Origin of the sequence: Maritalea sp. (genome assembly GCF_051251695.1) — a bacterium.
Taxonomy (GTDB): Bacteria; Pseudomonadota; Alphaproteobacteria; order Rhizobiales; family Devosiaceae; genus Maritalea.
The window spans coordinates 113542-170814 of sequence record NZ_JBPOEU010000004.1 but is presented as its reverse complement, the minus strand read 5'-3'; the positions used below and the strand labels follow the sequence as shown (position 1 = coordinate 170814).

55 protein-coding genes and 2 riboswitches (2 of these 57 cut by a window edge) are annotated in these 57273 nt (G+C 50.2%); of the genes, 28 read left to right on the top strand and 27 right to left on the bottom strand.

All coding sequences use genetic code 11. The features are described from left to right. The 6 genes from ACSHWX_RS03520 to ACSHWX_RS03495 form a co-directional block, all read right to left on the bottom strand. On the bottom strand, nucleotide 1 holds a 1-nt sliver of the coding sequence (locus tag ACSHWX_RS03520; protein ID WP_435666803.1) for an ATP-binding cassette domain-containing protein. The gene continues 752 nt to the left of window position 1, outside the view; just 1 of its 753 coding nucleotides falls inside the window; only part of the start codon is in view: it crosses the left edge, with 1 base visible at nucleotide 1; the stop codon falls past the left edge of the window. 4 nt (nucleotides 2-5) lie between these two features. After that, nucleotides 6-1211: an alanine racemase gene (locus ACSHWX_RS03515; RefSeq protein WP_435666802.1), complete on the bottom strand. Its 1206-nt coding sequence runs from the start codon at nucleotides 1209-1211 to the stop codon at nucleotides 6-8. An 8-nt stretch (nucleotides 1212-1219) separates the two neighbouring features. Further along, nucleotides 1220-2173, bottom strand: coding sequence for an ABC transporter permease (locus ACSHWX_RS03510; RefSeq protein WP_435666801.1), 954 nt, complete (start codon nucleotides 2171-2173; stop codon nucleotides 1220-1222). Nucleotides 2174-2257: 84 nt separating this feature from the next. Then, entirely contained in the window at nucleotides 2258-3307 is a 1050-nt protein-coding gene (locus ACSHWX_RS03505) for a substrate-binding domain-containing protein (RefSeq protein ID WP_435666800.1), read from the bottom strand. A gap of 18 nt (nucleotides 3308-3325) precedes the next feature. Continuing rightward, nucleotides 3326-4576, bottom strand: a complete 1251-nt coding sequence (locus ACSHWX_RS03500) for a M20 family metallopeptidase (RefSeq protein WP_435666799.1) — start codon at nucleotides 4574-4576, stop codon at nucleotides 3326-3328. Continuing rightward, nucleotides 4569-5783: an ROK family transcriptional regulator gene (locus ACSHWX_RS03495; protein WP_435666798.1), complete on the bottom strand. Its 1215-nt coding sequence runs from the start codon at nucleotides 5781-5783 to the stop codon at nucleotides 4569-4571. The genes ACSHWX_RS03500 and ACSHWX_RS03495 overlap by 8 nt, the downstream gene beginning before the upstream one ends. A gap of 344 nt (nucleotides 5784-6127) precedes the next feature. Here ACSHWX_RS03495 and ACSHWX_RS03490 point away from each other — a divergent pair, with 344 nt between their 5' ends. Beyond that, nucleotides 6128-6700, top strand: a complete 573-nt coding sequence (locus ACSHWX_RS03490; protein ID WP_435666797.1) for a helix-turn-helix domain-containing protein — start codon at nucleotides 6128-6130, stop codon at nucleotides 6698-6700. 23 nt (nucleotides 6701-6723) lie between these two features. On the opposite strand, the gene ACSHWX_RS03485 is transcribed toward ACSHWX_RS03490, so the two are convergent. The 6 genes from ACSHWX_RS03485 to ACSHWX_RS03460 all read right to left on the bottom strand — a co-directional run bounded on the left by ACSHWX_RS03485 (nucleotide 6724) and on the right by ACSHWX_RS03460 (nucleotide 14218). Beyond that, a complete protein-coding gene (locus tag ACSHWX_RS03485) occupies nucleotides 6724-7809 on the bottom strand; it encodes a DUF1513 domain-containing protein (RefSeq protein WP_435666796.1) in 1086 nt (361 codons plus the stop codon). 1 nt (nucleotide 7810) lies between these two features. Beyond that, a complete protein-coding gene (locus ACSHWX_RS03480; protein WP_435666795.1) occupies nucleotides 7811-8863 on the bottom strand; it encodes an imelysin family protein in 1053 nt (350 codons plus the stop codon). Next, nucleotides 8860-10374: a di-heme oxidoredictase family protein gene (locus tag ACSHWX_RS03475; RefSeq protein WP_435666794.1), complete on the bottom strand. Its 1515-nt coding sequence runs from the start codon at nucleotides 10372-10374 to the stop codon at nucleotides 8860-8862. Before ACSHWX_RS03475 ends, ACSHWX_RS03480 begins: the two co-directional genes overlap by 4 nt. A 47-nt stretch (nucleotides 10375-10421) precedes the next feature. Beyond that, nucleotides 10422-11699, bottom strand: coding sequence for an imelysin family protein (locus tag ACSHWX_RS03470; RefSeq protein WP_435666793.1), 1278 nt, complete (start codon nucleotides 11697-11699; stop codon nucleotides 10422-10424). A gap of 232 nt (nucleotides 11700-11931) precedes the next feature. Then, nucleotides 11932-12879, bottom strand: coding sequence for a hypothetical protein (locus tag ACSHWX_RS03465; protein WP_435666792.1), 948 nt, complete (start codon nucleotides 12877-12879; stop codon nucleotides 11932-11934). 196 nt (nucleotides 12880-13075) lie between these two features. Continuing rightward, the gene (locus ACSHWX_RS03460; RefSeq protein WP_435666791.1) at nucleotides 13076-14218 is read right to left on the bottom strand and encodes an NAD(P)/FAD-dependent oxidoreductase; all 1143 of its coding nucleotides are present in this window, start codon (nucleotides 14216-14218) and stop codon (nucleotides 13076-13078) included. A gap of 52 nt (nucleotides 14219-14270) precedes the next feature. Next, a riboswitch (cobalamin riboswitch) is annotated at nucleotides 14271-14501 on the top strand. Between the two features lie 75 nt (nucleotides 14502-14576). Here ACSHWX_RS03460 and ACSHWX_RS03455 point away from each other — a divergent pair. From ACSHWX_RS03455 to ACSHWX_RS03420, 8 genes are all read left to right on the top strand, one after another. Continuing rightward, a complete protein-coding gene (locus tag ACSHWX_RS03455) occupies nucleotides 14577-15254 on the top strand; it encodes an energy-coupling factor ABC transporter permease (protein ID WP_435666790.1) in 678 nt (225 codons plus the stop codon). A 74-nt stretch (nucleotides 15255-15328) separates the two neighbouring features. Then, on the top strand, nucleotides 15329-16024 hold the full coding sequence (mnmD, locus tag ACSHWX_RS03450) for a tRNA (5-methylaminomethyl-2-thiouridine)(34)-methyltransferase MnmD (RefSeq protein WP_435666789.1): 696 nt from the start codon (nucleotides 15329-15331) through the stop codon (nucleotides 16022-16024). Between the two features lie 16 nt (nucleotides 16025-16040). Further along, a riboswitch (cobalamin riboswitch) is annotated at nucleotides 16041-16259 on the top strand. Between the two features lie 53 nt (nucleotides 16260-16312). After that, the gene (gene cobW / locus ACSHWX_RS03445) at nucleotides 16313-17380 is read left to right on the top strand and encodes a cobalamin biosynthesis protein CobW (protein WP_435666788.1); all 1068 of its coding nucleotides are present in this window, start codon (nucleotides 16313-16315) and stop codon (nucleotides 17378-17380) included. After that, the gene (gene cobN, locus ACSHWX_RS03440; protein ID WP_435666787.1) at nucleotides 17380-21117 is read left to right on the top strand and encodes a cobaltochelatase subunit CobN; all 3738 of its coding nucleotides are present in this window, start codon (nucleotides 17380-17382) and stop codon (nucleotides 21115-21117) included. The genes cobW and cobN overlap by 1 nt, the downstream gene beginning before the upstream one ends. Then, complete coding sequence (cobO, locus tag ACSHWX_RS03435; RefSeq protein ID WP_435666786.1) at nucleotides 21114-21743, top strand: cob(I)yrinic acid a,c-diamide adenosyltransferase; 630 nt, start codon at nucleotides 21114-21116, stop codon at nucleotides 21741-21743. Before cobN ends, cobO begins: the two co-directional genes overlap by 4 nt. An 11-nt stretch (nucleotides 21744-21754) precedes the next feature. Next, on the top strand, nucleotides 21755-22222 hold the full coding sequence (locus ACSHWX_RS03430; protein WP_435666785.1) for an NUDIX domain-containing protein: 468 nt from the start codon (nucleotides 21755-21757) through the stop codon (nucleotides 22220-22222). Next, complete coding sequence (locus ACSHWX_RS03425; RefSeq protein WP_435666784.1) at nucleotides 22219-22512, top strand: GNAT family N-acetyltransferase; 294 nt, start codon at nucleotides 22219-22221, stop codon at nucleotides 22510-22512. The genes ACSHWX_RS03430 and ACSHWX_RS03425 overlap by 4 nt, the downstream gene beginning before the upstream one ends. 12 nt (nucleotides 22513-22524) lie before the next feature. Further along, complete coding sequence (locus ACSHWX_RS03420; RefSeq protein ID WP_435666783.1) at nucleotides 22525-22923, top strand: rhodanese-like domain-containing protein; 399 nt, start codon at nucleotides 22525-22527, stop codon at nucleotides 22921-22923. Here ACSHWX_RS03420 and ACSHWX_RS03415 read toward each other — a convergent pair. Beyond that, complete coding sequence (locus tag ACSHWX_RS03415; protein WP_435666782.1) at nucleotides 22920-23399, bottom strand: Lrp/AsnC family transcriptional regulator; 480 nt, start codon at nucleotides 23397-23399, stop codon at nucleotides 22920-22922. The genes ACSHWX_RS03420 and ACSHWX_RS03415 overlap by 4 nt on opposite strands. Before the next feature lie 113 nt (nucleotides 23400-23512). Between ACSHWX_RS03415 and ACSHWX_RS03410 the strand changes: the two genes are divergently transcribed. Next, entirely contained in the window at nucleotides 23513-26899 is a 3387-nt protein-coding gene (locus ACSHWX_RS03410; protein ID WP_435666781.1) for an indolepyruvate ferredoxin oxidoreductase family protein, read from the top strand. 87 nt (nucleotides 26900-26986) lie between these two features. Here ACSHWX_RS03410 and ACSHWX_RS03405 read toward each other — a convergent pair whose 3' ends face one another. The 6 genes from ACSHWX_RS03405 to paaA are packed head-to-tail and all read right to left on the bottom strand — an operon-like array spanning nucleotide 26987 to nucleotide 31210. Further along, nucleotides 26987-27490, bottom strand: coding sequence for a nucleoside kinase (locus ACSHWX_RS03405; RefSeq protein ID WP_435666780.1), 504 nt, complete (start codon nucleotides 27488-27490; stop codon nucleotides 26987-26989). 56 nt (nucleotides 27491-27546) lie between these two features. After that, the gene (locus ACSHWX_RS03400) at nucleotides 27547-28626 is read right to left on the bottom strand and encodes a 2Fe-2S iron-sulfur cluster-binding protein (protein ID WP_435666779.1); all 1080 of its coding nucleotides are present in this window, start codon (nucleotides 28624-28626) and stop codon (nucleotides 27547-27549) included. Between the two features lie 9 nt (nucleotides 28627-28635). Next, entirely contained in the window at nucleotides 28636-29148 is a 513-nt protein-coding gene (paaD, locus tag ACSHWX_RS03395) for a 1,2-phenylacetyl-CoA epoxidase subunit PaaD (RefSeq protein WP_435666778.1), read from the bottom strand. A gap of 3 nt (nucleotides 29149-29151) precedes the next feature. Further along, nucleotides 29152-29901, bottom strand: coding sequence for a 1,2-phenylacetyl-CoA epoxidase subunit PaaC (paaC, locus tag ACSHWX_RS03390; RefSeq protein ID WP_435666777.1), 750 nt, complete (start codon nucleotides 29899-29901; stop codon nucleotides 29152-29154). Next, the gene (gene paaB / locus ACSHWX_RS03385) at nucleotides 29901-30185 is read right to left on the bottom strand and encodes a 1,2-phenylacetyl-CoA epoxidase subunit PaaB (RefSeq protein WP_435666776.1); all 285 of its coding nucleotides are present in this window, start codon (nucleotides 30183-30185) and stop codon (nucleotides 29901-29903) included. The genes paaC and paaB overlap by 1 nt, the downstream gene beginning before the upstream one ends. Before the next feature lie 23 nt (nucleotides 30186-30208). After that, nucleotides 30209-31210 (bottom strand): 1,2-phenylacetyl-CoA epoxidase subunit PaaA, encoded by a 1002-nt coding sequence (gene paaA, locus ACSHWX_RS03380; protein ID WP_435666775.1) that lies wholly within the window; start codon nucleotides 31208-31210, stop codon nucleotides 30209-30211. 85 nt (nucleotides 31211-31295) lie between these two features. Between paaA and ACSHWX_RS03375 the strand changes: the two genes are divergently transcribed. After that, nucleotides 31296-31730: a PaaI family thioesterase gene (locus tag ACSHWX_RS03375; RefSeq protein ID WP_435666774.1), complete on the top strand. Its 435-nt coding sequence runs from the start codon at nucleotides 31296-31298 to the stop codon at nucleotides 31728-31730. 109 nt (nucleotides 31731-31839) lie between these two features. Here ACSHWX_RS03375 and ACSHWX_RS03370 read toward each other — a convergent pair whose 3' ends face one another. The 4 genes from ACSHWX_RS03370 to ACSHWX_RS03355 are packed head-to-tail and all read right to left on the bottom strand — an operon-like array spanning nucleotide 31840 to nucleotide 38032. Further along, entirely contained in the window at nucleotides 31840-32739 is a 900-nt protein-coding gene (locus ACSHWX_RS03370) for a PaaX family transcriptional regulator (protein WP_435666773.1), read from the bottom strand. Nucleotides 32740-32744: 5 nt separating this feature from the next. Further along, a complete protein-coding gene (gene paaZ / locus ACSHWX_RS03365) occupies nucleotides 32745-34784 on the bottom strand; it encodes a phenylacetic acid degradation bifunctional protein PaaZ (protein ID WP_435666772.1) in 2040 nt (679 codons plus the stop codon). Nucleotides 34785-34793: 9 nt separating this feature from the next. Further along, entirely contained in the window at nucleotides 34794-36011 is a 1218-nt protein-coding gene (locus tag ACSHWX_RS03360) for a cytochrome P450 (protein WP_435666771.1), read from the bottom strand. After that, the gene (locus ACSHWX_RS03355; protein ID WP_435666807.1) at nucleotides 36008-38032 is read right to left on the bottom strand and encodes an FAD-dependent oxidoreductase; all 2025 of its coding nucleotides are present in this window, start codon (nucleotides 38030-38032) and stop codon (nucleotides 36008-36010) included. The genes ACSHWX_RS03360 and ACSHWX_RS03355 overlap by 4 nt, the downstream gene beginning before the upstream one ends. Before the next feature lie 133 nt (nucleotides 38033-38165). Between ACSHWX_RS03355 and paaG the strand changes: the two genes are divergently transcribed. The 8 genes from paaG (at nucleotide 38166) to ACSHWX_RS03315 (ending at nucleotide 45542) form a co-directional block, all read left to right on the top strand. Continuing rightward, nucleotides 38166-38984 carry a 2-(1,2-epoxy-1,2-dihydrophenyl)acetyl-CoA isomerase PaaG gene (paaG, locus tag ACSHWX_RS03350; RefSeq protein WP_435666806.1) on the top strand — a complete coding sequence of 273 codons (819 nt, stop codon included), beginning with the start codon at nucleotides 38166-38168 and terminating at the stop codon, nucleotides 38982-38984. Next, complete coding sequence (paaI, locus tag ACSHWX_RS03345; protein WP_435666770.1) at nucleotides 38984-39418, top strand: hydroxyphenylacetyl-CoA thioesterase PaaI; 435 nt, start codon at nucleotides 38984-38986, stop codon at nucleotides 39416-39418. The genes paaG and paaI overlap by 1 nt, the downstream gene beginning before the upstream one ends. Beyond that, on the top strand, nucleotides 39415-40620 hold the full coding sequence (gene pcaF / locus ACSHWX_RS03340) for a 3-oxoadipyl-CoA thiolase (protein ID WP_435666769.1): 1206 nt from the start codon (nucleotides 39415-39417) through the stop codon (nucleotides 40618-40620). The genes paaI and pcaF overlap by 4 nt, the downstream gene beginning before the upstream one ends. A 14-nt stretch (nucleotides 40621-40634) precedes the next feature. After that, nucleotides 40635-41951: a phenylacetate--CoA ligase PaaK gene (paaK, locus tag ACSHWX_RS03335; protein WP_435666768.1), complete on the top strand. Its 1317-nt coding sequence runs from the start codon at nucleotides 40635-40637 to the stop codon at nucleotides 41949-41951. Further along, nucleotides 41951-42553, top strand: coding sequence for a TetR/AcrR family transcriptional regulator (locus ACSHWX_RS03330; RefSeq protein WP_435666767.1), 603 nt, complete (start codon nucleotides 41951-41953; stop codon nucleotides 42551-42553). The genes paaK and ACSHWX_RS03330 overlap by 1 nt, the downstream gene beginning before the upstream one ends. Before the next feature lie 80 nt (nucleotides 42554-42633). Next, a complete protein-coding gene (locus ACSHWX_RS03325; RefSeq protein WP_435666766.1) occupies nucleotides 42634-43650 on the top strand; it encodes a TRAP transporter substrate-binding protein in 1017 nt (338 codons plus the stop codon). 79 nt (nucleotides 43651-43729) lie between these two features. Beyond that, nucleotides 43730-44236: a TRAP transporter small permease gene (locus tag ACSHWX_RS03320; protein ID WP_435666765.1), complete on the top strand. Its 507-nt coding sequence runs from the start codon at nucleotides 43730-43732 to the stop codon at nucleotides 44234-44236. Continuing rightward, nucleotides 44229-45542, top strand: a complete 1314-nt coding sequence (locus tag ACSHWX_RS03315) for a TRAP transporter large permease (RefSeq protein WP_435666764.1) — start codon at nucleotides 44229-44231, stop codon at nucleotides 45540-45542. The genes ACSHWX_RS03320 and ACSHWX_RS03315 overlap by 8 nt, the downstream gene beginning before the upstream one ends. A gap of 45 nt (nucleotides 45543-45587) precedes the next feature. On the opposite strand, the gene ACSHWX_RS03310 is transcribed toward ACSHWX_RS03315, so the two are convergent. Next, entirely contained in the window at nucleotides 45588-47234 is a 1647-nt protein-coding gene (locus ACSHWX_RS03310; RefSeq protein ID WP_435666763.1) for an FAD/NAD(P)-binding protein, read from the bottom strand. Between the two features lie 29 nt (nucleotides 47235-47263). Continuing rightward, entirely contained in the window at nucleotides 47264-47992 is a 729-nt protein-coding gene (locus ACSHWX_RS03305; RefSeq protein WP_435666762.1) for an HAD family hydrolase, read from the bottom strand. Nucleotides 47993-48046: 54 nt separating this feature from the next. On the opposite strand from ACSHWX_RS03305, the gene ACSHWX_RS03300 reads away from it, so the two are divergent. Continuing rightward, nucleotides 48047-48586: a DUF1697 domain-containing protein gene (locus ACSHWX_RS03300; RefSeq protein WP_435666761.1), complete on the top strand. Its 540-nt coding sequence runs from the start codon at nucleotides 48047-48049 to the stop codon at nucleotides 48584-48586. Here the strand turns inward: ACSHWX_RS03300 and ACSHWX_RS03295 are convergent. Next, on the bottom strand, nucleotides 48583-49221 hold the full coding sequence (locus ACSHWX_RS03295) for a cation transporter (RefSeq protein ID WP_435666760.1): 639 nt from the start codon (nucleotides 49219-49221) through the stop codon (nucleotides 48583-48585). The genes ACSHWX_RS03300 and ACSHWX_RS03295 overlap by 4 nt on opposite strands. Before the next feature lie 77 nt (nucleotides 49222-49298). Between ACSHWX_RS03295 and ACSHWX_RS03290 the strand changes: the two genes are divergently transcribed. After that, nucleotides 49299-49742, top strand: coding sequence for a MerR family transcriptional regulator (locus ACSHWX_RS03290; RefSeq protein ID WP_435666759.1), 444 nt, complete (start codon nucleotides 49299-49301; stop codon nucleotides 49740-49742). A gap of 86 nt (nucleotides 49743-49828) precedes the next feature. Beyond that, nucleotides 49829-51109, top strand: coding sequence for an HD domain-containing protein (locus ACSHWX_RS03285; protein WP_435666758.1), 1281 nt, complete (start codon nucleotides 49829-49831; stop codon nucleotides 51107-51109). On the opposite strand, the gene ACSHWX_RS03280 is transcribed toward ACSHWX_RS03285, so the two are convergent. Next, nucleotides 51106-51906, bottom strand: a complete 801-nt coding sequence (locus ACSHWX_RS03280) for a GGDEF domain-containing protein (protein ID WP_435666757.1) — start codon at nucleotides 51904-51906, stop codon at nucleotides 51106-51108. The genes ACSHWX_RS03285 and ACSHWX_RS03280 overlap by 4 nt on opposite strands. A 277-nt stretch (nucleotides 51907-52183) precedes the next feature. On the opposite strand from ACSHWX_RS03280, the gene ACSHWX_RS03275 reads away from it, so the two are divergent. The 6 genes in view from ACSHWX_RS03275 to ACSHWX_RS03250 are tightly spaced (at most 4 nt apart) and all read left to right on the top strand, a layout consistent with a single transcriptional unit that may run on beyond the window. Next, a complete protein-coding gene (locus tag ACSHWX_RS03275) occupies nucleotides 52184-52378 on the top strand; it encodes a hypothetical protein (protein ID WP_435666756.1) in 195 nt (64 codons plus the stop codon). Beyond that, complete coding sequence (locus tag ACSHWX_RS03270; RefSeq protein ID WP_435666755.1) at nucleotides 52375-53523, top strand: sirohydrochlorin chelatase; 1149 nt, start codon at nucleotides 52375-52377, stop codon at nucleotides 53521-53523. Before ACSHWX_RS03275 ends, ACSHWX_RS03270 begins: the two co-directional genes overlap by 4 nt. A 4-nt stretch (nucleotides 53524-53527) precedes the next feature. Further along, a complete protein-coding gene (locus ACSHWX_RS03265) occupies nucleotides 53528-54157 on the top strand; it encodes a precorrin-8X methylmutase (protein WP_435666754.1) in 630 nt (209 codons plus the stop codon). Next, on the top strand, nucleotides 54154-55374 hold the full coding sequence (cbiE, locus tag ACSHWX_RS03260; protein ID WP_435666753.1) for a precorrin-6y C5,15-methyltransferase (decarboxylating) subunit CbiE: 1221 nt from the start codon (nucleotides 54154-54156) through the stop codon (nucleotides 55372-55374). Before ACSHWX_RS03265 ends, cbiE begins: the two co-directional genes overlap by 4 nt. Beyond that, nucleotides 55374-56078 carry a precorrin-2 C(20)-methyltransferase gene (gene cobI, locus ACSHWX_RS03255; protein WP_435666752.1) on the top strand — a complete coding sequence of 235 codons (705 nt, stop codon included), beginning with the start codon at nucleotides 55374-55376 and terminating at the stop codon, nucleotides 56076-56078. Before cbiE ends, cobI begins: the two co-directional genes overlap by 1 nt. Beyond that, on the top strand, nucleotides 56066-57273 hold the 5' portion of the coding sequence (locus ACSHWX_RS03250; RefSeq protein WP_435666751.1) for a cobalamin biosynthesis protein. 583 nt of this gene lie beyond the right edge of the window; 1208 of the gene's 1791 nt are visible here — the first part of the coding sequence; the start codon lies at nucleotides 56066-56068; its stop codon lies beyond the right edge, outside the window. The genes cobI and ACSHWX_RS03250 overlap by 13 nt, the downstream gene beginning before the upstream one ends.

The following is a 57273-nucleotide window of genomic DNA, read 5'->3' as shown; positions in this document are numbered from 1 at the left end:
TTTGACTACCTCAAGTTGGGCCAAGCTTCTGCCTGGCCAAATATATTTTCAATTGTTTCGACTTTTGGCATGCCTTTGGAAATCCCAGATACGCCGACCGTATAGCTCCGCTTTACAAATGCCTGCCCACGAAAACCGAACACAACGCTATCGCCAGATTTTGGCGTCACGTTTTGCGTGGTATCAATCATTCCATAATAATCGATGGCCGTTGTGGGCGGGATTTCAACACTTGCCAATGCCGCTGCGTCGGCAGTTGGCGTCGACGATACGATGGCTTTAACATCATAGTCTGGAAATACCGGGTCGATATAAAGTCCGCCACCAAAACAATATGCTTTATCTTCATGCAGATGAGAGACTTCGCTCAAATAGACCGCTGCTGGCAATTCCGGTAGGTCTTTGATCGCATGCAATGGGGTGGTACCATGCAAAGCATTGCCAGGCTCGCACTGTGTTGCACCAGCTTTTGCCAGCGCCTCAAGCACAACAGAAGATGTGGTGCCGGGCGCATTGATTTCGATATCGTGATACCCAGCATCAACCAGCGCAGCCGCTGCGGCTTCCAGCGTTGATAAGTTATGGGTTGGCAAAACTTCGTTGCTTTCTTGATCAAAAAGCAAAGCTGGGAACGTTGTAATGCCAGCAAATCTAGCGCCATCCAAACCGTCAACTAAACGGGCAAACTCAACAATTTTTTCGGCCTTCACGCCACCTTCATGGCCCTTATAAAAAGTATCACCATCTGCTTTGATGCGCACGAGGAGATCTTGAACACGTCCAGCCCTTTTTGCAGCAACTGCCGCTTCTTTCGCCTTCTCAATACTAAACACTGTCCAGTAATCGGGCTTAATATATCCAGCGACCAGATCAGCCTCGAACTTCGGCACTTGAACAAGGTGGCCAACATGGCCGACTTGAAGACCCGCCCGCATACAAGCAACGGCACAGGCCACGTCCACGGCAACTGCACGATCAACACCACCACGAATGGATGCTTTGCAGAAGGCTGAATTGCGACCAACTTGTTTGGTCATGGCAAAAACCTTCATGCCCAAACGGTCGCCTTCGGCGCGCAAAATTGCAGCATTATGTTCTACCGCGTCCAAATCAAGCACATAGGCATTGGCTGGAATTTTACCTGCCTGATGCAAGGCGATTGCTGTTTCAACCAGCTTTGGATTTCTTCTTCGAATGAGATCGAGAAACATAACTGCTCCTATCGGTTCACGTCGCGCAATGAAATCGCAACGGCAATTAGAATTATTAGACCACGCACAATCATTTGGTCCGAAACAGAAAGCCCCATCAAAATAAGGCCGTTATTGAGCATGCCCATCATCAATGAGCCAACCAAAGCCCCGATTATGGTGCCCTTACCGCCATTTAACGCGGTGCCACCTATGATGACGGCTGCGATGACGGTCATCAGATCGCTTTCACCCAATGTGTAGCGTGCAGATTGCAGGCGACCTGCATAAAGCAGCCCGGCTAAACCAGCACATGCGCCACATGCCATCATGACCAACAAACGAACGCGCGGCACTTTAATGCCAGAAACTTGTGCGGCGCGTGGATTGTCGCCTGTCGCCAAGACATGGGCGCCGAATTTTGTTTCGCGAAACACGAAGTGACCCAAAGTAACCGCGCCAATGGTCCACAAAACCAGCGATGGCACCCCAAACAAAGAGCCCGAACCAAAGATATCGGTAAATGTTGAATTGAGAACGGGCACAGATCGTAAATTGGTCATGGAGCGTGCGATGCCAGCAAAAAGCCCCATGGTTGCTAACGTCACCAAAAAGGACGGCAGGCGCAAATAGGCAACCAACACGCCGTTAAAAAAGCCGATTGCTACACCGACGCCAAGGCCTGCCAATATGCCGAAAAACAGTGGCTGCTCGCCAAGAACCACGGCGCTGGCCAGCGCAGAAACAGCGACAATTGAGCCGAAGGAGAGGTCAATTTCCCCGGCAGCGAGAACAAACACCAGCCCGATCGCCATAATTGTTGTCGGCGCAGTCTGAAGAGCGATGTTGGTCAAATTACGTTGGGTCAAAAACCCGTCATCACCAAGGGTTATGGCGAAAAACAAAAAGATCAGGAGAAAACCAATATAGACGACATATTGCGTCAAATTTAGTTTTTGTGAAAGTTGGGCTAGCTTTTGCATGAGCAAAATCCTGTATCAAGCGAACTGGGTGTTAGACCCCAAAAATGGGGGCAGCATCGCCGCCCCCAACAGGTCAGAGGGAGTTTATTGAGTTAGGCTTTTAGGCGCATCGCGATGTAGCGAGAGCATCCAGCCTTCTTGTACATTTTCACTTGTCACTGTCACCGCAGGGGCAACCACAAATGCAGGGCTTGATTGACCAAGCAACCCACGGGCAGCGGATGCAGCCATGGCGCGGCCAAGTTCGTAAGCTTCGTCAGCAATCATCGCGCTAACATTTCCGCCACGCACCATGTCCAAGCCAATTGGTTCGGAAAGATCAAGTGTTACAATTTTGGTGGTCTTGTTGCCATTCGAGCGAAGGGCAGACAGTACGCCTTCAGCCGGACCGGCCCAAGTCACATAAACACCACCAAGATCTGGGTGCTGAAGCAACATTGCGTTTGCAATTTCTTCAGCCCGAGCAGGGTCACTAATGCCAGCTGATGCAACAATTTCCATATCAGGATAATCGTTTTCAATGGTTGTTTTAAACGCATTGTCACGCTGGTTGGTCACATAATATGTCGCATCGTGGAAAATCCAACCGACTGTGCCTTTGCCGCCCATATCAGCAGCCAATGCGTCTGCGGCTTGCTTGCCCATTTGGAAAAGATCATCGGTTACGATTGATGTATATTGCTCACCATGCACATAACCTGAGGGCACATTGGACAAAAACACCAACTGCACGCCAGTTTCTGCCGCTTCTTTAAAGGCGGCTGCGGATGCAACGGGATCAAGTGGCAAGGCCAACACGATATTGGGTGATTTTGCCATCACCGTTTCAATATCGCTGCGTTGTTTTGCTGTATCAAAACCAGCATTTGTTGTGGCCACAACTTCAATGCCTAAACGGTCAAACTCGTCCGTTGCGCCCAAAGATACAGCACTAACAAAATCAGATTGATCGTGCCAAACAAAAGCGGCCTTATAGTTGCCAGCCTTAAGCGCGGCGACGTCGCTGTCGGCTACAGTTACTTCAGATGAAGGGGTCGCGGCTTCGCCGCTGGGGCCGACGGTTTGCGCCCATGCAGAGCCGGTTAGAGCCAGAGCAGCGATCGCCGATAGCGCGGTTTTTGACAAATAGTTCATGTAAAATTCTCCTCTTTGTTATTGCTTTTCTGTGCCGCAAAAGCGGACGATGAATTCTGCAAAAGCTGTAATGCCAGCAAAATATTCATCGATTGAAATGCGCTCCTCCAGCGTATGACAATTAGCGATATTCCCAGGCGCGCAGTAAACGGTTGGGCATTTAAGGCGCTCAATAAGAAATGGTGCTTCGGACCAATATGGTGCGCCGTCAATTTTTCCCCGTCCGGGCATATGTTGTGTGATGATTTCGGCCAACTGCGTAATCGCTGGCAATTCTGGTGAAATATCCGTCGGGGAACCGCCAAACTTGTGGTCTCTACCGGCCGGGTAATTTATGGTGAAAGAACAACCGGTTTCCGCCAATCCGGCTTCCACTGCCTGTTCAAGCTCAGCCACCGCGTCATCAAGGCTTTGCCCTGGCAGCAATTTGCAAATCAAAGACAATTTGCATTCGCCGGGGACCGCGATATAGCCGCCACCCTTGACTTCAGTCACCAGAATGAACGGGCGACCAACCAAGTCGTGGTTCGCGCGATTGGCCATTTTATCAGATAGCGCCCAAATTTGCTCGAGCACTTTGTGGCTGGCTTTAAGGGCATCGACGCCTTGTTCTGGCACGCCGAAATAGGCCGACTTTCCAATGATCTCAATGTCCGCGATGAAAAAACCCATCTGAGCCGGAAAGACTTGCAATTGAGTGGGTTCAACATAGACCGCAAAGTTGGGGCTGTGCTGGTGAAGGAACGCATTTGATTGCGTTAGGTGGTCGATACCTGCGCTAACGCCCGAACCTTCTTCGCCACTCTCTTCATCGCCAATAAAGGCAAAAGAAACGTCGCCATTCAAGGTAATCCCTGCAGCATCTATTAAATCTAGGGCGGCAAGGCTTGTGCAAATCCCACCCTTTAGATCGCCAGTGCCACGGCCCCACATTTCGCCATCAATGATAGGGCCGCCAAACGGGTCCTCACGCTCATCACCGACCCATTTTTCGCGCCAGCCATTTACATGCACTGTATCCGTATGGCCGATAAAAAGGAGGTTTTGACCGCCGCCTACACCAGTCCGTTTTCCAAAGATGTTCGGACGGTTGGGCAAAAACTCTTCCAAAGTTGGCGCCAGGTTCCGCGCACTCATTTCAACCTGCAAGTAGGATACAAAATTTGCTTCGTTGCCGGTGATACTTTCTTTTGCAACGGCACCACGCAGCAAAGAAATTGCTTTGTCGCGATCCAATTGTTTGCCCAAGTTTTCTTGAAGATTAGCCATCGACCAACGCCCCCAACTTTGACAATTTTGCTGGCGGCAGGCTTATTTCTGCGCCCGGAATGCCACCGGTGAGCAATGTTGCATGCACTTGGCTCAAGCCAAGTGACGCAGCGCCGATTAATGCAGCACGACCACCCAGTCCACTAATGCCAAGCTCTGTCGTTGAAGACGTCAGCAAGGCGAGTTGGGTTTGAACCCGTTCAAACAATTCGATACGTCGGCCAATTGAGCCGCCGAATATTATTTGTTCCGGGTCTGTAATCGCGATTATGGCTGCACATGCCCGCGCAATTTCCCTTGCGACTCGGTCTAGTACAATGCGGGCATTTTTATCCGTTTCAAGGCGATCAAAAATGTCTCGAACGTCAAGTTTTTTGCCCGTTAATTCATGATAATGTAGTCGAATAGCATCTGTTGCAGTTGCACGTTCCAGCGCACCCTGACGCAAAGATTCCTCTTCAAATGGATCGGCACCAAACGGCAAATAGCCGAGCTCACCTGCCGAACCATTTTTCCCTCTAACAAGTTCGCCACCCACCATAATGCCCGCGCCGATACCGGTGCCAACAGCTATATATGCGATGTCGTCAAATCCGTGTCCGATGCCGCCCCAATGCTCACCAAGGACCGCCAGATTAACGTCATTTTCTACAATCACATCAACGCCCAGTTCGGCCCGTAAATCACCAGAAAAGTCAATCTTGTCTAGGTGAGCGATATTGGGTGCCATCCGCACGGCACCAGTTGATGCATCGGGAACCCCGGGCACTCCAACAACAACCAAGCGCAACTTGGAGGTTGGTAAATTGTGTTTTTCCATAACGGATTTGCAGATGGTTGCAACTTGCTCAACCACATCGCGCCCGCCCTTTGGGTTGGTTTTTTCAGAAGCTTCACCAAAAATTGTGCAAGACAAATCCGCAATGGCCACCCGAACATTCGTCCCCCCCAAATCCACAGCGGCGACATAGGCGGCGTCTGGCACAACTTCATAGTTCATAGCAGCGCGCCCAACAGATCCTTTGTTAAGTCCAACTTGGCGAACCCAGCCCTCATCTTCGAGCTGCTTAGCAACTTCCGACAGCGTTTGCTTTGACAAGCCTAAACGCTTGGCAATCGCGGCACGAGAGATCGGTCCCTCATGGGCAATCGTTTCAAACACATTGCATTTGTTCAATTTGCGTATGTTGTTCGCTGCTTCAGTCATAGCGCCATTCTATTAGTTCGGTAAGTTGACGAACTAATAGAATGGCATGTGATAATTGTCAAATGGAAATTCTTTCACGCAAGGTTTTCGGTTTGTGAATGCACATAAAAAGTTGCGTTGACTTGACGTTGAATACAGATTTTACCGCTACAGTGCGAAAGCTGTCACGAATTAAGTCGCGGATACAAGCGGGCGGCCAATTGGCCGCAAAATTAAACGAAACATCGCGGAACAAAATTTGTGCTCAAATATCTGGGCTTGCTTTGCAAAATACGACAATGCACATTGCCGCAGCCAATCCTCGTTGGGTTGGCAACCAGCAGATAAGACTGGCGGGGATAACAGTGACAGAAAAAAGAACTGAGCCAACCAATGATCAAATCGGTCGTGTGATACGCCGTAGGCGCAAAGCGCTTGGTAAAACGCTAGAACAGGTCGCGGGTGAGGCGGAATTAACGGTGGGGTTTATTTCGCAGGTGGAACGGGGTATTTGTGCGCCGTCGTTTTCTTCGTTTATGAGAATTGCGAGTTCTTTGAACACCAGCATGGAGCAATTGCTCAATGTCCGGGAAACATTTGAAATTCATACCAAAGCTAAAGATCGCGAAAGCTACTCGCTTGGTGAAGCAGGGCGTTGGTACGAGAAATTGGGGCCCGGTTTTTCAGGTGCACTGTTCTATCCATGCATTATCCATCGACCTCCCGGGCAAGTGTCTGAACGAATGAAACACAGAGGCGAAGTATTTTGCTATTTGGCTGAAGGCGAACTTGAGTATCACATTGGCGACAAAGTGTACAATCTTGTTGCCGGGGACTCCATTCATCACGACACGTCAGAAGAACACTTTTCAACAGTTGTGAGTGACACTGAAACGACGGAACTCTGGGTCAGCTCGCATCCAATCGCTGGCCATTAAGTTGCGGCGCATGGCAGAGAGTTCTAGCGGACAGCAATCATATGATTGTCGAATTGGATGTTATCAATTTCAAACACTTTACCCTCAGTTGCACCAAATGCACCAAACCCCGTGCCAAATTGGAAGGTGTTTTTTCCATTCGGTGCCAATGCGCAAACATCGTTATAATGCGTGGACTGAATAACATTGCCATGTCGGTCGAAGATGGTCAGGCGCTTGCCTTTGGGGGATGTCACACAAATATGTTTGCCATCAGCATTGAGCTTTATTGAGCCGACATAGCCAGCCAGATTTTGTTGATGTGAGGGGGGTAACTCAATGAAGTTTAGTCCCTCATCGAGTGAAACACGGGCAATCAGGGGCACATCGACGAGCACATTGCCTTGCTGTTGACCGCCAACCCAAACCTCGCGTCCGTCGTGGCTGGCCATGTGTCGAAGCGATAATTTATGCCAACTGGCGGGGGCTTCAAAACTTGCCATCACGGCGCCATCTTTTGCACTGATCCAGCTAATGTTGGGGCGCATGGTGGTAAGGTTCAACTTGGTTCTGGCAAAGTCTGGATGGGTTTCAATCCCACCATTTGCAACGATCAAAAATTGGTCGTCTGCGCTGAGTTGAATATCGTGCGGGCCGATCCCGTTTGATGCGAATTCGCCAATCCGTTCAATCTGTTGAGTGCTGATACGGTAGATGCCGATAATGCCATTTGCACCATCAAAATCATTCTCTGTCGCGTAGAATATTTTCCCGTCTTTTGAAAAAATACCATGCCCATAAAAGTGCCGCCCAGCGGGGGCGGTAACTTGTCCGATTGGTTTGCCTGCCTTATCGAACAGGGCAGCAAATAGGCCGGGGCGGCGGGCAAAAACAAGTAAATTTCCAGAATTGGGGCATTGCACAACATCATGGCCGCGGCCAGGGAGTTCTTGGCGGGAAATGATTTCCCCGGTCTCGCTGATGAAGGCTAAGCCGAATGCACCATTGTTGAATTTGCAGGTCGCGGCGAATAGCTGATCAGAGTGCGACAGGGCGGCCTGCACTGGTTGCGCCAGCGAAGCGATGTAGGCACCACCAGCGATGCGGATAAAGTCGCGGCGGGACCACATGTTAGTCCCCGTCCAGCGACGAAAAACCGGTAGACTGGCCAAGGGCTTGCGCTAGATCTTGTGCCGCGATTTCCTCCATCGAGTGGAGGACCACTTTTAGATATTCCAGCTTGCTACGCTCATCAGACTGCGCAGCTTTTAGAACTTCGTGTTTGATCTCAAGCGCACGCAACGCGTTCTGGGCTTCAAAAATATAGCTGTTAGCAACCCAGTGTTTTTGATCTTGCAATGCGCGATTAAAATCGACGGTTTGGGCAAATTCACCCAATGCTGAAATATTTGAAGATAGACTTTTAAAGGTCAACCCGCTGCGCCAAAATAGAGCGGATTTTGGTTTCGCTGATTTTGCCGCATCACCCAAATAATTCTTCAAACGTGTATCAAAAAAGATGCCGGGACCATGGGCAACTACGCCCAGAATGTCCCGCATAGTTTCGCTTTTGTCCCGATACAGTTCCGCAACATTTTCCGGACTAATCAGCAAAGTTCCAAAACCGTCCACGCCTTGCCATTCGTCGACAATTTCTGCGGCGACTTCGTGGATTGAGGAGGCAATAGTCAATCCAAAGTGACAACGAAAATTTGCCTGTTCCAAAAGTTCAATTTCAGAACCGTTGCCATGCAACACAAATTCAAGCGCGGCCAATCCTTGCAACGCGACGCTTTTCTTCTGCAACGTTGCAATGCTAATCGCGGTGTCGTCTTTTTGCGCGATGACGCGCTGAACTTGTTTCAGGCCGATCGATTTACGGTCCGGCCAAAACAAAATTCGTTCAAGACGGTTCTGGTCAAGCACGGGGCCAAACCGGATGATTTCGACATGGCTCCAGCGATCGGCGAGATCTGCGAACGACGCGCGGGCCGCGTCCAAACTACGCTGATCATTGTTGGTGCAAAGTGTGCCCATGGCCAAGCTTTGGTCGGCTGCACTTTGCTGAAAGGCTTGATAGCCAGGAACAATAAAATCATGAACTGCGCGCTCCTCAATACTGTCCGCAAAGGCCGGGCTGCTCAACAGGAAAGAAGCGGCGATTAGAGTTGAAATTTTCATCATAGGGAGTCCAAAAAGCGGATAAGCGAGGTCCGGTCAATTCTATTCATATCAGCAACTTTGTCACGTGCGGTTTGTGCTTCACTACCATGCCATAATATGGCTTCCAACAGATTGCGCGCTCGGCCGTCATGCAAGAATTGCGTGTGGCCGGAAACAATTTTGGTGAGGCCAATCCCCCACAAGGGCGGCGTTTTCCATTCGCGCCCATTTGCGTCGCCTACTGGTCGATTATCGGCAAGGCCTTCGCCCATATCATGCAGCAGTAAATCAGAGTAGGGCCAAATCAACTGGAACTGTTGGGCTTTATTTGGGGCATCTCGTCGGGTGACATATTTGGGCGTATGGCAACTTGAACAGCCAGTTTGATAAAATAGTTCTTTGCCGTGCAATACATCTGGATCATTGACGTCGCGTCGCAAGGGCACGGCTAAGTTTTCCGAATAAAAACTAACCAATGCCAATATCGGATCTGGCACTTCAGTATCGCCTTGTGATGTTTGCACGCCGTTTGGTGCTGCAAGGCAAGCGGCTTGATTGCTCGTGCATTCGCCCCAATGTTTAGGCACATCAGGCGTTGATAATCCAAGGTCGCCAGCAAATGCGCCAGCGCTCTGGGCACGTACTGTGGCGTGGGAAGCCTTGTGGCCGAACCGTCCGATTTGTTTGTCTTGACCCGGATAATAAACCCAACTCACTTTGCCCGAAATGCCATCACTATTCGTGTCGTTTGGGTCCGTGTTGGCTAGCAAGTCACTAGGGTGAATTTGTTCGAGCAAACCGAGCCCGATCATTTGCGGTGCGACGCGCGGCGACATCATCACCTTAGGGTCCATAGCGCCATATTGTAGGTCAGTGATCGAATAAGTTGGTTTGCGCAAATTGATGATTGTACCATCGCCCAGCGTAACGGGAACTTCTTCATAGGCAATTTGCATTTTGCCTTCAGCAGGCAAGCCAGGAACCGCCAAATCTTGCAGCTGACGGCCATAAGTTGGCTCTTCAATAACTTGCACTTCGCCGGAAGAAATTTTTGCTTTTTCTTCTTCAGTCCTTGGTGGAACTGAGAGGCGCAGGAACATCGATATTCGGCTGTCTTGTACGTTGGCCGGCGGATGGCCGCGCCCGTCTTTGAGATGGCATGACTGACACGCTCTTGCATTAAACAACGGCCCCAACCCGTCCGAGGCAAAAGTGGAAGCGGGTGAGGAGACCCACAATTTATCGAAAAAAGCATTGCCCAGTTTGAACTGCTCTTCTTCTTCAAACGTGAGGTTTGCAGAAAATTGAGAAAATGAATCTTTGGAAACCAGCTTGCGCGAAGTCGCATTCCCGCCCTGCATGTTTTCAAAGCGCTCAGCTTTAGAAAAGTCATCAGTTGGCGCGGTGACTTGTTCAACTCGGCTGCGATCTTTGGGTGAAAGATCGTCTCGAGCAAAGTTGTTCTCTTGTGCGACCGCAAGCCCAAGCAATAATGGAAACGTTGCGACCCATGCCAAAATGCTGCGGTTCATTTTAACTCCAATAGGATAGGGGCCGCTTTGCAGCAGCCCCGTTTCGCTTATTCAAAAACAGCGTTTGGATTGTCCAAGCTGTCTGAACCTTCAATAGCGACTTCGCCTAGTTCTAGTTTGGCCACGACACGCTCTATAGATCGTGTTTGGTCAACCAAAGCGTTGATGGCCGCTTGCACAACGGCGTTGCCGCCTTCGTTGCCTTCGCCGATCATCTGGTCGTAGCTTTCGGTTGCTGCGCGATCAACCATCACTTGCATTGAACCCATGGTGGCATCCAATTTGCCGCGAAGTTCTGCGTCTAGGTCCGCATCAATATGCGCGACGAAATCAGCCAATGATGGGCCGGAAACCACAGAACCATCTACCCTTGTGTAGCTGCCCAAATAGACATTTTGGATGCCTTTGGCGTCGTAGAAATGGGAGTTGTGGGTGTTGTCAGAAAAGCAGTCATGCTCTTCTTCTGGATCATGCACCAATAGGCCAAGTTTCATGCGCTCGCCAGCGAGTTCACCGTAAGAAAGCGAACCCATTCCTGTTAGAATTGTGGAAAGGCCAGAATTATCCTGTGCTGCAAGAACGGTTTCGCGTGCCGCGCCATTATCGGCCCAGTTCGCAACCATTTCTTCCAAGTCTGCAATGGTGAGTTCTGATGCGGCCTTAAGGTAATCGCGACGGCGATCACAATTGCCGCCAGTGCAATTTGCAACATCAAAGTCAGTTGCTGGGCGATTGACTGCGCCAGGTCCAGTGCCGTTTAAATCTTGGCCCCAAAGCAAAAACTCGATGGCGTGATAGCCAGAGGCGACGTTAGATTCAACTTCGCCTGCTTCGTGCAGCTCGTTTGCGATAACGTCAGCGGTGATTTTTTCAATGGTGACTTTTTCGCCATTGATCATGACTTCACTATTGGCAATCACGTTTGCGGTGAACAATGCGTTTTCGTCGCTTTCTGCGCCATAATAGCCAAGGTCAACATAATCGATCAGACCTTCATCAAGTGGCCACGCGTTTACTTTGCCTTCCCACGCGTCAACAATTGGATTGCCGAAGCGGTAGGCTTCAGTTTGTTGGTATGGCACCCGAGCGGCCAACCATGCGGCGCGTGCCGCGTTGAGGTTGGCTGAAGTTGGTTCAGCCAGCAATTTGTCAATCGCTGCATCAAGTGATCTCGCGGTGATCAAGCTGTCTTCATAACCTGCGTGGGCGATGTTCGCGTAGTTGGAAAGCACGCCTTTAACATCGTGGTGACCGTCGGCAAACGCGCTCGATGTCAAAAGGCAAGCCAAGGCACCTGCTGTGGTTAGAATATGATTTTTTTTCATCTGATCTCATCGGCGCCAAACTGCCAATGCTCCAATTTACTCTGTTAAATTTTTTACACTGTTGAAATCAGTGTTTCAGCAGCAATTTAAGTGGAGTTGCATAATCCAGATATAAAATCAACATAATATTCAATAGCTTAGAATGGTTCTAAGTTTGGCGGAAAATGTTCCTAACGGCAATAAAAAAGGCTGGCACGATGGCCAGCCTTCAAAAACTGTATCAATTCAAACATTAGGCTTGTTTGATTTCCCACTGCTCGTTGGCAGGGATATCAATGATCTTTGTTAGATCATTTTTGTCCATTGTGAAGGAACACATCATCTTGCGTTCTTTGCCTTTTAGAAGGCCCAATTTCTTGATGCCCAATGCGGCAGCGCATTTTGCGTAAGCGCCCAAACCATCTGTTTCAGTTGATTTTGGCTCCATGCCCATATAGCGGCGCATGTACCCGTTGGTGTAATAAACACCATATTTGCGCTGGGCTTCTGGGGTGAAAAACTCGGTCGTGATCGAAACGTTGAGACCTTCAACATTGTCCACACGGTGTGGTGCGTTCAGTTCCCAAGAAAGGGCCTGACCCGGTTCCAACAAAACGCTTTGGGCTTCTTTATCCCATTCAGCGTCATACGCCACTTCTTCTTCGGTTTCCCGTAAGATTACGCCCTCAAGCGTTTCGTCAGGCAAATGCGCTTTGTTATCCGCATCATAAAGCCAAACGCGCTTTTTGCCGCGCAAATGCCATAGGCAGATAAACGGAATGTCTGTGTGATAGAACACCCGTGCATTAGGTGATGAGATCAAAAGGCTCGATTCACGCTTAAAAGTTTTAAGCTTCGGGTTGCCTTCTTCAAGCTCTTCAAATGAATCGTCGATCAATTGATGATATTCTGGGGCTACAACGTCAAAGCGACGTAGGCACATCCAAACTTGACCATCGTGAATGGCTTTAACAATTTCAGCGCCCGTTAGGTCGCCCTTGTCGCCACTGCGCCAAACTTTCTCTTCACCAACTTTCGTCATGGTGTTGAGCATGTAATATTCGCGCGGATATTTTTCGATCAATTCAGCCAATGCTTCATCGGTGAAAAACCCACTATCATTTAGCTTATGTTGAATGCTGACTTGGCCCTTGCCAAAATTGTCAGCGCCGCCTTTATCAACTTGTGTCCAGCGTCCCATAATTTTCTCCTTTAAGTCCGGCATTACCCAGAAAACTTTGTAAAGGATGGGTTTGACCCACCTATATCTTTCCAGAACGATAAAGGCGCGTAAGCTGTAAATGAGCGGTTAAAGTGCGGCTGAGGAGAGGCCAAATCGGCGCTCTTGCTGCCAAAAGGGTTAATAAAGCGAGTAGAATTTTACGCCGCAGCGTTATCTAAGTCGGTGTAAATATATGATTAACTCTATTTGCGACTTGAAAACTAGGCGGCAGGTCAATTGGAGTGTTTCCTGCAATTGGGGCCAACACAGCCTGTGCCATCCGATGGGCAATCCCAAAGGTGATTTTGAACCCGCCAGTGCAAATGTGTATGCCATCGTGATCGGGCACAGGCCCAACCAATGGATCGCGCCCATAGGGCTGCATGCGCAAGCTTGCCCATCTTTCGACCACCGGCGCGTCGCCAACCAGTGGGCAAATCTGCCGCGCCTGCTCGATGACATTTTCAAGCAAATGATCGGTGGTAAACCCATCTTCAAACTCGCGCTCTGACGTACTGCCCACGGCTGTTCGCCCGTCATTATGCACGATGAGATAGACCCCATTTTGATGCACCACCGGCAGGTTTGGATCAAGTTTGGTGTCTAGCATCGCGGCTTGCCCTTTTATCGGGCGGCCCGAAAGGGAGGGAACAAATGGTTCGAGCAATTCGAATGAGTTGATGCCAGCGGTGACAATAATGTCATTTGCCGCAACGGCACTGCCGTCAGGCAAGATCAGTTTTTTGTCTTTGGACAGTTCAACGGATGTGTGTTCAAAAATGTCGACAAAACCAGCAATGGATTTGTGTAAAGCATCCGTCACCCCACGTGGATTGATGCGGGCTGAGAAATCATCAATCGTTGCGCCATTGGGCATCATGTCGGCATGGGGCCAATTTTCGTGCGTTGGATGCGAAATAACGCTCATCTCGTAATGTTTCGGCGCACTTGCCCATTGAATGGCGGCAGCATCACATTTCTGCTTGGCCTCAATCTCATGTTCAGGACGGCTCATGGGCAAAATCCGACCTACGCGGGCATATCCGCAATCAATTTGCGTTTCTGCTTCTAGCGCCGCCACCATCGTTTCAAGGTCAATCAGCGCTTCGAACTGGAATTGCTTTTTCTCATACCATTGGGTCGGCATATGCGGCATCAAAGCGCCCAACAATCCCCCGCTGGCACCGGACGCAATTTTGTTGGCTTCAAACAAAACGGTGCGCAATCCAGCTTGTTTGGCGAGGTAGGCACACCAAAGCCCGACAACACCGCCGCCGATAATCGCCAAATCATAATTTTTGGTGTCTGAATTACTCATTGTTTTGGGTTGATCACATCCAATCTTCATTGACAAGCGTTGGTGCAGTTTTTAGGTTCGGTTTACTTCAGGTGTCCATTTGGCGTTACAAGCTAATGCCAATGGATGAAACGGGAAGTTGGTGCGCTCGACCCAAATAGGGGAACAAGTCCAACACTGCCCCCGCAACGGTAGATGAGAAAAGCCGATCAAAAAGCCACTGCGTTTTCGTGGGAAGGCGATCGGTCCGGAGACAAGCGCTCCACTCATAAGTCCGGAGACCGGCCTTAAGTGATAAACCGGTGACCTGTTTTGGTCGCTCGATAATTAACTCGTACGCACGGGGAATGTGCGACGACGTTTTAGGAACAACTCGATTATGCATATCGAACCAAGCATCGTTGATGGTGCTAAAATCACTTTAAGCTACGCAACCGCCACTGGCGCTTTGGGCTATTCAGCTAAATTGGCCTGGGACATGGTGAAAACAGATGGTGCAATGTCGCTCGCCGTTCGCTCCGTGCTGACAACGGCGATGGTCTTCTTCTATTTCCAAGTGCTGCCACATCACCCGGTTGGCGTTTCTGAAGTTCACTTGATTATGGGCTCAACCCTGTTTTTGCTTTTTGGTGCTGCTCCAGCGGCGATTGGCCTGATGGCTGGTCTTCTGTTGCAAGGCATGCTGTTTGCGCCGATTGATCTACCTCAGTTCGGCATGAACGTAACAACGTTGCTTGTGCCATTGTTCGCCATGGCGGCAATCGCGCAAAAAATCATTCCAGCAAAAACAGCTTATAAAGACATTGGTTACGGCCAGGCGTTGCAGCTTTCAACGCTATATCAGGGCGGTATTGTGGCTTGGGTTATGTTCTGGGCATTTTACGGCCAAGGTTTTGGCGCAGCGAACATGGCGAACACACTGACGTTTGGCGCAGCATATATGAGCGTCATCATCATTGAGCCACTTGTGGACCTCGCCGTTCTGGCAGGTGTGAAAACACTGAGCGGTTTGAAAGATAACGGCCTGTTTGAAAAACGCCTTTATGCATCTGCGTAAAGATTGATAAATTCAAAGTTTTGGGGGCGCGCGCCAAATTGGTGCCGCCCCTTTTTTGTGACAGCTGGTAACATATGACCAAAGAAAACAATCTTGAATGGCATGAAAATGACCGGCCATTTTCGCCCCAGTTTAACGATCATTTCTTTTCCCACAATGATGGTCGCCTAGAGTGTGACCACGTATTTTTGAAAGGTAATAACGTTCAAAAGCGTTGGCTGGAAGCGACCCGATTTTCCATCGGCGAATTGGGATTTGGAACTGGGTTAAACTTACTTGAAACGTGGCGACAATGGTGTGAATTGCGCCAACCCGGCCAGCAATTGCATTTCACGTCCTTTGAGCTTTATCCAATGAGCGCCGACCAAATCCAACGCGCCATCGGTCCTTGGCCCATGTTGGAAGAGTATTGCAAAATTCTAGTTAAGCACTGGCCAAATGCATTGAAAGGCGAATTGATCAAACTAGATGACCAGACAAGTTTTCAATTGTCGGTGGGCGATGCGCGTGAACAACTTCCCTCTTGGCAACATAAAGCAGACGCATGGTTTTTGGATGGATTTTCCCCATCAAAAAACCCTGAAATGTGGGAAGAGGGTTTGATGAACGCCCTTGCCAAAAAAACCAACATCAATGGCACCTTGGCGACTTACACTGTTGCGGTTTGGGTGCGCCGCAATCTGAAAGCCGCTGGATTTGAGGTCGAAAAATCCCCCGGCCATGCAGGTAAAAATCAAATGATACGTGGTCGGCTACAATCTGGCGATTGACGCCGCTCGCTCTTTAATGTCACATCACCCACGTGGTTCTCGCCAGCGTAGTGCGCTGATGGGATGAAAAGGGAACATGGTGCGGCGTACCCAAAAGGGACCAAAACCATGGCTGCCCCCGCAACTGTAAGCGATGAGATGCTTATGCCAATTGCCACTGGCTGAAAAGTCGGGAAGGCGGAAAAGCATTGTTCGAATCGCGAGCCAGGAGACCTGCCACATGACGAATGCGCATTTTGCGCACACACATACCTATGAAACCCGTCGGGCGGACGGAGAAGGAACAAAATGAATTCGAAAATTCCGGCAACGGTTATTACTGGCTTTTTGGGCGCAGGCAAAACCACACTCGTGCGGCACGTTCTGAATAATGCCAAGGGCAAGCGCATTGCGCTGATCATCAATGAATTTGGCGATGTTGGCGTTGATCGCGACGTCCTAAAAGGTTGCGGCGACGAAGCATGCGACGAAACAGATATGGTGGAACTGGCCAATGGCTGTATCTGTTGCACCGTGGCTGAAGATTTTATCCCAACCATCACGCAGCTTTTAGCGCGTGACCCCCGGCCTGATCACATTGTCATTGAAACATCTGGATTGGCACTGCCCCAACCATTGGTGCGCGCGTTCAACTGGCCTGAAATCAAAGCCGACGTAACGGTCGATGGCGTGGTGACAGTGGCGGATGCTTCTGCATTAGCTGAGGGTCGCTTTGCATCCGACGAAAAAGCCGTTGATGCTCAACGCCAGTCCGATGAGATGCTCGACCACGACACCCCAATGGGTGAATTGTTTGAAGATCAATTGGTCTGCGCTGATCTGATCTTGCTCAACAAATCTGATTTGGTTGAGGAAGATAAACTCAATGAAGTCGAAGCGGAATTACGCAAACACCTTCGCGATGGCGTTAAATTGGTGCGCACCCAAAAGGGTGAAATCAACATGGCCGCGCTCTTGGGTATTGAGAGTGAATCTGAATTGGATATGGAAGGGCGCATGTCCCACCATGAACGCCACCATGCGGCTGAGGGCGATGGTCACCATCACCACAACCATGAACACGATGATTTTGATAGCTTCTCGATTTTTCTGCCGGAAGTGGCGAGCAAAAAACATCTCAATGATGCAGTTGAAAGCGTTATCCGCAAACATGATATCTTGCGCCTTAAGGGCTTTGCAGCCATCAAAGATGCGCCAGCACGATTGTCGCTTCAAGCCGTTGGTCCGCGTATTGATACCTATTTTGATCGGCCTTGGAATGAAGCAGACAAGCGCGGCACATCTTTAGTGGTTATTGGTCAAGCACCGCTAAATCGCGATCAAATTACAGCTGAATTGCAAGCGGCGCTGGGATAATGCACCTTCTCACCGCACAAGCCGGCGAGATACAGCAAGAAGGCGAAGCGATTGACCTTGGTCAGTCGCCTGCCGATATCCTGTTTTTGTCCGCCGCCGATACGGAATTGGCAGCTTTAGCCAATGCCGCCGACGCCCAAGAGTTCGATCAGTTGCGTTTGGCCAACACCATGCGCATCGGCCACAATTTTTCGGTGGACCTGTGGTTGGAGCAAACAGCCATTCACGCCAAGCTGATCGTCGTGCGCCTTTTGGGCGGACGTGCCTATTGGACCTATGGCGTCGACCAGCTCACGGCACTTTGCGCAGACAATGACATAAAGCTCGCGTTTCTGCCCGGTGATGCCAATCCAGACCCTGACTTGCAAGCACGCTCCACTTTGGACGCGGGTGCATATGATGCATTGCATGCGCTGTTTGTCGCTGGTGGTGCTGACAATATGGCTGGCGTACTGACAGCGATGCGCAATGTGGTTGCAAGGAAAGGGGAACTTCCTGCGCCAAAACAAACTGCGCGTGCTGGTGTCTATGACCGCGCCAAGGGCGTGTTGCCTCTTGATCAGGTTAAGTTAAAGGCTGATGTGCCAATTGCGCCGATTATCTTTTACCGGGCGCTGCTGGACGGTGGCAACATGGCACCAATCCACTGCCTTATGGATGCGCTGGAGGCGCGGGGCATTCAAGCACTGTCGATCGTCGCAGCGTCGCTTAAAGAACAATCTTGCGTTGAGTTCGTGCAAAGCACATTCAGAAAACATCCACCCGCAGTGATCTTAAACGCTACCGGTTTTGCGCTCGGGTTGACTGATCTTGAGGACGCGAAAAACCCGTTTGTGAATAGCGATGCGCCGATCATTCAACTTGTACAGGCCGGTCGTCCGTCTGAGGTTTGGGAAAAGGACGTTCAGGGATTAAGCGCCAAAGACTTGGCCATGCAAGTGGTGTTGCCCGAACTTGATGGCCGCATTGGCGATATTCTAATCGCCCATAAAGAACAAGACATTTGGCATGAACGCACCCAGTGCCCACTGTCCGCGAACCAACCCCATATGGATGGGGTCAAGGACGCCGCCCAATTCGCAGCGAACTGGGTAACGCTTCGGCAAACTGATGTTTCAGATCGCAAGGTCGGAATTATCTTGGCGAACTATCCAATCCGTGATGGTCGAATTGCCAACGGCGTGGGCTATGATGCGCCGCAATCCACCGTGCAGATATTGCGCTATATGCAAGGCGCTGGCTATGGGCTGAAAACGCTGCCGGAAAATGGCAACGCGCTGGTCGAACAGCTGCAAACTGGGCCGACCAATGCGCATCCGACCCGTGGAACCAGTCCTGCGCAAATGTCACTTGCGGAATATCAGGCACTGTTTTCAACCCTGCCGATAGTTGTGCAAACTGACGTCACCAAACGTTGGGGCGAACCTAACGCCGATCCATTCGTGCGGGATGGGAATTTTCATCTGCCCGTTTTGAATTTCGGCAATGCTGTGGTGATGTTGCAACCAGCTCGCGGCTATCATCTTGATGCTGAAGCCAGCTATCACGATCCAGATTTAGTGCCACCGCACGCCTATCTCGCGGCCTATTTGTGGTTGCGCCATCAGTTTGGCGCGCAAGCGATTATCCACAATGGCAAGCACGGGAATTTGGAATGGCTGCCGGGCAAAGCCAACGCGCTTAGCCAAAATTGCTATCCGCAAATGCTGTGGGGCAACCTACCGCACTTTTATCCCTTTATCGTCAATGATCCGGGCGAGGGAACACAAGCCAAACGGCGCACCGGCGCGGTGATCATCGATCACCTAACCCCGCCGCTTACCCGGGCCGAAACATATGGGCCGCTCAAGGATCTGGAAGCACTTGCTGACGAATATTATAACGCATCAGGTCTGGATCAACGTCGGTTGAAAGACCTCAAAACCCGGATACTCGACCTTTGCAAAGACACTGGGCTTGATAAAGATATGGGGTTAGAAAACCAGCCCGAAGATGACGCGCTAACCACCATCGACACGTTTTTGTGCGAACTCAAAGAGGCTCAAATTCGCGACGGTCTGCATATATTTGGCCAAGCCCCAATCGGCAGCCTTAAAACGGACCTGTCGGTTGCCCTTGCTCGTGTGCCGCGCGGCGAAGATCGGGCAGAAGATAAATCACTTATTCGCGCTTTGGCTGACGATCTGGCATTAGGGTTTGACCCCTTGTCTGCCCCCATGGGCGAAAATTGGGATGGCCCACAACCTGAAGTATTGGTTGCACTGTCAACCGACACTTGGCGACATGTTGGGCATACAATCGAGCGGCTTGAACTGCTAGCGGTGAAGTTAGTTGATGGCGAGGTTGAGCTAGATACAAGTTGGGTTTCAACAAAGGCGGTTCTAACGGAAATCACCAGTTCCATCGCCCCAAAGCTGGATCAATCAGGCGCACTCGAACGGGCAAACTTGCTCAAAGGTTTGGACGGGAAATTCGTCGAACCAGGATCATCCGGCGCACCGACGCGGGGCCGTTTGGATGTGTTGCCCACGGGGCGCAATTTTTACTCCGTCGATAACCGCGCTGTGCCGACCCCGACCGCATGGGAGTTGGGTAAAAAGTCTGCTGAAAATCTCATCACGCGACACTTTCAAGATCACGGCACTTATCTCTCCGCAATTGCTTTGTCGGTTTGGGGCACGTCCAACATGCGCACCGGCGGTGATGATATCGCCCAAGCAATGGCTTTGATCGGAGTGAAGCCAAAATGGGATATTGGGTCTCACCGGGTGTCTGGCTATGAGATTATCCCATTGGCCAAACTGGGCCGGCCACGCGTTGACGTAACGCTACGCATATCCGGGTTTTTCCGTGATGCGTTTCCCGCCCAAATCGAACTGTTTGATAAAGCCATTCGCGCCATTGGGTCGCTAGATGAACCATCAAGTGAAAACCCGATTGCGGAACGGATGCGCACAGACGCGCTCGCGTTGATGGATAATGGTACGACACAGGACGAAGCCGCCATGCAGGCTGGCTATCGTATCTTTGGGTCAAAACCGGGTGCGTATGGCGCGGGACTGCAGGGCATCATGGATAGCGGAAACTGGCAGGACATTGACGATATCGCCACCGCGTTCCTAAATTGGGGGCAATATGCTTATGGCAGCAAAGCCAATGGCACCAAAGCGCGCGCACAACTGATCTCGCGGTTGAAATCGGTTGATGCGATTGTACACAATCAGGACAACCGCGAACATGACCTGTTGGACAGCGACGACTATTATCAGTTTGAAGGTGGTCTAACCGCAACGGCGACATCTTTGTCTGGCCAACAACCCGTCAATTATCACAATGACCATTCACGACCAGAACGGCCAGTTACCAAAACGCTGGACGAAGAAATAGCCAAAGTGATGCGGTCGCGTGTGGTCAATCCCAAGTGGATTGCTGGCGTCATGCGCCATGGCTATAAGGGCGCATTCGAGATCATCGCGACAACCGACTATATGTTTGCCTTCGCCGCAACCACCGGCGCGGTGAAGTCACATCATTTCGATATCGCGTTTGACGCGTTCGTCGCCGATGATGATGTGCGCACCTTTATTCAACAAAACAATAAATTTGGCTATGATGAGCTTATTGCCAAATTCAGGGAGGCGATGGAACGTGGGTTCTGGACGCCAAAACGCAATTCAACTTATGCCTTTTTAGATGCAACCTTTCCCTTTTCAGATAGGAGTGACGATCAGCTATGAGCAAGATTACAGACAATATGAGTGAAGAAGAACTCAACGCACGTCACGCTGACAAAATGAAAAAGAAGAAGGTGGCACGCGATAAAATTATTGCCACCAAGACCATCGAAAAAGGCCTAACGATTGTTCATACCGGCAAGGGAAAAGGCAAATCAACCGCCGCCTTCGGCATGGTGTTTCGCGCCCTTGGCAACGACATGAAAGTCGCCGTTGTACAATTCGTCAAAGGCAAATGGGGTACGGGCGAACGCAACGTGTTGGATAAATTTCCTGACCAAGTGTCGCTCGCCACAATGGGCGAAGGGTTTACTTGGGAAACCCAAGACCGGCAGCGCGATATCGATGCGGCGCGCGCTGCTTGGGAGCAGGCCAAAGAATTCATTTTAGACGATAAGCACGACATGGTTTTATGCGATGAGCTGAATATTGTGCTGCGCTATGACTATCTGCCCGTCGAAGAAATCCTTGAAGTACTGGCGCAAAAGCCAGAAATGAAGCACGTTATTATTACGGGCCGAAATGCCAAAGATGAATTGATTGATTTTGCGGATCTTGTAACTGACATGACGCAGATTAAACATCCGTTCCGCTCAGGTGTTAAAGCGCAAGTTGGAATTGAGTTTTAGGGACGTTCAAAGTGGCTGAGTTTTTTGACCGGCTGGAAGACGCGCCACTGATCAACCAGCCTTTGGCTCAAGGTTCCGTTGTGCTGGTGTTCAATGGCGACAGTGTTTTGATGGAACAACGCAGCGATAATGGTCAATGGGGATTTCCGGGCGGTAAGGCGGATCAAGGAGAAGCACCAATTGATTGTGCAGCTCGTGAACTAGAAGAAGAAACTGGTGTCGCTGGACTAGAACTCGAGTTTGTAGCCCTGTTTGATGATCCGGGCAGCATTGGCGCTTATGATGATGGCAATGTCGTGCAAACGCATATGTCTGTTTTTAAAGCACGCGTGGACAAAATGCATGAACTGATATTGAGCGAGGAATCTTTGGCGCTCAGGTTTGTGCCCAAAGACGAATTGGGCCACATTGAACTTGTCCGTTCCCATAATCCCGTGATGAAATTGGCCATCAAGTTGCTTTCAAAGGATCAGATATGACGCCTGAATTGAACATTCAGTTTGAAGAGAACGACCAAAATGGCAGGTTTTTTGCTGATTTAGGTGATGGCTATGAAGCGGAAATGACGTTTGTCCGGTTGGGTGATGTGATGGTTGTGGATCATACGGGGGTGCCAAAACCTTTTGAAGGGCGAGGCATTGCCGCTAAGTTGGTGGTCGCTGGAGTGGAGTTTGCGCGCAAAAATGGCCGTAAGATTAAGCCTGTTTGCCCCTATGTGGTGGTGCAGTTTAAACGCCACAAAGAATGGGCAGATGTTTTAGCTGTCTAGCAGGAGACTGAAATGAAATCCGCCAAGCAACTTGTGCAAGAAGCAATGGCGCAGATTGAAACTTTGTCCGTTTCGAGCGTGCAGCATGCTCTGGAAAAAAACGAGGTCTTGCTTGTCGATTTGCGTGACATCCGCGAGTTGAAACGCGAGGGCAAGATTGAGGGCGCAGTGCATGTGCCTCGGGGGATGCTTGAGTTTTGGATTGACCCAGTAAGCCCATATCATAAGGCTGAATTGGCGACGACAAAGAAACTGGTTTTCTTTTGTGCTGCGGGTTGGCGATCAGCGCTGGCAACCCAAACGGTTAAGCAAATGGGGTTTGACGATGTGGCCCATATTGAAGGTGGATTTGGGGGATGGCGAGACGCCAATGCACCAATTGTAGATGCGCCCAAAAGCACAAACGATTAGCCCGACGCGGTCGGCACGACCTTTTGAAATTTGATTTTTTCCATCACAACTTGCGAAAATGTCTTTGAGATAAACGCCTTGCTCATCAGCCTGTTGCGCAAAAATCGATGATAAGACCGCATGTCCGTCGCCAGCACTTTCATCACATAATCATATTCACCAGTTGTGGCGTAACACTCCAAAATTTCGGGGATTGAGCGCACCAATTGGGTGAACTCTTCCAAATAGTCGTCGTTATGTTGCTCAAGACTAACCTGAAGCAAAACCAGCTCGCCATATCCCAATTTCTCGGGTGATACAGTAAGCCCGTATGCCGTGATGATTTCGGCTTCCTCAAGTGCATTTATGCGCCGCCAAACGGAGGAAGCTGAACTTCCCACTTGGCTGGCAATTTCTTGGTTAGACAGGCGGCTGTTGAACTGCAGCAATTCAAGGATTTTACGGTCTATTTGGTCGAGTTCGAATGAATTTGCCATGATTGATCCAGTAAATGAAATAAAAATGCAATAATTGCCAAGAATAATACTAATTTTGACCGGATTAATCAAGAAATTTGAATGATACTACCTCCGAGAGAGGGAGTTATGATATGGACCTGTTACCGGCAGATGTCAACATTTTTGCGTTTCCAGATTATGAATTGGCGGACGGCTTGGTCAAAGAGCGCGTTTTTCTGTCCGGTACTGACATTCTGGTCCGCATTCCCATTGAACAGGCCAAGTCAGATCAAGCTGCAGGGCTAAACACCGCGGGCTTTATCTCTGGATATCGCGGCTCCCCGCTTGGCGCATATGACCAAGCGATGTTTAGAGCAAAAGATGCCTTGGATAAGCAAAACATCACGGTGAAGCCTGCGATCAACGAAGACCTAGCGGCCACGGCCTTGGTTGGCACACAAGAGGTGTCGAGCGACGAACAAGTGAATGTTGATGGCGTGTTTGGCATTTGGTATGGAAAAGGGCCAGGTGTTGACCGGTCTGGTGATGCGCTAAAACACGGCAACGCCCTTGGAACATCAAAAAATGGTGGCGTGCTTGCATTCTTGGGTGATGACCACGGATGTGTTTCATCTTCCATGCCACACCAGTCAGATCAAGCTGCTGAACATTTCATGATGCCAGTACTACACCCGGCAGGGGTTGCGGACTATATCCCGTTTGGGCTTTATGGGTTTGCCGCATCGCGCTTTTCTGGCGCTTGGATCGGCATTAAAACTATATCTGAAGTGCTGGAATCTAGTGCGGCAATTGAAGTGCCGCATCCGCGTAAATTCAACGCGCCAGGCGACTATACGCCACCGTTTGAGTTAAGCCATGACCCCGCAACAAGCTTTGGCCCGGTACTTGAGCAAAAGTTGCTGGCGCGACTTGATGCAGTGAAAGCGTTTGCCCGCGCGAACCCAATCGACAGGGTTGCGTTTGGTGCAAAAAAACCAAAGCTAGCAATTGTTGCCGTTGGCAAGGCGTTTGCGGATTTGATGCAAACATTGAAAAACCTTGGCCTTTCTGAAGCCGCAGCAAAGCGCGCCGGCATTGGCGTATATAAAGTAGGTCTAGTTTGGCCGATTGAGCCAACTGGTTATCAAGCTTTCTTACGAGATGCTGAAAAGCTGCTGGTGATTGAAGAGAAGCGTGCAGTCGTTGAAACGCAACTTAAAGAGCTATTTTTCAACAGTGAAAACAGGTTCTCAATTATTGGCAAAAAGTCATTGGACGGCACACCGCTTCTTCCTGAAGCAGGTGAGTTGCGTCCTTCTATTTTGGCGCAGGTGGTTCATCAGTTTTTGGACCTTGAGGGGACACCTCCTGTTCCTCAACCTGCGCCAAACCTGGCTGGTCTCGAAGTTGAACGGCGTACGCCATATTTCTGTTCAGGTTGTCCGCATAATCGGTCCACAAACTTGCCAGAAGGCAGCAAGGCACTACCCGGCATTGGGTGCCATTTCATGGCGTCTTGGATGGGGCGTGAGACAAATGGCATCGTTCAAATGGGCGGTGAGGGCGTCAATTGGATTGGCATGTCTCCCTATACGGGCCGCGAGCACATTTTCCAGAATTTGGGCGACGGTACTTATTTCCATTCCGGCCTATTGGCCATTCGCCAATCCATCGCCGCCAACACAAATGTAACGTACAAAGTTCTTTACAATCATGCTGTCGCTATGACCGGCGGGCAGGACGTGGACGGGGAGTTAAGCGTTGAGAGCCTTATCGCACAACTGCGTGCAGAGGGTATAAAACGCATCGCATTGGTCAGCGATAAGCCGGACCGCTTTGCATGGGATTTGATGCGCGGCGAAGGCATGAGCATTGATCATCGTAAAAACCTTGATGCGGTGCAGGAGGAATTGAAAACCTTAAAAGGCGTCACCGCACTTATATTTGATCAAGGATGCGCCACCGAAAAACGCCGCAAACGTAAACGTGGTCTGATTGAAGACCCCAAGAAACGCGTTTTCATCAACCCTGCTGTTTGCGAAGGGTGTGGGGATTGTTCAGTTCAATCAAATTGCATTTCTGTCAGCCCAGTAAAAACCAAATGGGGCGTGAAGCGAACGATAGATCAGTCGTCTTGCAACAAAGATTTCTCATGTGTCGAAGGGTTTTGTCCGAGCTTTGTCACCGTTGAGGGCGACGAGGAAAAAGCAACTGGTGATGAAGCCAAACGCCAACACTTGCTCGTCCAAGCGCAAACATTGTCGGACCCCAAAATCGCAAAGACTGGTGAAATATTGATCACTGGGATTGGCGGCACGGGGGTGGTGACCGTGGGTGCCGTATTGGCAATGGCCGCGCATTTGCAGGGCAAGGGCGCATCGGTGTTAGACTTTATGGGCTTCGCCCAAAAAGGCGGCGCGGTCATTTCGCATCTTAAAATTTTGGAAAAACCGGGGCTAGAAACCCCGGTGCGGATCGATAAAGGAAGCGCAAGTGCGTTGATCGCATGTGATTTGGTGGTGGCCAATATGGCAGAGCCGATGGCCAGCCTATCCACGAACAAAACGAGCGTTATCGCTAACACTAAAATTCTGCCAACGGCTGATTTTGTTTTGCGTGGACTTGCTGATTTCCAAGAAGAAATTCGCCTGCAAAAACTTGAGGCAAGCGCGAATTCTGTGACCTCGTTTGATGTGACAAACCTTTCAGTTCAACTGTTTGGGGATAGCGTATTTTCCAATATGATGCTGACCGGTATGGCTTGGCAAAAGGGAAGTATCCCATTGGATGGCGATGCAATTCGTCGGGCCGTTGTCTTAAACGGTAAAGCTGTTGACGCCAACTTGCAGGCTTTCGAGTTGGGGCGTCTTATCGCCGATCAACCGAACGTATTTCAGGTTGAAGAAGACGCAGACCTTGAGCAAACACTTGATGAGCTGATCCAAGATCGAGCGGCCTTTTTGACCGAATATCAAGACGATAAATATGCAGAACAGTATAGGTCGATTGTCGCGAAGATTTCTGTGGCAGAGGCGAGCATTGGCAAGGTTGGGTTGAGTGAAATTGTGGCGCATCAGTTGGCACGGCTCATGGCTTACAAAGACGAATATGAAGTTGCGCGGTTGCATCTTGAAACAGCTCACTTAAGTGAAATGCGTACGAAGTTCAAAGGCGGCGGTAAGTTGAAATTCCACATGGCACCGCCAATGCTCAATTGGATCAAAGAGCCAAATGGGCGTCCAAAGAAGTTTGCCATTCCAGGCGCTGTCGCCATGCCAACATTAAAAATGCTCAACGCTATGCGACCATTGCGCGGAACCGCGTTTGATGTTTTTGGTTGGGCAAAAGACAGACGCGATGAACGCAAATTGCGCGGCGATTACATCCAGCTTGTTGAAGAGTTGGTGCAAAACCTCAACGCACAAAACCATGCCGCTGCAATGAAGCGAGCTGGGCTTGTTGAGACGGTCAAAGGTTATGGTGTGGTGAAAGAAGCTAATTTGGGCGCTTACTTCAAAAAGCTCAAAGAGCTTGTCTAGGGGATAGACGCCACACTAACTCGTCACCCTCGGGTCAAGTCTGAGGGTGGCGAGTGGGTTGTTTGAGAATTTAACGTTGATCGATGCCTAGCGCGAATACGTTAGATCACGTTCATCCAATATTGACATGACGACATCGGTAAGCGACGCGGTCGCGTCAATCATAATGTATTTCTTGGGAAAATCTTCTTGTTCAGCGTGAATCCGGCGAATGAGTTGGCGCTCATGCTCTTTTCCGCCCCATTCGTTAGCTGGACGTTTTGCAAGTCGTTGGTCTAGGGTCGCTCTGTCGATATTTAGGACAAACACTTTGTCGAAAAATTGGATAAATTTGCTAAAATTTCTGCAGTCGCCACAGAAAAATGATGCGCGGTGTTGATCGTCCGCCATGATCGAACGGACCTTTTCAACGCTCCAGATATGATGGTCATGGCCAGAGCCTGGCATGGGTATGCCCGTTTTAGGGTCTCCCTGATATGCTAAATCTTTGTCCCCATTGAACGAGTGGAAACCTCGGCGCACCAATTCATGGTGAACTGTTGTTTTGCCAGTGCATGACACACCGCGAATAAGATAATTTTTGCTTCCCATTTTGTAGCACCTACCAAAAAACGGGTTGCTTCACAAGGTGAAGCAGTTTGAATGTTCTATGTTTCGTCGAAATCCAATGTGAGATTGTCACTGGTTGGTCGAGCCTGACATGCGAGCGTGAAGCCGGCTTCAATTTCCCACGGTTCAAGCGAATAGTTCACCGCCATCTCAGCGCTGCCTTTTGCGACCTTGCAACGACAGGTGCAGCACATGCCGCCCTTGCACGAAAATGGCAGTTCCAACCCATGCTTGTTCGCAGCTTCCAACACGCTTTCATTGGCATCGGTCAGCTTGAAACTGCGCTTGGTACCATCAAGAATGATCTCAACTAAAACGCCTTGTTCTGCGGCTTCCAGCATTTCTTTTGTCGGCGCTTTACGCGGTTTCTGCCCATCCGCTGGGGTGAACAGTTCGAAATGAATTTTGGATTTCTCAACGCCCATTTCTTCGCAAGTAGTGCGAACGACGTTGATCATTTCTTCTGGGCCACAAACAAAGATACCGTCACTGGATGCGGGATCAATAGCGCCGGTCTTCGTCAGTGATTTGACTTTTTCGCCGTCGATGCGTCCGTTTAGAATTGGCACATCTTGATCTTCACGGCTTAGGAGATGGATCAATGTGAAACGATCCATATAGCGGTCTTTCAAGAATTCCAACTGTTCGCGGAACATGATCGAGGAGGTTTCGCGGTTGCCATATACAAGCGTGACTTTTGCTTCCTCATCGCCTTCCAATAATGATTGGGCAATCGACATCATTGGGGTAATGCCTGAACCCGCAGCAATCAAAAGCGCATCTTTTACATCGCCTACGTTCGCCGTGAACCGACCGTCTGGCGTCATGACTTGTAAGTCTTGCCCCACACTTAGATCGTTCATCGCAAATGATGAGAACACGCCTTCATCGACATGACGAATGCCAACGGTTAGCTCGTTGGTGCCGACTGGTGATGAGATTGAATAGGAACGACGTGTGTCTTTCCCATCAATGTCAGCCCGCAAAGTCAAATACTGACCGGGCACAAACTGATAAGCCCCGTTGAGACGCGCATCAGGCACAAAACTAATGGCCTTCGCATCTGATGTTAGATCTTCAATCTTTGAAATTTTAAGCGTGTGAAAAGTGGGTGCCATGGTCGGACCTCAAATGCATTTGAAATAATCGAAGGGTTCAAGACAGTCTTTGCAACGATAGTGCGCTTTGCAGGCTGTTGACCCAAATTCGGATAGTTTTTCGGTTTCAGAACTGCCACACTTTGGACAGGCGACAATGGTTTGCCCAAATAGAGCAAGTTTTGAATTTGACCCATTTACTGGCGGTGCAATGCCATAGGCGCGTAACTTTTCGCGACCTACTTCGCTGATCCAATCCGTTGTCCAAGCGGGGGAAATGACCCGCTCGATTTTTGGATCAAACCCAGCTTCACGCAGGGCGACATCAATCGCCAATTCAATGGCGAGAACAGCGGGGCAACCAGTATAAGTCGGTGTGACATAAGCCACTGCCTGCCCGTCGATCATCTTAACGTCACGCAAAATCCCAAGTTCTGCTACGTTGACGCACGGCACTTCCGGATCAGGCACTAAAGCCGCCGCGTCCCAAGCTCTTTGGGCGAGGGGATCACGTGTCGCTTCGTTTGTGTGCGGCTTTTTCACGCCTTACCAAACCATGCCAGGGTGGGTGCGTTGGACATATTGCAATTGAGAAAGCAAATGTCCAAATTCTTCGCCATGATGTCCAGTGCGTCCACCAGTTTGGGCGAATTGCACAGACGGAATTTCGAGCAAAGCCTGGTCGAAAATGTTTGAAATGGTTTGTTCCCATTGGTCCCGTAGCGCGGCGCGATCCGGCAGTAAACCTTCGTCAGCACAGGTTTGCGCATCTTCCGACATTGCGAACAATTCGTCGACGTAAGGGTGAAGCCAATCGACGGCATCCTTCATTCGGTTTGCACTTTCTTTTGTGCCATCACCCAACCGGACGACCCACTCGCCAGCATGGCGAATATGATAAGCCATCTCTTTGATGGATTTGCCGGCGATGCCTTGGACGGTTCTGTCTTTTGAAGCAAGAGCCGCTTGCCAATAAGGCTCCATGAACGCAGCGAAATAGAGTTGGCGTAGCATTGTGTGCGCGAAATCTTCGTTTGGGCGCTCAACAAGCAGACAATTTTTGTATTCGCGATCAAGGCGAAGATAGGCCAATTGGTCTTCGTCGCGGCCGTTGCCTTCAATCTCACCTGCATAGGTGTAAAGGCTGCGCGATGCGCCGATCAGATCAAGTGCCATATTTGGCATGGCTAGATCTTCTTCGAGCATGGGTGCATGTCCGCACCATTCAGATATCCGGTGCCCAAGGATCAAATGGTCATCACCAAGTTCCAAAAGAGCATTAAACAATGCTGACATTACATGTGCCCCACTTCGTCTGGAATGTCATAAAATGTTGGGTGGCGATAAACCTTATCAACGCTCGGTTCAAAGTTTTCTCCAACTTGGTCAGGGTCCGACGCATAGATTGACTTTGAAGGCACGACCCAAATTGATAGGCCTTCGCCACGGCGCGTGTAGGTGTCTCGTGCAGCGTTCAGCGCCATAACTTCGTCAGCAGCGTGGAGCGAGCCGCAATGCTTATGTGACAAGCCATTGCGTGGGCGGATAAATACTTCCCATAGGGGTGTTTCGTTTGACATGATCTGTCCTTACTTCTTGAGCGCTATTCAGCGGCTTGTTTGGTTTGACGTGCGGCTCGCTTTTGTGCGTGAGCAAGTGCGGCTTCGCGCACCCATGCGCCGTCTTCCCAAGCTTTCTTGCGGTCTTTAATCCGGTCGCGGTTCATTTGGCCGCCACCTTTTACAGTCCGCCAGAACTCGTCCCAATCAATTTTGCCGTGGTCATATCCGCCCTTGCCATTGTTCTTGTCCGGGTTCCATTTAAGGTCCGGGTCGGGAACGGTCAGCCCCAAATATTCCGCTTGGGGAATAGTGGCATCAATGAATTTCTGGCGCAGTTCATCATTGGAAAAACGTTTGATCTTCCATTTCATGGACTGTTCAGAATGGCTTGATTCCGCGTCATGTGGGCCAAACATCATCAAGGATGGCCACCACCACCGATTGATGCTGTCCTGCGCCATTTCCTTTTGCGCCTCGGTGCCGTTGCACAACGTGATCAAGATTTCATAGCCTTGGCGCTGGTGGAAACTTTCCTCTTTGCACACGCGGATCATCGCGCGGGCATATGGTCCATATGAACAGCGGCAAAGTGGAATTTGGTTCATGATCGCAGCGCCATCAACTAGCCAACCAATGGTGCCCATGTCGGCCCAAGTGGGGGTCGGGTAGTTGAAAATGGAGGAGTATTTCGCTTTGCCCGAATGCAGCTCCTCAGTCATCTGCTCGCGCGTAACACCAAGTGTTTCTGCTGCCGAGTAAAGGTAGAGCCCGTGCCCACCTTCATCTTGTACTTTAGCGAGCAAAGCCGCTTTCCGGCGCAGCGATGGTGCGCGGGTGATCCAGTTGCCTTCTGGTAACATGCCCACAATTTCGGAGTGGGCGTGCTGACCGATTTGGCGCACTAGCGTCTTGCGATAACCTTCAGGCATCGCGTCGTTTGGTTCGATTTTTTCTTCGCGGTCAATGCGTGCTTGAAAGGCCGCCAGAAACTCTTCGGTTTCCGTCGTTGTTCCATCCGCACCAATCAGTCCTTGTGAATACATATTGGCATCCCCTCCCGTTCCTGATAATAATATGTGACAATAATTTACATATCAAGTAAATTTTGTAACATATCGGAGAGATGGGATGAAAAATCGGCTAAATGCAGCTGAACTTGAGGGATTGATTGGCGAAATCTGCGCGCCATGGGTGCAAGAGCTTGGCATTAAGGTGCTGACGCTTGATGATGAAAAGATACAATTCACCATGCCAGCAACAGAAAAAATCTTGCGGCACAAGGGACCCAATGGGGGGTTGGTCAGCGGACAGGCATTAATGGCGGGGTCTGACACGGTTTCGTTTTTGGCATTGAGCTATCTAAACGGCCGTTTTCGCGATTGTGTGACGGTGGATATGTCGACCAACTTCATGCGGCCGTTGGCGGCGGGCAACGTCATTTATGATGTAACGGTGCTCTCGAATGGCAGAAGATTGGCGACAACTCGCATTGATATTCATGCTGAGGGCAGCGAAAAAGTGGCGACGACTTCTACGGGCGTGTTTGCTTACATCGAAGATTAGCGTTTAGCCCGGGTCACCCCACCCTCAATCCCTCCCCATCTAGGGGAGGGAGACATTACTGCCGAATTTTACCTTTGGGTTGCAACCGGGCACTGGTCAGCTCCCTCCCCTAGATGGGGAGGGCTGGGGTGGGGTGACTGCTGTTTTCAAACCTTCGCCGTAGCGTTTCCATCTCTGAGTCAGAACTCACAGCGCTCCACCATTTTTCCGAAGGCGCTAACAACTGCCGATAAAGCGTGCTTACCAAATTATGGGCGGCAGCGCCCGGCCAGTCTTGGGGCAAAAGCCGAGCGGGTAAGTCAGGCTGCTTCAAAATCAGCCGCCGCCATTCATGAACAAGCAATATGCGGGCGCACAAAGCCTCAAGTGATGTCAATTGGTCCAGTTGTTCACGGGTCACGGCCAAGCTGGTAAACCGATCAATGAGTCCATGATAGGCCTCGGCCAACGGCTGCAAGTCCAGTTTGTCGATCACCCAATCTGGCAGTGTAGACATTTCGCCTTCAATGGACATCAATCCAGTGGCCTTTATCTGCTCTCGTACCTTGTCGGTTGGGTCTGCAAAAAGCCCTACACCATTGCGCAAGTGTTCGCCGCCCATGGCGACAATTTGGGCATTTTGCTGCTCACGCGCTTTGCCGAGAACATTTGGTCCGACGGCCATCAAAATGGTTGTCGGTTCAGGTGCATATTCTGCGCGATAGATCTTTTGCGTCGCGGGCACAAAACTGTTCAGGCCTGCTTCTGAAAGTTTGTAAAAACTATTGCGGCCTTGTTTTTGTCGGGTCACCCAACCTTCTTTTGCGAGCCGCGACATTGCCGTTCGTACTGCGCCGCTTTCAACACCAAGGGCACCAAGAATTTCGTGTAGGTCCGACATGGCGACAACCCCGCCGCGGGGCTGAATTGCGTCGCCAAAAATGGTGATCACCATAGACCACACGCGCAAACGACCATCTGAATGCAGATGGTCGATCAACGGTTTAATCAGTTGGTTCGTTGGGCTCATGCCCCCTATGTACGCTCAAACGCCACCATGGTCAAAAGCTCATATTCGGCAACTTGTTCGTCATTTTGGTTGAACATATTTACGTGCCAACGCACTTCGCCATACTCGTCAGTTCGCTTAGTTTTGCGTTTTACCGTCAAGCTTACGCGCACTTCATCGTCAGCGCTGACAGGCTTTTGAAATGTTAGATCGTTCAACCCAGTATTGGCCAAAACTGGACCCGGATTTGGCTCGACAAAAAGACCCGCCGCAAAGCTTAAGAGCAAGTAGCCGTGGGCGACACGACCGGGGAAAAAGGGGTTTGCTGCCGCTGCTTCTTCGTCCATGTGGGCGTAAAAATTATCGCCAGTAAAATGAGCAAAGTGTTCGATATCTTCAATTGTCACTTTGCGCGATGCGGTGTGTACTGTCTCGCCAATTTGTAGCTCATGGAAAGTCCGGGTGAACGGATGTGCAGGCGGATCGATAAATGTCGCGCCCTTAACATAGGTGCCGCCAATACCGGTCAGAATGTCCGGGCTTCCTTGTACCGCAAGCCGTTGCATATAGTGAGTAACGCCGCGCACGCCGCCAAGTTCCTCGCCACCACCGGCACGACCGGGGCCGCCATGAACCATATGCGGAAGCGGCGATCCGTGACCTGTCGATTCTTTCATCGAAGTGCGGTTATTGAAATATAGGCGTCCGTGAAATGGGCCCGCCTTGATGGTTATTTCTTGCGCGATTTCAGGGTCGTTGGTGATTACAGAGGCAACCAAAGATCCACCGCCTTTGTTCATCAATTCAATCGCGTGGGCAACGTCGCGATAACCCATCACTGTCGCAACGGGGCCAAACGCTTCTGTTGAGTGAACAATTGAAGCGTTATCTGGGTCTTCACAATGAAAGAGCATTGGCGAAACAAAAGCGCCGTTTTCCAGCCCGTCGCCGTTCAATGTCAAAGTATCTTGGTTGCCATAGGCAAGCTTACACTCTGTGCCGATCTCAGCGGCTTTTTCCAACACGTCGCGCTTTTGATCTAACGATGCAAGCGCACCCATGCGGGTGCCTTCAACGGATGGGTCGCCGATTGTGGTTTTGTCCAACCGCACACTCATGGCGTCTATCACATTTTGCACTTGGGTATTGGGGACAATCATCCGGCGGATGGCCGTACATTTCTGGCCTGCTTTTGTCGTGATTTCACGCGATGCTTCTTTGATAAACAAATCAAATTCAGGCGTGTCTGGCGTTGCGTCTGGCCCAAGCACCGAAGCGTTGAGACTGTCTTGTTCAGCGACAAAACGCACAGAATTATCAAGAATGTTCTTGTTGGAGCGAAGGTAAGAGGCGGTTGATGCAGAGCCGGTGAAGCTCACCACATCTTGGCAGTCTAGCCGATCCAAAAGATCACCCGTTCCGCCGCAAATGAGTTGGATAGCACCTTCTGGGAGGATGCCGCTTTCCACCATCATCTTCACACATGCTTCGGTGAGATATGATGTGGAAGTGGCAGGTTTCACAATTGCTGGCACCCCTGCGAGCAAGGTCGGCGCCAGCTTTTCAAGCATACCCCAAACGGGGAAGTTGAATGCATTGATATGCACCGCAACCCCAAGCAGCGGTGTGCAATAATGTTGGCCCAAAAAGGTGCCGTTGCGCGAGAGTATTTCAAGATCACCATCGGGGTAGATGTGTGCATCAGGCATTTCGCGACGGCCCTTGGATGCAAATACGAACATGGTGCCGATGCCGCCATCAATATCAACTTTGCTATCCGCCAGCGTCGCTCCCGTTTTGTAGGAAAGTTCATAAAGCGGATCGCGACGCTCGTTCAAGTAGGTCGCAAGCGATTTCAACATCCGCGCCCGGTCATGAAATGTCATCGCGCGTAAGGCAGGGCCGCCTTTACGCTTTGCGTGATCGAGCATTTCTTGGAAGTTCAGGTCGTCAGACCCGGCTTCTGCGAGCTCAACGCCAGTAACGGCCGAATGGATTTTTCTGGTTTTACCGGATGGGCCAACCCACTGGCCGCCCGCATAGCTTTCAAGTTGCATCAAAGTCATCTGTAACCCCTAGTTCAATGTCGCCGGCAATTTTGCATAGCCACGGAAGCGCAAGCGGCCCCCGAGTTCTGCGTTGCCAGTCAATTTATAATTTGGAAAACGTTTAAGGAAGCGATTGATTGCAATGCGCCCTTCCATCCGTGCAAGCGAAAACCCGACGCACAGGTGAGGTCCACCTGCAAAGGCCAAATGGCGATTGGGCTTGCGCAAAAGTTTCAATTCGTCTGGGTCTTCAAATTGTGCCGGATCGCGATTGGCCGCGCCAATGATCAAATGCAGATTGGAGCCTTTGGGAATTTGAATGCCATCAATTTCGATGTCGGCCGTTGTTTCGCGATTGCCCAATTGATTGGGTGATAGGTAGCGCAAAAACTCGTCGACACCGGTTTTAATGATGTCAGGATTGGATTTCAGCGCGTATTTTTGACCCGGAAACTCGTGCAATGCAGCCAAAGAATTGCCGATTAAATTCGTTGTGGTTTCGTGGCCTGCATTCAGAATGAATATGCAATTTTGCAGCAATTCGGTTTCCGAGAGTTCGCCTTCTTCACTTTGGATAAGGCGCGTTAAAACATCAGTTTCGGGATTGCCCGGGTTTTTCCGACGATCATCCGCGAGGTCTTTCAAGTAAGCCTTAAAATCCGCAACAGATTCGTTGCCAATGCGCAATTGTTCTGGCGTTAGGGTTGGCTCAAGCGCACCCAATATGGCAAGCGACCAATCCCGCAATGGTTCACGATCCACCATTGGCATATCAAACATATTGCCAATGATTTGAATTGGGATTTTGCTAGCGAAGTCTTCGATTAAGTCAACTTCATTCCGGTCAGCCATCTGTTCCAAAAGCATGTCGATTGTATCGATTAGCCCTGGCTCCATATTGGCAATAGCGCGCGCATTCAACGCACCAACCATGATCTTGCGCACACGCGTGTGCAATGGCGGGTCGTTGAAAACAAGGGAAGTTGTATGGTGCTCATATAATGGCGCATCGCCGCCAAACTTTGGTAAGAAGGCTTGCTTCTTGTCAGAGGAGTAAAGCGTCGTGTCGCGATATATTCTGTCTAAGTCGGCGAAGCGGGACAGGAGAAATGAGCCGTCAGGTTGCGGACAAACGGGCGCGTATTTCAGCAGTGCTTGATAATAGGGGAATGGATCTTCTACGAACCCGGCGGGTGGGTTGGTGAGGTCAAATCCTTCAATCATTTGACGGCTGATGGTGGTCATTTCAAGCGCTCCGAAACGACCCAGCTGTTTGGACTTTGCCTAACGACTTCCGCCATGGCAGCTTTGACCCGCTCAATCCCAATCTCTTGCCCATAATGCATGGGACCACCGCGCCAGCGTGGGAAGCCGTAGCCGTGGATTTTGACCAAATCGACATCCAAATCACGTTCGGCAATACCTTCCTCAACAATTCGAGCACCTTCGTTGACCATCACCGCAAGTAAGCGATCCACAATCTGATCATTGGTGAACTCTGTTTGAACTAGCCCAGCCTGTTTCGCTTCTTGTTCGATCAAATCTGTCACGTAGCTATCTTCGTGCGGTGCCCGGTCGCCATCTTGATATTTGTACCAGCCCACTTTGCTGCGTTGGCCGAACCGTTCAGCTTCGCACAATAGGTCGCCGATGCGTACATAGCGCTCGTTAGGCGAACGCGTTGGGGCTTGACGTTTCCGGTTGGCCCATGAAATTTGCAAGCCTGTTAAATCTTGTAATTCATAAGGCCCCATGGGCATGCCGAACCCGCGCATGGCATCGTCGATTTGTTTTGGTGTACACCCGTCCATCAGCAAATAGTCGGCCTGACGCCGATAGGCGGAAAGGATGCGGTTGCCGATAAACCCATCACAAATGCCGGACAAAACGCCGACTTTTCGCAGACGCTTTCCAAGGTCAAACCCCGTGGCCAACACATCCTTTGACGTCGTTGGTAACTTAACAATTTCCAACAGCTTCATGATGTGAGCTGGAGAGAAAAAGTGCAGTCCAATAAAGCGCGAAGGATTGGCAATCCCGTCAAAGATTTGCGTCGGGTCGATATAGGATGTGTTGGTCGCCAAAATTGCATCTTCACTCATATGCGCGGCTAGCGATTGGAAGACTTGTTGTTTGACAGTCAGGTCCTCAAACACTGCTTCAATGGCGAGGTCTGCATTTGCAGATGCCGCATAATCGTCTGATGCGGTCAAAGCAGATTTAAGTTTTTCAGCTTTGTCAGTTGAAATTTTGCCACGTTTTACGCCGCCTGCGATTAGGCCTTCGATACGTTCACGTCCTGCATCGGCAGCGTCTTGATCACGTTCAATCAGCGTGACCTGATAACCCGCATTAAGGCACGTAAAAGCAATGCCAGCTCCCATCAGACCGCCACCAACAACAGTGATGTTTTTCACATCAATTGGTGTGCCACCTTCAATGGCTTTAGGTTTGCCCACCGCGCGTTCTGAAAAGAATGCGTGGCGCAACGCTTTTGATTGTGTGCTGTCGCGCAGTTCAAGATGAAGGGCACGTTCTTTTGGCTGGCCTTCGCTAAAGGGTAACGTTGTCGTCCACTCGATTGCGCGCAAGTTATCTAAAGGAGACGTCTGGCCCTTGGCACGCTTTTTGATTTCAATACGCTTGTTGTCAAAATAGTCTGGCGCAACTGCCGCCGGTGTGCGGGTGCTCAGCGAAGACTGAACTGACGGTAAGTCCTTAGCGAACATTTTAGCCGCATCGACTGGATTGCCGTCAAACACTAAATCCAAACCACCCAAATCATAGAGCTTTTGCGCATCGATCATTTGACCAGTGGTTGCCAGTTCGACTGCTGCCTCAACACCAATGAGGCGTGGTAAACGCTGAGACCCGCCCGCGCCCGGAACAAGCCCTAGATTGACTTCCGGTAGACCAAATCTTGTTCCCGTTTGCGCCAAGCGAAAATTGCAAGCCATGGCCAGTTCAAAACCACCTCCAAGGGTGGTGCCATGTACAGCAGCAATCCAGGGAACAGAACTATCTTCAATCTGCTGATATACATCGGGAAGGTGGGGCAGTTGGGCAGGCTTTCCAAATTCGGAAATGTCGCCACCGGCAACAAATGTTTTGCCCGCACAAAATACAATCGCCGCTTTTACGTTAGCTGCTTCCGCCTCTTTGACAGCTTGCACCAATCCGATGCGCACGGCCACACCAGTCGCATTGACAGGTGGATTATCTATCTGAACGAGGGCGATGTCGCCTTCAATTTCAACTTGAACCACGCTCGACAAAACAGCTCTCCCAGAGGGTTAAACAACAAAATATGTTCATATATTGACCAACCAGTCGGTTTATGTAAAGCTAAATTTCAACATGAGGATATTGCTCGGGCTTGACGGTAGTTTGGTTTGGGAAATGGGGGAGGATCGTGTGGGCGACACAGTTGGCGATACTATTACTGTCGTAAAAAATGAAGGTTGGGTGGAAATAACGCTTAATCGGCCTGATCGACTAAATTCGTTCAATGATGAAATGCACGCTGCATTGCAATCTGTTTTGCGCGAGGCCAAGAACGATGACAATGTGCGCGCTATTTTGCTGACAGGCGCTGGTCGCGGTTTCTGCGCGGGGCAAGACTTGGATGCGCGAGATCCGCGTAAAATGACGTCTCCACCAGACTTGCAAGCGACAATTTCAAATTTTTATAATCCGCTGGTTCGCCTTATTCGGTCCATCGATAAGCCAATTGTATGTGCGGTGAATGGAGTGGCCGCTGGCGCGGGTGTAAACATCGCGCTGGGTTGCGATGTTGTTTTTGCAGCCGAAAGCGCAAAGTTCATTCAGTCTTTTGCCAAGGTTGGATTGGTACCTGATGCTGGCGGTAGTTGGATTTTGCCACGATTGATCGGTGAAGCGCGGGCGAAGTTTATTTGCATGACTGCAACCCCAGTGACAGCCAAACAGGCCGTCGAATGGGGTATGATCCACAAAGCGGTAGCCAATGATGATCTGATGGATGAAGCGCGTAAATTTACCGCACAGATGGCGGCGGGCCCGACATTTGGTCTAGGAATGATGAAGCAAGCGCTGCAAACATCATTCGACCATACTTTGGACGAACACCTTGACGTTGAAGCGCAAATGCAAGGCCGTTGCGGTCGTTCCAAAGATTATGCAGAAGGCGTAAGTGCTTTCCTTGATAAACGTCCTGCCAATTTTGGCGGGGTCGAATAATGTCGCCGCAAGAACGTGCGCAAAAATCGTCTGAGATTATGTGGAACAATGATTGTGCATCTCAGCGCATGGGCATGAAATTGGAAGCGGTCGGACCGGGTTCGGCTACGCTTTCAATGCCAATTGGTGACGAACATTTAAACGGTCATAAAATTTGCCATGGCGGATTTATCTTTATGTTGGCGGACAGTGCATTTGCGTTTGCCTGCAACAGCTACAATCAGTTGGCAGTGGCGCATCAAAACTCGATCACTTTTGCAGCTCCCGGCTTTAAAGATGATGTGCTGACGGCAACTGCAATTGAAGTTGGCCGTACAGGTCGCTCCGGCATTTATGATGTCACAATAACAAACCAAAAAGATGAGGCGTTGGCGCATTTTCGCGGCCACTCGCGCACCATCAAAGGTACACATTTCAAGGAGAATGAGGCGTGAACCAAGCCTATTTGTGTGAGGGTTTTAGAACGCCGATTGGCCGTTTTGGTGGAACCCTTTCATCCGTGCGTCCAGACGATATGCTGGCCCATGTGATCAAAAAAACCATGGAAGCAGCGCCGGGTCTTGATGGCGAAGCGATTGATGATTGCTATATGGGCTGCGCCAACCAAGCGGGCGAAGACAATCGAAATGTCGCGCGTATGGCGACGCTTCTTGCAGGGCTATCCACTTCGGTGCCTGGCACTACGATCAACCGACTTTGCGGCTCTGGTATGGACGCTGTTGGTATGGCCGCTCGGGCGATCAAGGCCGGGGAAGCGGAAGTGATTTTAGCGGGCGGCGTTGAAAGCATGAGCCGGGCGCCGTTTGTTATGCCCAAAGCCGATACTGCGTTTTCGCGCAATGCAGAGATATACGACACAACCATTGGATGGCGCTTCGTCAACAAGCTGATGAAGCAACAATATGGCGTCGATTCAATGCCCGAAACCGGGGAAAATGTTGCTGAGGAGTTCAACATTTCTCGTCAAGATCAAGACGCATTTGCATTCCGCTCGCAAGAAAATGCGGCAAAGGCAATTGCGTCGGGCCGGTTCGCACAAGAAATCGTGCCGGTTGAAATTCCGCAGCGTAAAAAAGATCCTGTCATTTTTGCGCAAGACGAACACCTGCGTGCGACGTCACTTGAAAAATTGGCTTCGCTCAGCACGCCTTTCCGCGACGGTGGCTCGGTTACAGCAGGCAACGCGTCTGGTGTAAACGATGGCGCTGTTGCGATGATTATCGCGTCAAAAGCTGCGGTAGAAAAATATGGCCTTGTGCCAAAAGCCAAAATCTCCGGCTTGGCGACAGCAGGCGTTGAGCCGCGCATTATGGGGATTGGCCCAGCACCAGCATCGCAAAAGCTGTTGGATCGCTTGGGGCTTAAGATTTCTGATGTCGATATCATCGAGTTAAACGAAGCATTTGCCTCTCAAGGTATTGCGGTATTGCGCCAGTTGGGCGTCGCTGAAGACGCTGATTTTGTAAACCCAAATGGTGGCGCAATCGCTTTGGGGCATCCATTGGGTATGTCGGGTGGTCGGCTTGCCTTAACGGCGGCGATTGAACTGGCAAATTCAGGTGCAAAGCGCGCTTTGTGCACAATGTGCATAGGCGTTGGTCAAGGCATCGCACTGATGCTTGAGCGTGTAGAATAATCGGGGCGGGAAGAATGAAAGACTTAACACCAAATAAAGCAGATCTCGACCCGATTGAAATCGCTTCACGTGATGAAATTGGTGCGCTGCAATTGAAGCGGATGAAAGCGACTTTGGCACATGCATATAGTAATGTGCCATTTTACAAAAAGAAATTCGACGATGCAGGGGTTCATCCCGACGATCTGAAGAGCCTGTCGGACCTGTCAAAATTTCCGTTTACAGTTAAAACTGACCTGCGTGACAATTATCCGTTTGGCATGTTTGCAGTACCGCGCGAAGAGGTTGTGCGTATTCATGCCTCGTCGGGCACGACGGGCAAACCGACCGTTGTAGGATATACCAAGAACGACATTGATACCTGGTCGTCTGTTGTTGCCCGTTCCTTGCGTGCATCTGGTGTGCGCAAAGGCGATATTTTACACAATGCCTATGGTTATGGTCTGTTCACTGGCGGTCTAGGCGCACACTATGGTGCAGAAGCACTTGGATGTTCGGTCGTGCCTGTTTCTGGTGGCATGACGGCGCGGCAAGTTCAGTTGATCCAAGATTTCAAACCCCATGCGATCACGGTCACACCGTCCTATATGTTGGCGGTGCTGGATGAGTTTCACAAACAAGGCATTGATCCGCGTGCAAGCTCGTTGCAGGTCGGGATTTTTGGTGCAGAGCCGTGGACGAATGCGACACGTTTGGAAGTTGAAGCCGCGTTTGACATGCATGCCGTCGATATTTACGGGCTTTCAGAAGTGATTGGGCCGGGCGTCGCCAATGAGTGCGTAGAGACCAAAGATGGTCTGCACATTTGGGAAGATCATTTCTATCCCGAGATCATCAACCCTGAAACTGGCGAGCTGGTCGAGGATGGCGAGGAAGGTGAACTGGTGTTCACGTCCTTGACCAAGGAAGCGCTGCCGATCATTCGGTATCGCACCCGCGATTTAACTCGGCTATTGCCGGGCACTGCCCGCTCAATGCGACGGATGGAAAAAATCACAGGCCGATCTGACGACATGATCATTTTGCGCGGCGTTAATGTGTTTCCAACGCAAGTTGAAGTTCAAGTGCTCGCCGTTCAAGGTCTGTCACCTCATTTTCAAATCGAATTATCGCGTGTCGGGCGCATGGACGCTATGTCTATTTATGTTGAGGCGATGCCCAACTCCGCTTCGGATGAGCAGCGAGAAGCTTTGGGCAAAATGCTGACGAAGAAAATCAAAGACAATATTGGTGTGTCAGCACGCGTGGTTGTCAAAGCGCCGGGCGGCGTTGAACGGTCGCAGGGAAAAGCCGTGCGGGTTATTGATAACCGGGCGAAGGGACAAGAATAGTGGTTCGAACCATCGCCAAAGACCATGAAGAAAAACGCGTTGCGATTTTAAAGAAGGCGGCCAAGTTTTTTGCCAAAAACGGATTTGACCGTTCGTCCATGAGTCAATTGGCGATCGAGTGTGGTGTTTCTAAGGCTTTGATTTATCACTATTATCAAAGCAAAGAAGTGTTGCTTTACGATATCATTTTCACCCACCTCAAAGACCTTGTCGACGCGGTAGAAGTTGTTAAGGTGGTTGATGATCCCGAACAACATTTACGCAATTTGGTGCATGCAGTTCTAAATCAATATCGTGATGCTGACGCTGAGCACAAATTGCAGCTTGAAGCCACGACGTCATTGCCGCAAGCTAACCAAAAAACGCTCGCCGATATGCAAAGGCAGTTGGTAGTTACACTTTCGGATGCAATCAATGCAATTTCTCCGATGTGTTTTGAGCAACGCGAAGAGACGCTAAGACCAATCACCATGTCACTATTTGGTATGCTGAATTGGTTTTATCTTTGGTACAGACGCGGCAAAGGCATGACGCGTTCAGATTACGCCGATCTAGCAACAGATTTGCTTTTAGGCGGAATAAAAGGATTGGAGAAACAATGAGTTTCACCGTCCCAAGGAAGTGGAATGGGCTAACAGTTTAGTCTTTTTCGTACGGAGAAGGTTCATTCAGGGAGGTAGTAATGAACAAATTTATTAAACTCGCAGCGGCAGCAGCCGTTGCTATTACAGCAGGTTCCAGCGCAATGGCCGCTGAGCACAACTTGACCATTTCAAGTTGGACCGGTCCTGGCCATGGCATCAACGCCATCATGTGGCCAAACCTTATCAAAATGATCGAAGAAGCAACCGACGGCAAAGTCAGTGCGGAAGTGAAGCTTGGTTTGGCTCCACCACCAGCCCAAATGGATTTGGTGATGGATGGTGCTGCTGATTTGACCATCATTTTCCACGGCTATCAGCCTGGTCGCTTTGTCGGCACAAAGCTGATTGAATTGCCAGGTTATGAAGGCAACGCGGAAGCAGCTTCCGTTGCTTATTGGAATGTGCATGAAAAGTATCTCTCTAAGTTGAATGAACACCGTGGTGTGAAACTGATCGGCCTTACAACGCATGGTCCAGGACAAATCCACTCCAACAAAGAAGTGAAAACACTAGCGGATCTAGATGGCCTTAAAACGCGTCTTGGTGGCGGTGTAGCAAGCGATGTTGGTCGTGAACTTGGTCTTATCGGCATTCAAGTGCCTGCACCAAAAGTGTACGAAACACTCGCTTCTGACAGTGCAGATGCTGTTGCCATGCCATGGGAAGGCCGTAAAGGCTTTAAGCTGACCGAAGTTGCGAAAAATGTTTATGAAATGCCCGGTGGGTTTTATCGCGGTTCGTTCGCGTTCCTAATGAGCCAAGAAACATTTGATGCGCTACCAGCAGATATCCAAAAAGCTTTGGACGAAAAGGTTTTTGGTGCGCCAACAAGCCGTATGCTGGGTGCAGCATGGGATGAGATCGACGATATCGGCCGCACAGCCACTGAAGAAGCTGGCGACAATGTTATTACCGTTGCAAGCGAGCAAGACATAAAACTTTATGGATTGTATGCAGGCGAGATCAGAAAAAAAGTTCTTGCTGAAATTAGCGAGCTGGGTGTCGATGCTCAAGCTGCTTACGACATGGTTAAATCAGATATGGCAGCACAATAAGTGCTGTTGATTTGACTAATTGGTTCGGCGCGGGTCAGGTTGACCTGCGCCTAATTAATGTTGAACTTAGGAAATTCGCATGAAATCTGCCCTGAATTTGATCAGTAGACTTTCACAAATACCCATTTTACTTGCATCCTTGGTCCTGTTTTTGTTGATGGCGATGACTTTTGCCGATGTTATTTTACGTTCAACCTTCAATTCTCCAATTGAGGCAGCAACCGAATTAACGCGGATGTTCATCGCGATTATTGTGTTTTTGATCTTACCGATCATCAGCGGCAAACAAGAACATATCGTGGTCGATTTGGCGGACCCGCTTTTTAAGAGCGATTGGTCTGTTCGCATCCGCGACTCAATTATCAATTTGGCGTGTGGCGCGATGTTAATTTTACCAGCGAGACAAGTGGTTGTTTTGGCAGAGCGTGCCCGTTCCTACGGCGACGTCACTGAATATCTTGCAATTCCTCAATTCTATATCGGATGGTTTATCGCCATCATGACTTTTCTCAGCGCATTTGTTTTGCTGGCGCGCGGGCTGATCATTTTGTTTGCCCCTAAACTCTTGGAGCAACCAAATGATTGAAGCTGCTATTGGATTTGCCGCTGTCCTGGTTCTTGTTCTTTTACGCATGCCAATCGCGTTTGCGATGGGGCTGGTGGGCATGGTCGGTTACATGCACGAAACCAGCTTTAGAGGCGCCATCTCGATGGTCTCTCGCCTAATTATCGATACGTCTCAAGATTACGGGCTATCGGTTGTCCCCCTTTTCATTTTGATGGGGCTGTTCGTCAATAAAGGCGGTATTGCGCGAGAGCTTTATCAAGTGTCTTACGCATTTATGGGCCATTTGCGTGGTGGGCTGGCGATGGCAACAATTCTCGCATGTGGCGGCTTTGCTGCGATCTGCGGGTCGTCATTGGCGACGGCTGCGACGATGTCGAAAGTTGCGATGCCGCAAATGCGCAAATATGGATATGCCGATAGTCTGTCAACGGCATCGATTGCGGCTGGCGGCACGCTTGGTATTCTTATTCCCCCGTCGGTTATTTTGGTCATCTACGGACTTTTGACGGAAACCTCGATTGGCAAATTGTTCATCGCGGGTATCATTCCCGGGATGTTGGGCATTTTGTTTTACGTTTTTGCCGTCAAATATACCGTATCGCGCAATCCTGACGCGGGACCAGCTGGCGAGCGTACCAACTGGGTTGGACGGTTTGGTGCTTTGAAAGGCGTTTGGGCGGTCTTACTATTGTTCTTCATTGTTATTGGTGGACTTTACGGCGCGCTGGACGTCTGGCCGATCCATTTGACATTCTCACCCACAGAAGCTGCCGGAATGGGCGCAGCAGGCGCGTTCTTGATCGCTCTATTCCGTGGAAACCTAAATTTTGGCGCCGTCCTAGAAGTGCTCAAAGAAACCGCCATCACAACCGCCTCATTGTTTAGCGTGTTGATCGGGGCTTGGATTTTCTCCAACTTTATCAATGTTGCTGGATTGACCGAAGGCTTGCGTGAGGTCATCACATCGTACGATCTCGCGCCTTGGATGGTGATGGCACTCATCTTGGGCATCTACATCATGCTCGGCATGATTTTTGAAAGCCTTTCGATGCTGTTGCTAACAGTGCCGATTTTCTTCCCGCTTGTGGTTGGGCTTGGGTTCGACCCCGTATGGTTTGGTGTTGTTGTGGTTGTGGTAACGGAAATCAGCCTCATTACACCGCCTGTTGGGCTGAACGTGTTCATCCTAAAAAACGTTGTTGGCGATGTGTCTACGGCAACAATTTTTAAGGGCGTGACCCCGTTCTGGATTGCTGATATTTTCCGGCTTGCCCTGTTGGTCGGCATACCAGCTTTGTCATTGTTCTTGCCGTCTCAGATGTAGGCATGAGAAAAATGATGGGTTAAGGGTCGCTTCGGCGGCCCTTTTTTACTTACTTCCAAAGCGTTCTATCACCCCGTTAGCCCATCGCACAGTTGATGGGCCAAAGCAGTCGTCAAGTCCATCAACAGCGATGACACTGCCTAATGTGAGGCGTCCAAGCATACTAAGCCCGTTCACCGCTTGGTCGTCAGCGCCGATCAATTGCGCGTCTGGACGCATTTGAGCGCCCATGCCTTCTTCAATCGCGTGTACCAGACCAGCTTTCAGAGCACAGGAGACCAGCGGGTCTGTGACGTGCTCAAGTGACGGACTTGGGATAACCGCGTCGACCATGACTTGGGCAAACATCACATCATTGCCTTCGATCAATTGCCATCCGTGATCGCTTAACCCGATATCAGGATCATCTACGATGCCAAGACTGACAATTCCATGGTTAATTAGCGCAAGAAGTTCTTCAGCCGCGAATACAGGGGGGCCATAGCTGTAGCGCTTTAGCGCTTCATCAAAGCCGATAATCGCCATTGCCGTCTCAACTTTGTAAGGTTCTGTGTTGAACAAAACCCGAAGTTCACCCTGGAGTTTGCGCCATACTTGACCAATGACGTAACCCACAGACGGTGCTGTGCGACCATGTGCCATCTTAATATCGGCTTGCAGTGCTTCAATCGCATTCAGGTCGTCCTGAGCGCCAGGGTCGTCCCGCTCAATTGTTAGCCATGCCCGCACCTCGTCGTGGGTTTTGATGTTGCCCAATTTTTCAAGAATGCGCGCGGCGGGCGCAACAAGTGCGTTACAGATAATCTTAAGGGCGCCCTCGGGCCCCTTAGAATTTGATTTTGAAAGAGCAGACTTGAAATCCGCAACTTCACTCGATGTTGGATTATACCTATCGTCTAAAGCCTTTGTGGCTGGCTTAGCGACAGGTGCTTTGCCGTCAAGAGAAAATGGGATGATCTTGCGCGGCTCGCGTCCAGAGGGGGTATAAACACCGTCCTGAAACGTGCCGCCAAGTCCTTTGGTCAACATGCGCAAAACATCAAGCGTTGATAGGCCCAGACCGCGGATGGCCACCGTACGGTCTGACCAATTGTGCGCGGCAGCGATGAGCGTATTCGCCGGGTATGCGTGTAAAAGGTCTAGATTATGAGCGGATGCGTGTTTGATCCAGCGGTCAAGCTGAGGGTCAGGCGCGGTTTCGGGCTGGCCTTGCGTCAGCAAAACCTCCTCATATGGCCCGTGCTGTTCAGTATCCGACATAATCTGCCAACCCGCCTCGCTCTTCTCCAGTCCGGTAGCTTTCACGTTGACGTGCCTGATTGAAATGGTCCTCGGGACGGCCTTATAAAGGGCATCAAATCTATCGTTAAGGTAGACCCCAACATCAGAACGCGGTGGAAAATCATCGGGCTGGTACCGGCCTGATGACCATTTAAGAAACGGTTTGATGTGGTCCGCCATAAATTGGGGCGGCATATAATCCAAAATCCGGACGGGGATATTAAGAATGCACAAATCGCTTTGCTCTGGGTCAAAGTTTGGTCCGGCGCCCAGCCGAGCAAGAGGGTCAAATATATCAATTTCCAGGGCGAGATCTTTTTCGATCGCACGGGCCGTGAGCGCTTCTAATGCACCCAGCGCCCGAGGCCCAAAGCCGATGATCGCAAGGTGAAGGGTCTTGGTAGATGACATTGGGGATCCTATAATTTATTAAGCAGCGCTCAAACGTTTGCGCTGGCCTCTCCAATTGGTCCAAAGAAGTGGTCAATCTCAGATTTGAAATGCAAAAGGCTGGGTAGGATAGCGACGCACATGGCGGCGATTTCGTCAGTTGGGTCCAGCATGTCGGGGACCATAATTGTTGCCAAACCCGCCGCGCTGGCAGAACGCACGCCATTGTGGGAATCTTCAAATGCGATGCAGTTTTGTGGGGCAACGCCCAACCGGGCAGATGCGGTTAAAAACGGCTCGGGATGCGGTTTGCCTTTTGATACATCCATGCGTGTGACGATTGTATCGAAATAGCTGTGCAGGCCAACTTGTTTGAGATGTTGGTGCGCTGCATCCCCCGTTGAAGTGGCAACAGCAATCGGAACGCCCCGGGCGCTTAGCCCTGCCACCAATTGTTGAGCGCCATGTTTAAGTGGAATGCCGCGTGCCATTTCGTCATGAGCACGGGTACCCAGAATTTCCTCAAACTCTTCAACTTTAAAGTCAGTGCCGAAAAACGCGTGGTAAATCGATGTGTTTTCAGATTGAGGAATACCAACAAAAGCGGCGAACATATCGTGGGTCATCTCATACCCCCATTCGGTGCAAATCTGTTGCATGACACGTTTATAGACGCGTTCGGTGTCCAACAGCAGCCCATCCATATCAAAAATGACGGCTTCGACCTTTTCTGGCCAGTTGCCCAGTTGGTTTTCAATTGCAGGGTCGATAGCGTTCATGTTTCACTTCTCAAATTGGATATCAAGATTCTGCCAGAGGGAAACGACAGACCAATGAACAAATATGTGGCTCTATTTCGTGGTTTAAATGTGGGGGGCCACAACAAAATCACAATGGTGGATCTAAAACTAATGCTAACCCAAGCAGATTGCCAAAGTGTTTCGACATATATCCAATCTGGAAACGCGGTGTTTTCACATGAACTTGCAGCAGGCCCATTGTGCGCAAAATTAGAAGACAATTTTGAAAAACAATTTGGCTATCGGGTGAGCATTGTCATTCGGTGTGAAACAGAACTCAAGGCAGCCCTCAATGCATATCCATATTTTGATGAGACCCGCGAACTCAAACTCATGATGACCGGATTTGCGCGTCAAAAACTATCCGATGATGCGCAATCGGTTTTGAGTGCGGCGGCTATTGAGGGCGAGTTGGTGAATGTTAGTGGGGACGAAGTACACTTTTATTTTGGCAATGGTGCTGGACGTTCAAAACTTGGTGCGTTGAACTTTGTCAAAAAGATTGGCACGCCGATCACCATTCGTAATCGGCGCACTATTTCCAAGTTGGTTGATATGCTCAATCAGACTTAGGTGGCCCGTTTCGGAGCCGTTTTTGCGTCGCGCAATTCCCGAATGGACTGGTTCAAAACCTGCCATGCGGAGGACAAGAAAAGTCCTGCCATAATAATAGCAACGATCAAATCAGGCCAACCACTGGCGGTAAACCAAACAGCGACAGCCGCCAACATTACCCCGACATTGCCAATCGCATCATTGCGCGAGCATAACCATACAGAGCGCACATTTGCGTCGCCGTCTTTATAGGCCACCAACAAGAAAACGCTGGCGAGATTAGCGCCAAGTGCCAAAAAGCCGATCAGCCCCATGGTCTCGGCATGTGGTAGCCCGACATAAAAGAATTGGTAGACGGTAGAACCCGCAACCCACAGGCCCATGGCAAGAAGGGTAAATCCTTTAAACAAAGCAGCCGTCGCCCGTATACTTTGCGCGCGCCCAATCACCCAAAAGCTGATCGCGTATGTAACCCCATCCTGCAGGAAATCCAGCGCGTCGGCTTTCAGCGCTTGCGAACCGGAGAGCTGACCGCCGCCCATTTCAACGCCAAACATCACCAAATTGATGATGGTCACCCAAATCAGCCGTTTCTTGTATTCAGCTGACATACCGTCAAAAGTTTTGGTTTGCCCGCAGCAACTATCGCCCATTTTCGTAGCCTTTTTGATATTCTCATTTGGATCGATTTGAGTTATAAATCCTCTAGTTACTAGAGGTTCAAGTCAAAATGCAAAAAACTTCTCAAGAGAATTACAGTGAATATTCAATCGGCCAATTGTCGCGTGCAGCAGACGTAAAAGTGCCGACAATTCGCTATTACGAGCAAATTGGATTGTTAGAAGAACCATGGCGCACAGAAGGCGGGCAGCGGCGTTACAACCAAGGTGCGCTTGATCGACTAAATATGATCGCCCACGCCCGAGAGCTTGGATTTTCAATTGACTCAATCCGCGAGTTTATCCGGCTGGCAGCTCATCCAGACGCCCCATGCGAAGACCTTGACCAAATCACCGAACGTCATTTAAACGATGTGCAGATACGCATTCAAAAGCTTGGGCGCTTAAGGGATGAACTTCAATCGATGCTGAAGAACTGTCAGCATGGCACGGTAGAAAAATGCCGTATCTTGGAAGTCTTGGGCGACCACACTCATTGCCAAACGGAGCACTAGACGCATCTGCGCCTTGTGACTATTTCTTCTCTTCAGTTTTAAATTGAAGGGACATTTCCGCTTTTTCAAAGATCAAGGATTACGCCATGACCACCGAAATGCCTCACCTCAACATTGAAAATGAACGCTTGAAGAAGCAAATCGCGTTTATCATGGAAATGGACAAGCTTAAATCGGTCAATCGAATGACCAAAATCATTTGCGAAAACCGAGTTGAGAATGATGCGGAACATTCTTGGCATGTGGCATTAATGGCATTGGTACTTGAGCCCTATGCTGGCGCAAAGGTGGATATTGAGCAGGTTATCAAAATGCTTTTGATCCACGATGTTGTGGAGATTGATGCGGGGGATACTTATATTTATGCGGGTGCAGACGCAGATGAGCAGTTCGAGAAGGAATTGGATGCTGCCAATAGAATCTTTGGGTTGTTGCCCAAAGATCAAGCTGATGAGTTGATCGCAAATTGGCAAGAATTTGAAACGCGCGAAACGCCGGAAGCAAAATTCGCCAAGGCAATCGATCGCTTATCACCCTATATCTATTATGGTTTTGCCGGTGAGGGCTGTTGGGTTGAGCAGGGCGTGGATGACGCAATGGTGCGTGGACAAATGGTCAGTCTTGAAGATGCCTCAGCGGACCTGAAAAACCTATATGAAACGCTTCTTACGACCTATCAAAAATTCGGCGTCGTGCGCGATAGCAAAAACCCAACATTAGAACCGGACAACCAGCATCGCCAACTTGCCGAGCACATGCGAAGCATTGAGTTTGCGAACGATGATCTGACGCGCCGTATTCAGTTTGTTATGGAAATGGACAAGCTCAAATCAATCATCAGACAAACCCAAATTCTCAGTGTTGACCGACTTGAAAATGACGCAGAGCATTCCTGGAACTTGGCCATTATGGCGGTCATTTTGCGTGAATGTGCAAATACAGAAGTGGACCTGTTGCGCGTTCTGAAGATGCTTTTGGTCCATGATATCGTGGAGATTGATGCAGGTGACGCGCCTCTGCATGATCTTGAAGCGCAAAAGGGCAAAGAACAACGCGAAATTGCAGCGGCGGAGCGGTTGTTCGGCCTGTTGCCAGATGGCGTGGGAGACGATTTGCATGATCTGTGGTCAGAATTTGAGGCCCACCAAACCAACGACGCTCAATTTGCGCGATCAATGGACCGTCTATCGCCACTATTGTATAGCTTTTACACCAAGGGCGTGCGCTGGAAAAAGTTCGACGTAAATGGAGCGCAAGTGCGCAGCCGGCTTTGTGTCATTGGTGATGGCTCCGATCAGCTATGGACCCTTGCGTCTTCAATCATCGATCAGTGTGTAGCGCTGGAATTTATAGATGCGGGTGTTTAAGCCGTTGCTGATTGGGTAATTTCCAACGGGTTCGGATTGTCAAAGTTCACCTGGTCTCGACCATTTGACTTCGCCATATACATCCGTCCGTCCGCGACTTGAACAAATTCATTAAGCGATTGGGAGGCTTGGTGCAGCGCACCGCCTATTGAAACGCTTAGGCGCTGACTGTAGGACCCATCCTCAAATGTAACTTCACTCGTCTTTTGTCGGATTTTTTCGGCAATCGAGAGGGCCACAATTTTATTGGTTAAGGGTAGAAATACAGCAAATTCTTCCCCGCCAATACGACCAGCGATGGCGTTTGGCGGTGTTTGTTCCGTAATGGCAGAGGCGATCAGCCGAATGGCATAGTCACCACGCGCATGACCAAAATGGTCGTTCAGTGACTTAAAATTGTCCGCGTCGATATATAAAAGACTACCCGCAGTTGGGCCGGACATGGGTGTGTGCAAGGAGTTTTCGACAGCACTGAAAAATGCAGACCTATTCAACAGTCCGGATAGTTGATCAGTTGAGGCCAAAAGCGCGAGCTTTTTTGAAAGGTCACATAATTTCACGCGTTGCCAGCAAACATATATAGATACGGGCGTTGCAACCAATAGAGCTATACTGCCTGAAATTATCCATTCACTGACAAGTGTGGCAAAGCCCAGGTGCCCATAAACAAGGACAATTAGTATCTCAACCGCAATGATGCAGATAAATACGAGCGGGACGGCCATTTTAACGGCCGGGCGAATATATTTGCGTTCTTGGGGCTGTATGCCAAAAAGTGCTGCTGCCAGGTTGATCAAATTGGTTACCTTCCACTCGCGAGATTTGAACCAAATTTGGTTTCACGTTCGGGATAAATTTTAGGGCATAAGAGTAAAAAAACATAAAATTCGCACGGCACAAGCTATCGTTTGTTGACGGTCGATTTTCAAGCGCATACAAAAACCTCGCAGCGTTCCAATAGGAACTGAAAGCGATTCCGGTGCGGTTGACCCAATTAGGGGACCAAACCCAGAGCTGCTCGACGTTTTGACATAAGTGAACTCTGCCTCTTTTTTTAAATCTCAGAGGTAGAAAATGAAAAATATAGTTCTCGTTACAGTTACTCTTCTATTTACACTTGGCAATGCCAATGCGCATTCGGGTCATACCGAAATCGTTGATGGGCACGCCCATACACTTGTCGATCTCGCATTGATGGGTTTGGCGCCCGTTGCATTGGGTCTGGCTGTTATTGGGCTGGTGCTGGTTGTACGAGGTCGCAAATCGTGAGTGGTCGCTTAGATTTGCCTTCAGATACGGCGGTAATGTTGTGTGGTCACGGTAGCCGAAATCAGTTGGCGGTGGGCGAGTTTGCTCATCTCAAAGACCGGCTGCAAGCAAAGCTTGGCGACGTTCCTGTTGAGTATGGTTATCTCGAATTTGCTGACCCGGTCATTCATCACGGGCTGAACAAACTCAAGGAACAGGGCATCAAAAAAGTGTTGGCCGTTCCTGGCATGTTGTTTGCCGCTGGCCACGCTAAAAATGACATTCCTTCGGTGCTCAATTCCTATCAGGCGCAAAACCCTGAAATGGAAGTGATCTACGGGCGAGAACTGGGTGTGGACCTTAAGATGATCCGCGCTGCTGGTGCTCGAATTGAAGAAGCACTTGAAAACGCTGGTGGCGACGTCCCACGCGAAGAAACGCTTTTGGTTGTTGTTGGACGCGGCGCGTCGGACCCGGACGCCAATTCAAACGTCGCTAAAGTTATGCGCATGCTTTGGGAAGGCATGGGCTTTGGTTGGGGCGAAGTTGCCTATTCTGGCGTGACATTCCCACTAACTGCACCCGCGCTGCGTCACGCGACCAAGCTTGGCTACAAACGCATCGTTGTCTTTCCTTATTTCTTGTTTACCGGTGTATTGGTGAAGCGGGTTTATAGCTATACGGATGAAGTGGCCGCTGAATACCCAGACGTTGAATTTGTCAAAGCGGGTTACCTTAACGATCACGATTTGGTTGTTGAAACGTTCATCGATCGCATTGAAGAAACCCTGCAGGGCGAAAACAAAATGAACTGCCAGATGTGCAAATATCGTGAGCAGGTCTTAGGCTTTGAAACCGAAGTCGGGTTGGCCCAAGAAAGCCATCACCATCATGTTGAAGGCATTGGCGGTGGCATGGAAAATTGCCCTTGCAATGGTGATTGCGATGCGTCTTGTCGTGACGAAGAGTTTTGTAAAAAGCACGGTCTAGAATGGACGCCCGTTCATGCGCATGAGCATACACATGAACACAGCCATGATCATTCTGATGATCATGAACATCATCAACATGACCATGTACATGACCACGCGCACCATCCTTATCCATTTGCAGATCATCCATTGGGTCCAAAAACCATGGAAAAACCGGCAAAAGATAAGGAATAGATTGGTGGAATGGCTTCGGGATCCGCAAGCGATCTATAAAGAAAGCTTTGCAACTATTGAGCAGGAAGCGGCGCTGGAACAATTTCCAACGTCGTTGCGCTCTGTTGTGGTGCGCATGATCCATGCTTGCGGTATGGTGGATTTAACCGAAGACATTCGTTGGAATGGCGACGTGGCCGCTGCCGCCGCGTCCGCCATCAGCGCGAGAAAACCAATATTCTGTGATTGTGAGATGGTGCGCTCTGGCGTGATCAGGCGATTTTTGCCCGATGGGTTTGAACCGAGCTGTACATTGAATGATCCAAAAACACCGGAATTGGCGAAGCAACTACAAACAACACGTTCCGCAGCTGCTGTTGAGTTGTGGCGCGAACAACTTGCTGGCGCTGTTGTCGTGATCGGCAATGCACCGACGACGCTTTTTCAACTGCTTGAATTGATTGGTGCTGGTGGTCCAAAACCAGCAGCCATTATTGCAACACCAGTTGGATTTGTTGGGGCGGCTGAATCCAAGCTTGCCTTGGCGGACGCGAATTTGGATATACCCTTTATAACAGTGCTGGGCCGTCGCGGCGGTTCTGCAATGGCAAGCGCGGCGCTAAACGCGATGACGATTGGGAAGGAATGGGCATGAGTAAATGTTGGCTAAACGTTGTTGGCGTAACCGCTCTCGGCACTCATTCTCTCGCACCAGAACAACAGGCGCTATTGGACCAAGCAAAAATCATCGTGGGCCCGCCGCGCAGCCTGCCCAAAGTACGTGACACGGATGATCGGTTCGTCGTTTGGGAATCCCCTTTAGACAATATGGTCAAGCAAATCTTGTCTTATCGGGGCACGCCGACTGTGATTTTGGCAACGGGTGACCCAACATGGTATGGGATTGGCGCGACACTTACGGCGCACCTTGATGAACACGAGTTCGCTATTCACCCTGCGCCAAGCGCATTTTCGCTTGCCGCCGCGCGGATGAAATGGCCATTGCAAAATGTCAAATGTGTCTCCGTTCATGGACGTCCCGTTGAAATTTTGCACAGCCATATTGTGCCCGGGCAGCGCATTTTGGCGCTCACCAGCGACGCCACCACGGTTCAAGCCATCGCAAATATCCTCAACCTACGCGGATATGGCGAAAGTCAATTGACAGTGCTGAACGCCATGGGTGGCGAAACAGAAAGCCGGATCGAGTTTTTAGCGAAGAACCAGTCGACCAAAGGTATTGGCAACCTCAACACAGTTGCGATTGATTGTGTGGCTGATGATCGTGCGCCGATTTTACCGCCATTGCCTGGTTTGCCTGATGGAGCATTTGTACATGATGGACAATTGACCAAACGCGAGGTGCGGGCCGCAACACTGGCAAAGCTTTGCCCATTGCCAGGCCAACATTTGTGGGACGTTGGTGCGGGCAGCGGCTCAGTGGCGATCGAATGGATGCGTGGGGCTCCACGGGCCACAGCGACTTGTTTTGAACGCCATGTTGCTCGCATCGAAATGATCGAAAAGAACAGGGTGGCACTTGGTGCGCCCGGCCTCAAAATCATCTCAGGCCAAGCACCAGAAAGCTTTCAGGACGTTACGCCGCCGGATGCGATTTTCATCGGTGGGGACGTTGGCAATGAATCTCTTTTCGAAGCCTGTTGGGCCGCGCTAAAACCTGGCGGTCGATTGGTGGCAAACGCCGTTACGCTTGACGGCGAAGTTGCATTGGTTGCGCGGCTGGAAAAGTTTGGAGGCGATTTTGCCCGTATTGAAGTATCGCATCTTGATGCTATTGGCGCACACAAAACTCTACGACCGCGAATGGCCGTGACCCAATGGAATGTCACCAAAACCGTTGGTGACGAATAATGAGCGGCACACTTACTCTTGTAGGTGTTGGTCCGGGTGATCCCGAACTGTTGACCCTTAAGGCAGTGCGCGCCATCAGCGCTGCAGACATTGTGGTTTTTCCGCAAAAGCCAAATGAGCCGCCTTTGGCCTTGTCGATCGCTGAACAACACATACATGCTAACGCTCTCCGTTTGCCTGTCGACTTGCCGATGAAAGTCGAGCGTGAACCCGCGCAACTTGCCTATGATCAGATCGCTGGCGTTATTGCCAAGCATCTGGCAAATGGCAAAACTGTTGCTTATCTGTGCGAAGGTGACCCGCTATTTTATGGCTCGGCCATGTATTTGATTGAGCGCATGCCAGACGCGAAAATTCAAATTATTCCCGGCATTACTTCACTAACGGCGACAGCATCAGTCGTTGGACGCCCATTGGCGGCACGCAATGAAACATTGAAAATTTTGCCTGCGCCACTGCCAAGTGAAAAACTGGCGATGGAATTGAACAACACACAAAGTGCAGCGATCATCAAAGTTGGTCGGCATTTTGATCGGGTGCGCGACGTGCTCAAAATAACGGGGCATGCGCAAAATGCGATGATCGTCGAACGCGCCACACAAGGCGAGCAAAAAATCACGCCGCTGCTCGAATTTGCGTCAAATGAACGTCCCTATTTCTCAACAATTTTATGTTACAAAGGAGATGAAACATGGGGCAAATAAACCCACCATTGGTCGTCTCATTTTCAGTCGTTGGTGATGAAACCGCGCAAAAGATCGCGGCGCATTTGAACGCCAAAATTTGGCTAAAAAGTGCCGCTGATGGGCGCGACGGAAAAGCACTTATCGCCGCCGCTTTTAGCGCAGATCAGCCGATCATAGGTGTCTGTGCTGCAGGTATTCTCATTCGGTTTTTGGCGCCACTGCTTACCGACAAAAAGTCCGAACCGCCGGTAATAGCTGTATCCCCTGATGGCAAAAACATCGCCCCACTTTTGGGTGGGCATCACGGCGCCAACGGACTGGCGATGGAACTGGCTAAGTTACTTAGCGGCAACGCCGCGATCACAACAGCGAGCGATAATGTTCTTGGGTTTTCTCTTGATGAACCGCCGCTCGGCTACGTGCTTGCAAATCCACATGCCGCAAAACCAGCGATGGCCAAACTGCTTGCTGGCGAAAAAATCAAATTGAATGGCGCCGCACCTTGGTTGGAGAAATCTAAGCTTGTTGATCCAGCGGGAGCCGTCTCCGTCACCGTTACCCATCTCAAACAAGCTGATGATCAATTGCATATTGTGCCGCAGAATCTTGTTATTGGCATTGGCTGTGAACGGTTCTGCCCCGCAGAACATGTGATTGAACTCGTGGAAAAAGTGTTGGCTGAAAACAACCTATCGCCACTCGCAATTGCAGCCATTGCCTCGATCGATTTAAAATCAGACGAGGCCGGTCTGTTGGGCGTAGCTCAACATTTTAATGTGCCACTTCGCACCTTCAGTGCCTATCAATTGGCGCAAGAAGCACATCGTGTGCCTAACCCATCGACAATTGTGATGGGGGAAGTTGGCACGCCATCAGTTGCCGAAGCCGCTGCCATCAAAGTTGGTAAACTGCTGGTTGAAAAACAGAAAACGGGCAAAGCAACCTGCGCAATTGGCATTGCAGAATTGCCAGTTGACGTTGAAGTGTTTGGCGCGGCACCCGGCGCACTCTATCTCGTCGGGCTTGGCCCTGGCACTAATCAGTTGCGTACGCCGGTTGCGGATATGGCTTTGCGCCGCACGACGGACTGGGTCGGCTATGGCCTGTATCTTGACCTCGCCGCTGACGCAAAAACGAGCCAAACCGAACATCGCTTTGCGTTGGGTGAAGAGGAGCTTCGGGTGCGACATGCACTAGAGTTGGCAGGAACAGG

What these genes read in the sequence shown, in the direction of transcription:
- ACSHWX_RS03410 (WP_435666781.1), top strand. Translation starts at nt 23,513, where the DNA reads ATGGACCTGTTACCGGCAGATGTCAACATTTTTGCGTTTCCAGATTAT.
- ACSHWX_RS03500 (WP_435666799.1), bottom strand. Translation starts at nt 4,576, where the DNA reads ATGGCTAATCTTCAAGAAAACTTGGGCAAACAATTGGATCGCGACAAA.
- ACSHWX_RS03460 (WP_435666791.1), bottom strand. Translation starts at nt 14,218, where the DNA reads ATGAGTAATTCAGACACCAAAAATTATGATTTGGCGATTATCGGCGGC.
- ACSHWX_RS03475 (WP_435666794.1), bottom strand. Translation starts at nt 10,374, where the DNA reads ATGAACCGCAGCATTTTGGCATGGGTCGCAACGTTTCCATTATTGCTT.
- ACSHWX_RS03415 (WP_435666782.1), bottom strand. Translation starts at nt 23,399, where the DNA reads ATGGCAAATTCATTCGAACTCGACCAAATAGACCGTAAAATCCTTGAA.
- ACSHWX_RS03420 (WP_435666783.1), top strand. Translation starts at nt 22,525, where the DNA reads ATGAAATCCGCCAAGCAACTTGTGCAAGAAGCAATGGCGCAGATTGAA.
- ACSHWX_RS03315 (WP_435666764.1), top strand. Translation starts at nt 44,229, where the DNA reads ATGATTGAAGCTGCTATTGGATTTGCCGCTGTCCTGGTTCTTGTTCTT.
- ACSHWX_RS03405 (WP_435666780.1), bottom strand. Translation starts at nt 27,490, where the DNA reads ATGGGAAGCAAAAATTATCTTATTCGCGGTGTGTCATGCACTGGCAAA.
- ACSHWX_RS03275 (WP_435666756.1), top strand. Translation starts at nt 52,184, where the DNA reads ATGAAAAATATAGTTCTCGTTACAGTTACTCTTCTATTTACACTTGGC.
- ACSHWX_RS03480 (WP_435666795.1), bottom strand. Translation starts at nt 8,863, where the DNA reads ATGATGAAAATTTCAACTCTAATCGCCGCTTCTTTCCTGTTGAGCAGC.
- ACSHWX_RS03505 (WP_435666800.1), bottom strand. Translation starts at nt 3,307, where the DNA reads ATGAACTATTTGTCAAAAACCGCGCTATCGGCGATCGCTGCTCTGGCT.
- ACSHWX_RS03295 (WP_435666760.1), bottom strand. Translation starts at nt 49,221, where the DNA reads ATGGGCGATAGTTGCTGCGGGCAAACCAAAACTTTTGACGGTATGTCA.
- cobI (WP_435666752.1), top strand. Translation starts at nt 55,374, where the DNA reads ATGAGCGGCACACTTACTCTTGTAGGTGTTGGTCCGGGTGATCCCGAA.
- ACSHWX_RS03320 (WP_435666765.1), top strand. Translation starts at nt 43,730, where the DNA reads ATGAAATCTGCCCTGAATTTGATCAGTAGACTTTCACAAATACCCATT.
- ACSHWX_RS03510 (WP_435666801.1), bottom strand. Translation starts at nt 2,173, where the DNA reads ATGCAAAAGCTAGCCCAACTTTCACAAAAACTAAATTTGACGCAATAT.
- cobW (WP_435666788.1), top strand. Translation starts at nt 16,313, where the DNA reads ATGAATTCGAAAATTCCGGCAACGGTTATTACTGGCTTTTTGGGCGCA.
- ACSHWX_RS03485 (WP_435666796.1), bottom strand. Translation starts at nt 7,809, where the DNA reads ATGTGGTCCCGCCGCGACTTTATCCGCATCGCTGGTGGTGCCTACATC.
- paaK (WP_435666768.1), top strand. Translation starts at nt 40,635, where the DNA reads ATGAAAGACTTAACACCAAATAAAGCAGATCTCGACCCGATTGAAATC.
- ACSHWX_RS03325 (WP_435666766.1), top strand. Translation starts at nt 42,634, where the DNA reads ATGAACAAATTTATTAAACTCGCAGCGGCAGCAGCCGTTGCTATTACA.
- ACSHWX_RS03425 (WP_435666784.1), top strand. Translation starts at nt 22,219, where the DNA reads ATGACGCCTGAATTGAACATTCAGTTTGAAGAGAACGACCAAAATGGC.
- ACSHWX_RS03495 (WP_435666798.1), bottom strand. Translation starts at nt 5,783, where the DNA reads ATGACTGAAGCAGCGAACAACATACGCAAATTGAACAAATGCAATGTG.
- cobN (WP_435666787.1), top strand. Translation starts at nt 17,380, where the DNA reads ATGCACCTTCTCACCGCACAAGCCGGCGAGATACAGCAAGAAGGCGAA.
- ACSHWX_RS03360 (WP_435666771.1), bottom strand. Translation starts at nt 36,011, where the DNA reads ATGACCACCATCAGCCGTCAAATGATTGAAGGATTTGACCTCACCAAC.
- ACSHWX_RS03465 (WP_435666792.1), bottom strand. Translation starts at nt 12,879, where the DNA reads ATGGGACGCTGGACACAAGTTGATAAAGGCGGCGCTGACAATTTTGGC.
- mnmD (WP_435666789.1), top strand. Translation starts at nt 15,329, where the DNA reads ATGACCAAAGAAAACAATCTTGAATGGCATGAAAATGACCGGCCATTT.
- ACSHWX_RS03515 (WP_435666802.1), bottom strand. Translation starts at nt 1,211, where the DNA reads ATGTTTCTCGATCTCATTCGAAGAAGAAATCCAAAGCTGGTTGAAACA.
- ACSHWX_RS03310 (WP_435666763.1), bottom strand. Translation starts at nt 47,234, where the DNA reads ATGTCATCTACCAAGACCCTTCACCTTGCGATCATCGGCTTTGGGCCT.
- ACSHWX_RS03300 (WP_435666761.1), top strand. Translation starts at nt 48,047, where the DNA reads ATGAACAAATATGTGGCTCTATTTCGTGGTTTAAATGTGGGGGGCCAC.
- ACSHWX_RS03285 (WP_435666758.1), top strand. Translation starts at nt 49,829, where the DNA reads ATGACCACCGAAATGCCTCACCTCAACATTGAAAATGAACGCTTGAAG.
- ACSHWX_RS03290 (WP_435666759.1), top strand. Translation starts at nt 49,299, where the DNA reads ATGCAAAAAACTTCTCAAGAGAATTACAGTGAATATTCAATCGGCCAA.
- ACSHWX_RS03305 (WP_435666762.1), bottom strand. Translation starts at nt 47,992, where the DNA reads ATGAACGCTATCGACCCTGCAATTGAAAACCAACTGGGCAACTGGCCA.
- paaC (WP_435666777.1), bottom strand. Translation starts at nt 29,901, where the DNA reads ATGTCAGCATTGTTTAATGCTCTTTTGGAACTTGGTGATGACCATTTG.
- paaZ (WP_435666772.1), bottom strand. Translation starts at nt 34,784, where the DNA reads ATGACTTTGATGCAACTTGAAAGCTATGCGGGCGGCCAGTGGGTTGGC.
- cbiE (WP_435666753.1), top strand. Translation starts at nt 54,154, where the DNA reads ATGAGTAAATGTTGGCTAAACGTTGTTGGCGTAACCGCTCTCGGCACT.
- ACSHWX_RS03455 (WP_435666790.1), top strand. Translation starts at nt 14,577, where the DNA reads ATGCATATCGAACCAAGCATCGTTGATGGTGCTAAAATCACTTTAAGC.
- paaA (WP_435666775.1), bottom strand. Translation starts at nt 31,210, where the DNA reads ATGTATTCACAAGGACTGATTGGTGCGGATGGAACAACGACGGAAACC.
- paaB (WP_435666776.1), bottom strand. Translation starts at nt 30,185, where the DNA reads ATGTCAAACGAAACACCCCTATGGGAAGTATTTATCCGCCCACGCAAT.
- ACSHWX_RS03400 (WP_435666779.1), bottom strand. Translation starts at nt 28,626, where the DNA reads ATGGCACCCACTTTTCACACGCTTAAAATTTCAAAGATTGAAGATCTA.
- ACSHWX_RS03370 (WP_435666773.1), bottom strand. Translation starts at nt 32,739, where the DNA reads ATGAGCCCAACGAACCAACTGATTAAACCGTTGATCGACCATCTGCAT.
- paaG (WP_435666806.1), top strand. Translation starts at nt 38,166, where the DNA reads ATGGGGGAGGATCGTGTGGGCGACACAGTTGGCGATACTATTACTGTC.
- cobO (WP_435666786.1), top strand. Translation starts at nt 21,114, where the DNA reads ATGAGCAAGATTACAGACAATATGAGTGAAGAAGAACTCAACGCACGT.
- ACSHWX_RS03375 (WP_435666774.1), top strand. Translation starts at nt 31,296, where the DNA reads ATGAAAAATCGGCTAAATGCAGCTGAACTTGAGGGATTGATTGGCGAA.
- paaI (WP_435666770.1), top strand. Translation starts at nt 38,984, where the DNA reads ATGTCGCCGCAAGAACGTGCGCAAAAATCGTCTGAGATTATGTGGAAC.
- ACSHWX_RS03470 (WP_435666793.1), bottom strand. Translation starts at nt 11,699, where the DNA reads ATGAAAAAAAATCATATTCTAACCACAGCAGGTGCCTTGGCTTGCCTT.